A 56,482-nucleotide genomic window follows, 5' to 3' on the forward strand; every position below is an offset into this window, starting at 1 on the left:
CAGCGGCGAATAAAAGGACGATGCCGCTATGAAGCTTCTTGTGATTCACCAAAACTTTCCGGGCCAGTTCCGTCATGTGGTGCTGGCGGCGATTGACAGGCGTTATGAGGTTTTGGCGATAGGTCGGGATACGGCGCCGGGTATCGCTGGGGTGAAAATATATCGATACCGCGCTGCCAGCCGAGCACCGGGCGGTATTCACCCCTACCTGACCCGTTACGAACAAGCGGTGACTGATGGACAGAGGGTTTCTGAAATTCTGAGCCGGCTGAAACATTCGGGTTATCGGCCGGACGTGATTCTCGCTCATCCCGGATGGGGGGAAACGCTGTTCGTCAAGGATGTCTATCCTGACGCGCCGCTTATTCACTATTGCGAATATTACTATCGGGCGCAGGGCGCAGATTCCGGTTTCGATCCTGAATTCCCGCGAGCAACAAGAGAGTCATCAAGGCTGCGAGTGCTCAATTCGTTGCATCTTTTGAATCTTGAGCAATGTGACATTGCCATTGCGCCCACGCGATGGCAGCGCAGTCTGTTTCCTGCAGCTTATCAGTCGGCCATTCGGGTTATTCACGAGGGCGTCATTCAAAGTTCCTGTTTGGCGAAAGTTGGGGCCGTCAGGTTGCCCAATGGCGTCCAACTGAGAGCCGGGCAGCCGATCGTTACTTATGTCGCGAGGAATCTTGAGCCTTATCGCGGGTTTCACAGTTTTATGCGAGCGATCCCGCATATTCAGGCTGAGTGTCCCGATGCGCAGATAATCATAGTAGGCGGTGATGACGTCAGTTATGGGGGTAAGCCGGTTGGCTATGCAAATTGGCGCAGCAGGATGGAGGCAGAGGTAAGTTTCGATCATTCCACCGTTCATTTCACAGGGAAGCTTCCTTACCAGACTTACCGCGCGGTTCTGGAATGTTCAAAGATTCATGTTTATTTGACTTATCCATTTGTTTTGTCGTGGTCGTTACTGGAGGCGATGGCGGCTGGGTGTGTGGTAGTAGCGTCGGATACGGCTCCGGTAAGGGAGGTGATCATCAATGGTCACAATGGAATGCTGGTGGATTTCTTCGATCATCACGGTATCGCCAAACGTATTGCCAAGGTTCTTGATTCCGTTGATGAGTACGACTGCCTGCGCCGCGCTGCGAAGTTGACGGCGAGCGGATTTGATGTGGCGTACGGCACGAAACAGTACTTTGAGGTATTTGAAAGCGCGATGTTCGGGCATCTCAAGAAACAGCCTGCTCGTCAGTTTGACAGGGAGATTTGAAATGCTCCGGATGTCGCGTAAGCAAACGGTTAAATGGCTTAAGAAGTTGTTGAAATACGGCGTGGTTATTTATGTCTGTTATTGCGTGGTGGATTTTTATATCCGTGAAGAACAAGTCGCCGAGGCGATGGCAATCTATTACGCGGATCAGGAGGCCTGTCAAAAGAAGCTGGCGAGCATGAAACAGGTGCCCATACTGGGCGGCAGCTATGTGGATAAGACTCTGGTCCCGGAGTTTTATGTGGGCATGCCTGAATTGGCGAATAAGAAAGCGTGTCTGGCCAATACGCTCAAGGGGCATTTCTGGTGGACCGGGACGGGTTTGCACCGGTACCAGGATCAGAGCCTGAAGTCGATTCCTGAAAGTTGGCGTCTTTATAAATTGACCGCCGGGCTTTATACAAGAAAAGAGACTACCGAGCCCCATGAACGGGGCTATCGACACGTCAACTGGCCGGATGAGTTGATTGTGAACTTGAAAAATTATCCTGGGCTGGAGCTTTGGCTTAATGCACCTCCGCCGCATTTCAAGAATGAGGCTTCCGTTCGAAAGTTTGTTATTGCTGGCTGGCCGCGGCGTGATGGCACCCCTCGATTGATAAGCTGTAACGGCTTGATTCGCCCGGCTGCTGAGGAAGAACTGACTGACGAGAAATTGGCAAAACTCAGCAGAACCGAATTGGAAAATCTGGATTTTGGAAGTTTGAACTTTTTTTGCACTGTGGAGTTACACAGCTTTGACTTTTCCGGGGGGCACGGTCGGGTAAGTCTCGGTCTATCGTCATTACGCGAAACACCTGAGATGCTTAAGTTTCTCAGTAGCTATCTTTCACACTCTGTTATTACAAGGAAGTAACGATGAGTTATGTTTTTAATGATCTGGAAAAATCTGAAATTTTCAATGCGGCAAATATTTGCAAGGGGCTGATGTTCGACTCTGAAGATATCGAATATCTTGCGCTGAAATTAACAGGGGCTAACTGCGCTCCCCTGTATCAAAAGCTATTCGATATTATTGGCAGAAGAGTTTCTGAGGTTGCCGCTGTCGATAAAGAAGCCGGAAAAATTCTGAAAAACGCCAGGCTCTGGCTTGCCGTGGCCATTGATGCCAACGGGGGAAACGGTGCCTACTCCGCCCTGATTCGCGGCTACACCTCGCGCCAAGGCGAATTGAGACTGAATAAAATCTTCAGTGAAGAGCTGATGCAGCTGTCATCGAATCAGGTCGCCGCCAATTTCATCAATACCTTGATCGACGGATCCCTCGCTGGCCGACTGGCACCCTGGACGGTTCCATCCATCAGCCAGATTGCAGAGATTGATGCCAGCGCGATCGGCAAGGCACTGTTTAGTGAGGCTTGCGGAGAGAAGGATACAGCCGTGAGCCATAACGCCGGCTGGTCCGGGACCGTCGGATTCAGCCTGTTGGGTGGAGCGCCGCCCTATGAAACCTGGAGATTGATCTCCGCGGGTGAGTCGCAAGGGGAAGATGGCGGCCCGCCGACTCAAACAAAAGCCAACAGGCTCGATGACTATAAAAATATTCTGTTCGCCATCGATTCCTACAGTGTCGGCCTGCGAGCGGCGATCAGCAATTTCGGCGTCAATCCATTGCAAAGTCTGCTTTCCGTCGTGCCAGAGCAAATCAATATCGCGCTCGCCAGTGGCAGCCTCAATCCGCTGATTCAGCATGTAGTGAAAGGCACGCCGGTTTCCGTCGTGGTCGACCTGATATTGCGCTATGGCCAGAACGAATTCCTCGACATGTTCAAGCGCACCTACGACGGCGATTCAGCAGCGCCAGCTACCACCGATGAAACCTTCGCCACCAACGCTTACGCATTCTTCTCGGCATTTTCACCGGAGCAGTCCCAAAGCATCGTCACCCGATCAATAGGTGAATACGGAAACGCCAATTCATGGGCAAAACTGGCTGGCGAGTCGACACCCATCGGCCTGGCGTTGCGCAATTCCCTGAAGCAACTCAGTGAAATCGTCATCGAACGCGATGACGGTTACCCCGCACGCGGACTGGAACTCTACGATCCGCTGACCGGCGAAGGTTTCATCACCGCGCAATGGCTTGCCGATCGTGCGCAGATGTTGGCCCGGTTGATTGCCCGAACCCAGGGCTCGTTTGGAGAACACTCGCTGCAGAAGTTTTCCTACTCCGATCTCGCCTCAGCCAAACAGGCGCCGATGACCACCGGTGTGTTGAATCCGCTGGTCATGTTCGGCGATGACGGTGCGCGGTCTTTCGCGGGCGGTGCGAACACTGATCATCTGTATGGCGGCGCGGGCAATGACACGATCAACGGACTGGCAGGTCACGATGTCATCGAGGGTGGACGCGGCAACGACTTGCTTGGCGGAGGCGACGGCAATGATGCGTTGCACGGAATGGCCGGTGATGATGTTCTGGTCGGAGGAAAGGGTAACGACTCTTTGAACGGTGGCGAAGGCAGCGACCGCTATGAGTTTTCCAGCGGTGATGGCATTGATGAGATCTTCGACGCCAACGCCAATGGGCAGCTGTGGATCAACGGCGCGGCGATTCCTTCACTCAAACGTCGCGCCCCTTTGAGCAGTATCTGGTCGACCGAGGATCAGGCCATCACCCTGACCCTCATCGAAGAACTCACTGAACCCACACTCAACATCAAATATGGCCTGAACGACCTCGTCGTTATCAAGAACTTCCGCCCCGGGATGCTTGGCATCCGACTTCCTGAACACCAAGACCATACGGTCTCTGCTCCCGATCTGGTTCTCCAGGGCGACTGGAAAGCGAAAGATATCGACCCCAATGTTCCCGGTGATCAGTTCTCATACGATGAGTTGGGCAACGCCTTGCTATTGCCCAACGTAAAACAGAGAAACAAGGCCGATGCGCTCTACGGCTCTGCAAAAGACGACGTCATTCTCGGACTTGGTGGATCAGACCGATTGTTCGGCAAGGACGGAAACGATCAGTTGTTTGGGGATAAACAGACGACGCTCGAAAAAGCCATGGCCGCTGGTGACTCTAAAGGGAAAGCCGCTCGAGGCGATTGGCTTGATGGCGGGGCAGGTCACGATTTGCTCATCGGTACGGCATCCCAGGACGTGCTTCTGGGCGGTAACGATCGGGATACGCTGATTGGAGGTGCGGGAGACGACGTTTTATCAGGGGATGAAACGACCGGCGCGCTGGAGCAGAAATGGGGATTCAAACGCGTCGACGTTCTTATAGACGGTGGTGTCACCAGTCACCGAACTGTCTTTTCTAAGGCCTCCTTCAATAGTTCGACGCAGGGCGATAACGATGTTCTCTACGGTCAGGGCGGTCGCGATGTTCTCAATGGCGGATGGGGTGAGGATCTGCTTGATGGCGGAACTGAAGATGATCTTCTTTGGGGGGAGGGGGGGAATGACACGCTGGCTGGAGGAAGCGGTAACGACACAATGATGGGAGACAACCTCGATTGGGGCGGTGGACTGCAAAGCAAACACCATGGCAACGATGTATTGGACGGTGGCAGTGGCGATGATTGGCTCGCTGGTAACGGTGGAGCCGATGCGATTTATGGTGGCTCTGGCAATGACACTCTCCACGGGGATGACGATGTACTGAACGGCGTTGCCGGTGACGCCGCCCACTTTTTTGGAAATGACCTGCTGGACGGTGGTGCGGGAGACGACAGACTTTTGGGGGGCGGGGCGGATGATCTGCTGTTCGGAGGTGAAGGTAACGACGCGCTGGCCGGGGACAATGCTGAGCATCCGGTTCGTTATCACGGTAATGATTTACTTGATGGTGGAGCGGGCGATGACACACTTCAGGGAATGGGTGGCTCCGATACTCTGATCGGCGGGGCAGGAGCTGACGCGATGGATGGCGATGTGTCCAACCTGCAGTCAGGTGGAATCAACAATGATTACCTTCAAGGCGATGAAGGAAACGATACCCTTCTGGGAGGCTTGGGCGCCGACACGCTTTATGGCGGCGCTGATGATGACATTTTATCCGGCGACTACGCGCAGACAGCCGAAGCCGAACATGGCGCAGATTATCTGGACGGTGGTTCAGGCAACGATACCTTGCTCGGCGGTGGTGGCAACGACACGTTATTGGGCGGGGAGGGTGTAGACCACCTTCGTGGGGATTCCGGCAATAACGTTTTTGATGGCGGGGCCGGTAACGACGTGCTGGAAGGCCATGACGGTGCTGATGTTTACTATTTCGGGGTGGGTGATGGGCTTGACGTTATCACCGATTCAGGTGGCAGCAATGTCATCAAGTTCGGTGCCGGGTTCTCTGCGAAAAGTTTGAAAGCCGACATTATTGATGTTTCCGTAGGCCGGGTATTGCGGCTGGCCAATGGCGCGGGCGACGCGATACTCATCAAGAGTCACGAGCAGTGGAAGGATTCCACATTCAGTTTCAGCGATGGCGTTGTACTTGGTTATGAGGATGTCCTGCGCAAAACATTGCCGCCGATAAAGGTGCTCGAGTCACCTGTACCGGAAGTTGTAACCGCCTCAGGAATCCAGCAAAGCAAAGTTGATGACCCGGTTCTGCCAGACGATGTAACCATCGCGGCGCAACGCCCTGTGGCATCTGATCACCCCGTTGACTGGACTGAAAAATTCCTCGCGCAAATCAAATCCAGACGCTCCGCCCGCAAACACGCCACAGGTTTCACCTTGAGTGATCAAGGCGTCTGGGTTCGCAGTCATATCACGACTAGCGACACCGGTTACATCACTCACACCGAGCTGAGCGATGACGGCGTCGAAGCGGGAACACTGTCTGAAACGCCGCCATGGATGAAGGTTGATGCAGGGCATGCCGTGGTCAGTGAAAGGCAGTCGAAAACCACAACTCGTGTCGAACATAAACAGGTGAAAGCCGATGGGACGATAGCCTCTTCACGTCAGGCGCCTCGCTATTATCGATCCGGCTTGGCCAACGGCTTTTCATTCAATACGGGAGATGTATTGGTTGAAGACCGTAAGGAATCCGGCACGCTTGAGGGCTGGTACATCTATCCAGCAGCAAGCTTCGGTTCGGGGGGAACGGTGCCCAAGGCGTTTCGCTGGGATGTCACAACTGAAACGATCAAACGCAAAATCGTCCCTGGCGACGATGCCGGCGGGCGAGTCAACGTCGAAGTGGAAAGCGTTTTCCACGGCGGCGCGGGAGACGATCTGATTGTCGCTTATGCAGGCTCCCCACTTGACTACGGCACTGTCGGCGACAGAACACCGGGCGCGTTTTTATCCGCAGGTGCAGGTGACGATACCTTGCTGGGCTCCGAGGGCGCCGACTATCTGGTCAGCGGGGCAGGGGATGATTGGCTTTACGGTGAAGACGGTGCCGATACCTACATCGTGCAAGCGCACGCCGGAGCAACTACCACGATTGCGGATGTGCCGAACCCTGTTTTCCACCGAGCAGAAGTTGGCGCAGCGGGGTGGAAAGACGAGTACGGATTGATCGATCAGGACACTGTCGTCCTTCCAGCAGATGCGCAGTGCGATGCACTGCAATTGAGCTGGGGTGCTGCGCTGATAGAAACCACACATGTCGAGCTGGAACCCAACCCAGGTCGCGGGGCACACCGCAATCCGCCAAGAGCGAAAATGCTCCATCCGACACTCGATATCAATTGGGGTGGGATACAGAAAGTTCGCATCGTCTTGCCCCTCAATGGTGAACTTGAGGGGGCCGGGATTGAGCTCTTGAGTTTCGCCGATGGGTCGGTCGTGAGTTTGAAACAACTCTTGGAATCAAGTCAGCTGGGCCCTGCGCCCGAGACTTTTCATACGGGTGTAACCGTTAACAATTCAACGCGTTTTACGTCTCTGCGAGACGGACGGGCGCTGCCGTTAGTCGGTGGTCGAGGCAACGACACGATAAGCGGCGCGGGGGAAATCCGAGGCATGGAAGGGGATGACGTGCTCACGGGCAGCCCCGGTGATGATCTGCTGTTGGGTGGGCCGGGCAATGACACGCTAACCGGCGGCGCCGGAAATGATATCTACCGATACGATGGCCTCGGCAGGGACGTGATCATCAATCGCGGAGACGGCCTTGACGGGATCGACTTTTCCGAACGCAGGCTGACGATCGACAACTTGAAGTTTCACCGTGAGCGCGATGATCTGGTGATCGTGGTGGATTACGGCATGGCACCGAAAATCCGGGTTTCCAATCATTTTGCCGCAGGCGAAAGCGCTATCGGCTTCATAAGAGTCAGCGAAGGAACAGCGACTCAAGACTACAGTGCGATGCAGATTGCTGAACGTCTGCATTCTCTTCCGCCATTGAGGGATGTCGAAGACATTTTGATAAAGGGCGACGAAGAAGCGCAGCGGGCGATGACGGAGATCATTCAGTTTTACGAGCTGAATGTCTGAGTCGTATGGCGACCGATTGAGCCAGCTCGCGATGGGAATCCAGTCGTCATCGCGAGCATCGCGTCAGTTCAATACTGCGTCAGATCCGCCAACGGATGTCGGCCCTCCCAAACCTTGTGAAAGTGCGCCTCGACCACCGCATCCGGCACATTGTTGATATCCGGCCAATGCCAGTGCGGCTTCTGATCCTTGTCGATCAACCGTGCGCGCACCCCTTCGCTGAATTCCGGATGCCGGCAGCAATTGAGACTCAGGGTGTATTCCACCTGAAAGACTTCGGCCAGCGACATATGGCGGGCGCGGATGATCTGTTCCCAGACCAGATGCGCGGTCAGTGGTGAGCCTTCGCTCATGGTTTTCGCCGCCCGGGCAATCAACGGATCGCTGCTGTCGCGCTGCAGGCTGATGGCTTTCCACGCACAGGTAACGTCGCTGACGTCGAGCAGTTCGTCGATCTGCTGACGACGTGGCAACCACTGTGCCTCGGGCATCTGCGCCACGGCTTCCTGCTGCAGGGCCTTGAGCAGACTGTTGAGTTGCATGTCGGTCTGTTCCTGCCAATTCAGTTGCAGCAGGCCTTCGATCAGTTGCGGCTGTTGTTCGTCAAGCAGGAAGCGATCAGCCAGATCCAGATCGATCGCATCACGACCGTTCATGTGCGCCCCGGTCAGGCCCAGAAACAAACCGAGTTTGCCCGGCAGTCGCGCGAGAAACCAACTGGCGCCGACGTCCGGATACAGACCAATGGTGATTTCCGGCATGGCCAAACGGCTGCTCGGTGTGACGATCCGCGTACTCGCGCCTTGCAACAGGCCCATGCCGCCGCCGAGCACATAGCCATGGCCCCAACAGATCAACGGTTTCGGATAGGTGTGCAGGCTGTAATCCAGGCGGTATTCCGCGCCGAAAAACTGTGCGGCCAGCGGCGGGACTTCGCCGGGATGGGCGCGACAGGCCTCGACCAGGCTGCGCACCTCGCCGCCGGCGCAGAAGGCTTTGGCGCCGTTGCCGCGCAGCAGGACGCAGACGATTTGTGGATCCTTGGCCCAGGCGTTCAACTTGTCGCTGAGGGCGTTGATCATCGGCAGGGACAGCGCATTCAGCGATTTTTCAGCATCCAGGCTGGCGATACCGATGCGGGCGCCGTCGGTGCCGGTGAGTTCTTCGACGTGCAGATTCATCGTGACCTCGATCGGGAATTTGAACGATCAGTATGATCGTTGTGTGGGAAAGTGCCGGATCTGCATCAGATCATTTGACAAGCGTGGTCGGCTTTCCTAGGGTTCGCCCCATTGTTTTTGCCGGGTATGACCATGACTGCTGACGACCGTATCAAACTCGAACCGAGCTGGAAGGAGGCACTGCGTGCTGAGTTCGACCAGCCTTACATGGCAGAGTTGCGCCAGTTTCTGCAGCAGGAGCGGGCGGCCGGCAAGGAAATCTATCCGCCGGGACCGATGATTTTCAACGCGCTGAACTCGACGCCGCTGGATAAAGTGAAGGTGGTGATCCTCGGCCAGGACCCGTATCACGGCCCGGGCCAGGCCCACGGCTTGTGCTTCTCGGTGCAACCGGGCGTGCCGGCGCCGCCGTCGCTGGTCAATATCTATAAAGAGTTGAAGCGCGACCTCAACATCGATATTCCCAATCATGGCTACCTGCAGAGCTGGGCCGATCAGGGCGTGTTGATGATCAACACCACCATGACCGTCGAGCGTGCCAACGCCAATGCGCATAAAGACAAGGGCTGGCAGTTCTTCACTGATCGGATCATCGAGCTGGTCAGCGAGCGCCAGCCGCATCTGGTGTTCATGCTCTGGGGCGCGCACGCGCAGAGCAAACAGAAGCTGATCGATGCGACCAAGCATCTGGTGCTGACGTCGGTGCATCCGTCACCATTGTCGGCATATCGCGGGTTCTTGGGTTGTGGACACTTCAGCCGGACCAACAAGTTTCTCGAGCAGAATGGCGAGACGCCGATCGAGTGGCGTTTGCCGCCGATTTGATCGGTTGGCTGAGCGGGCCCCTTCGCGAGCAAGCTCGCTCCCACATTGGTTTTGCGGCGTTCATATGACCAATGTGGGAGCGAGCTTGCTCGCGAAGAAGGCAACTCGGTCTTGCAGACTTACTCGGGATTACGATTCCAGTACTTGAACAACGGCTCCGCCAGAAACAGCACAAACAACAACCGCATCACCTGCATCGCCGTCACCAACGGCACCGACAATTGCAGCGTCTCTGCCGTCAGACTCATCTCGGCAATCCCGCCGGGCATCATGCCCAGTGTCAGCGAACGCAGATCCAGATGGGTCAAAGCGCTCAACCCTAAAGCCGCCAGTGTCGCGATCAACATGGTCAACGCCGTGCCGATCAATGTCCGCCCCATGAATGAAGGCGCGCGGCGGAAGAACTGCCGATTGAAGTGACAACCCAGACCGCTGCCAATCAACCACTGACCAATCTGACTGCCGCCATTGGGCAAACCAATGTGCAAATCCCAGCCAATGCTCACCGCCGCACTCACCAGCAACGGTCCGAACAGCCACGGATTGGGTTGGCGCAAACGCTGCCAGAGCCAGGCGAGCAGACCGCCCGCCGGAAACAGAATCGCCAGCCAGCGCCAATCGACGCTGCCAGCGTGAGAAATCGGGTTGCCATCGCCGAGCAGGTACTTGAACGCTGCCGGCACACACAGCACCACCACCAGCACCCGCAAACTCTGCCCTGCCGCAACATGACTGAGCATCGCGCCGTTGCGGGCGCCGAGGTTGACCATCTCTCCGGAACCGCCCGGCATGCTCGAGAAAAACGCCGTGGCGCGATCCTCGCCGGTGCGGCGCATCAGCCAGACGCCGACCACCGCCGACAAACTGGTGACCAGCGCACCGAAGAAGATCAAACCGAAATGACTGAGCACCTGCTCCATCACCACCGGGGTGAAGTGCAGGCCGATGCCGATGCCGACAATCCACTGGCCGCACTTGCGGCCGCCAGGGATTTCCGTGAGTTGCCACGGGGTCAGGCAGCGCACGAGGATGATCGCCAGCAACGAGCCGACCATCCACGGCAGTGGCCAGCCGATCTGGCTGGCGACAAAGCCGCCAAGCAGACCGACCAGCGGGGTTCCCCACCAGGATTTCAGTGAAGCGCGATCAAACATCGGCAAGGGCGCGGCGCGCGACCGAGCGTTTGCGCCAGATGCGGATGATCGGCATCAGCAGCATGATTGCCGTCAGCACCCAGCAGCCGACGGTGATCGGGCTCGACCAGAGGATTTCCAGCGCACCGTTAGAGATCGACAGGGCGCGACGCAGGTTCTGCTCCATCAACTCGCCAAGGATGAAGCCCAGCAGCAGCGGCGACAGAGGGAAGTCCAGCTTGCGCAGGATGTAACCGAAGATGCCGATACCGATCATCAGGAACAGGTCGAACGTAGTGGCGTGCACCGCGTAGACGCCGATCCCGGTGATGATCGCGATCACTGGCACCAGTGCCCAGTTCGGCACGGCAAGGATGCGGGTGAAGATGCGGATCATCGGGATGTTGAGGATCACCAGCATGATGTTGGCGATGAACAACGAGGCGATCAGGCCCCAGACGATGTCCGGTTGTTGCTGGAACAGCAGCGGACCCGGGGTGATGTTGTACAGCGACAGGGCGCCGATCATCACCGCCGTGGTGCCCGAGCCGGGTACGCCGAGGGTCAGCATCGGCACCAGCGCACCGCAGGCTGCGCCGCCGATCGCGGTTTCCGGCGCGGCGAGGCCACGGGGGTCACCTTCACCGAACTTGCCGCTGGCGCCGGCCAGACGTTTTTCGGTCATATAGGCCACGGCACTGGCGAGGGTCGCGCCGGCACCCGGCAACACGCCCATGATGAAACCCAGCACGCCGCAACGGACGTTGACCACGAATACCGAGGCCGCTTCCTTGAAGTTGAACATCATCCGGCCGGTGGCTTTCACCGCTTCCTGGCCGTGGTGGGTTTTTTCCAGCAGCAGGAGAATTTCGCTGATCGAGAACAGACCCAGCACCAACACGACGAACTGAATGCCGTCGGTCAGGTGAATGTTGTCGCCGGTGAAGCGGTACACACCGCTGTTGGCATCGATGCCGACCGTTGACAGGAACAGGCCGATCAACGCGGCAATGAATGTTTTCAGCGGACGGTCACCGGCCATGCCGCCGAGACAGACGATCGCAAACACCATCAGCACAAAATATTCCGCGGGGCCAAAAGCAATCGCCCATTTCGCCAGCAACGGGGCGAAGAGGACCATGCCGCAGGTGGCGATGAACGCGCCTATGAACGAACTCCACGCCGACAACGACAGCGCTACACCGGCCAGGCCTTTGCGGGCCATCGGGTAGCCGTCGAGGGTGGTCATCACGGTGGAGGCTTCGCCTGGAATGTTCAGCAGGATCGAACTGATCCGGCCGCCGTATTCGCAGCCCAGGTACACCGCTGCCAGCAGGATCAGCGCCGACTCCGGTGGCAGGCCGAGGGCAAATGCGATCGGGATCAGCAATGCTACGCCGTTGATCGGGCCCAGGCCCGGCAACAGGCCGACGACGGTGCCGATCAGTGTGCCGCACAGCGCGGTCACCAGGTTGTACGGGCTCAGCGCGACGCCGAAACCCTGACCCAAATAGCCAAGAGTATCCATATCAGTTCTCCAGAACGCTGAGCAGGCCGAGAGGCAGCGGAACGTCCATCACACGGTCGAACAGCAGGTAAAGACCGATCGCCATCAGGCTGATGATCACCACACTCGGTAGCCAGCGGCCGCCGTACAGGCGAGCCATCGGAACGCCGGTGATGATGCTGGCGATGATGAAACCAAGAGGCTCGAAGGTGCCGGCGAATACCAGCAGCAGGACGACGCAAGCGGCGATCTTGATCAGGGTTTCGCGATCCAGTGGCGGCTCGTCATCGCTGTGTTTGATCGGTGCCGGGCGGAACACCATGTACAGCAGCGCCGCGCCCATCAGGCCGAGCATCAGCAGAGGGAAGGCGCGCGGGCCCACCGGTTCGTAGGAAAAAGCCGCTTGGTACGGCCACGCCATCAGTGCCAGGCCGGCACAGACCAGCAACAGCACGGAGGCGAAAATGCGTTGAATAAGCATGGGAGCTCCTGTGCCGCGTCCCCGTCATCGGGAACGCAGCCGCTAGACAGAGGCGATCACTGGATCAGGCCGAACTCTTTGGCCAGCACTTTGTAGTCCGCCACCTGCTTCTTCACGTAGGTGTCCAGTTCCGGGCCGGTCATGGCGAACGGGAACAGTTCACGCTGATCGCGCAGCTTGGCGAAATCCTCGGAGGCCAGCAGTTTGTCGAACGCGTCTTTCCACCAGGCGTAGTCTTCATCGCTGACTTTTGGCCCGAGGTAGAAGCCGCGTACCACTGGCCAGACAATGTCATAGCCTTGCTCGCGAGCGGTCGGGATGTCTTTCATCTCCGGCTCGTCGAGACGTTTGTCGGCGAACACCGCGAGCAGGCGCATGTCACCGCTCTGGATGTGCGGCATGGAGTCGGAGATGTCGGTACTGCCGACCTGAATGTGACCACCGAGCAGGGCGGTAGCGATTTCGCCGCCACCTTCAAGCGCAACATAACGCAGGTCACGCGGGTTGATCCCGGCAGCCTTGGCGATCAGTGCAGTTTGCATCCAGTCCTGGCTGCCGACGGTGCCGCCGGAGCCGATCACCACGGAGCTTGGATCTTTCTTCAGTGCCTGAACGAGATCGTCGAGGGTCTTGTAGGGCGAATCGCTCTTCACCGCGATGGCGCCGTAGCTGGTGCCAACCGCTGCCAGCCAGCGCACGTTGGTCTCATCGAAGCGACCGAACTTGCCCTGAGCCAGGTTCAACAGCGAACCGCTCGACCACGCCACCAGCGTGCCGGCATCCGCCGGACGTTGCGCGACCACGGCGTTGTACGCCACCGCGCCGACACCGCCGGGCATGTAGGTCACGCGCATCGGTTTGGTCAGCAGTTTCTGGTTGACCAAGGCGCTCTGCGCCAGTTTGCAGGTCAGGTCGAAACCACCGCCGGGGGAGGCCGGGGCGATACATTCCGGACGTTTCGGTTCGGCCATCAGTTGGCCGGCAAACAGGATGCAACTGGCGGCCAGTGCAACTTTACGCAGTGACAGGTTCATTCGATTCTCCACGGGCATTGTTGTTATTCGACGTGTTTTTCACTTACGGGCATTTACCAAAGTGCAACGCTATAGCTCACCAGCAAACGTACTTCGTCTGCATCGCGAGCCGAGTAGTTGGAGCGGTAAGTGGCATTACGCAAACGCACGGCGACATCCTTCAAGGCGCCGCTTTGTACTACATATTTGATCTCGGTGTTGCGTTCCCACTCTTTGCCTTCTTCACCGTTCTTGAGCTTGATGTTGTCACCGCTCAAGTAGCGGCTCATGAAGCTCAGGCCTGGAATGCCGAGTTTGGCGAAGTCGAAGTCGTAGCGAGCCTGCCAGGAGCGTTCTTCAGCACCGGCGAAGTCGTTGATCTGCACGAAGTTGACCAGGTACGGGTCACTGCCATCGACATAAGGGAAGGCGCTGTCGCCAGACATGTGCTGATAACCGGCGCTGAACTTGTGGCCGCTCAGCGCATAGCTGACCAGACCGTTGAGCGAGCGGTTGTCGATCTCGCCGCCACGGGCTGCGCCCTGATCATCACTGACGGCGAAACGCAGGTCAGTGGCAAACGTGCCGGGACCCATCGGCCGTGAGGCAACGAGGCCGAAGAAGTGCTGGTTGTAGACTTCGTCGAGTTGGGCGAAGTGGTAACTGCCGGTGATCTTGTCGGTGAACTTGTAGTCCACGCCGCCAAAATCGAAGTGCTTGCCAGCGGCGGTGCCGGCAAAACGGCTGTTCTTGTTGTTGAGGGCGATGTCCTCGAAATCGGTGCTGTCGCGATCCTTGGCTTTCTCCAGACGGCCGCCGGTGAAGGTCAGGTTCTTGATCTCTTTGGAGGTCAGCAAGCCGCCTTCAAAGGTCTGCGGCAGGATGCGCCCGTCGTTCGGTTTGAGGATCGGCAGTTCGGGGATCAGACTGCCGATTTTAAGTTCGGTGGCAGAGATTTTCACTTTGCCGGTCAGGCCGACTTTGGAGTATTCATCCGCCGCGCGCCCGTCATCATGGGTCGGCAGCAGGCCGGTACCGGTGCGGTCCGGGCTTGAATCAAGTTTGACCCCGAGCATGCCCAGCGCATCGACACCGAACCCGACGGTGCCGTCGGTGTAACCCGATTGCAGATTGAGCATGAATCCCTGAGCCCATTCGTCACGCTTGGACTGTTGAGCACTGGTGCCATCGCGAAAGTCGCGATTGAAATACATGTTGCGGGTTTCGAACGTCGCGCTGCTGTCGTCAATGAAGTCGGCAAAACTCAACGGCGAAAAACCGGCAAGAGCGGCGGCACTGGCGAGGGCGGTGTGGCTGAAACGGGAAGGGCGGACAGGCGTGGAGGCCTGAGGCTGCATGGACGGCATGCGGGTGTACTCCGTTTATTGTTCTTATTGGTCGAAAACGCTTCGAGGCGTTTTTCTTTACGCTGTGTGGCATCAGCGACGGCAGTTCGGACTGTCCGTAGGCCGACTCTAACCGGCTAACCTTTCACTAACCTTTCAGCTGACTTTCAAGGTTTTCGGGCTTCACAGCGGCGGTTGCGGCTGTAAACTCCGCGGCAAAGCGTGGCGTTGGCCATTCCTGAACGAGGTAAAAATCCATGCGTGTTCTGCTCGTCGAAGACCATCTGCAACTGGCCGAAAGCGTTGCACAGGCCCTCAAGAGCACCGGTCTGACCGTGGATGTGTTGCACGATGGCGTGGCTGCCGATCTGGCATTGGGCAGCGAGGAATACGCCGTAGCGATCCTCGATGTCGGCCTGCCGCGCATGGACGGTTTCGAGGTGCTCGCGCGTTTGCGCGCACGCGGCAAGAATCTGCCGGTGTTGATGCTGACTGCGCGCAGCGATGTGAAGGATCGCGTCCATGGCCTCAATCTGGGCGCCGACGATTACCTCGCCAAACCGTTCGAGCTGACTGAGCTGGAAGCACGGGTCAAAGCTTTGCTGCGCCGCAGTGTCCTCGGTGGTGAACGCCAGCAGCGCTGCGGTGTGCTGGCCTACGACCTCGACACCCGGCGCTTCACCCTCGGCGAAGAGTTGCTGACCCTGACGTCCCGCGAACAAGCGGTGCTGGAAGCGCTGATCGCCCGGCCGGGGCGGGTGATGAGCAAGGAGCAACTGGCGTCCCAGGTGTTCGGCCTCGACGAAGAGGCCAGCCCCGATGCTATCGAAATCTACGTGCACCGCTTGCGCAAGAAACTCGACGGCCAACCGGTGGCGATCGTGACGTTCCGTGGTCTGGGTTATCTGCTGGAAAGCCGCGATGCATAAGCCCAGCAGCCTGCGCTGGCGTTTGCTGTGGAACCTTGCATTGCTGCTGGTGGTGCTGATGCTCGCCAGCGGTTTGAGCGCGTACTGGAATGGTCGCGAAGCCGCCGACACCGCGTATGACCGCACGCTGCTGGCCTCGGCGCGGACCATCGCGGCGGGCCTGTCGCAGCGTGACGGCACGCTGAGCGCCGATGTGCCCTACGTCGCACTCGATACCTTCGCTTACGACAGCGCCGGGCGGATTTACTATCAGGTCAACGATATCCATCAGAAGCTGATTTCCGGCTACGAAAACCTCCCCGGCCCGCCACCGGGGACGCCGCGAACGGACAGTTATCCCGCGTTGGCGCGCTTCTACAACGCCACCTACAACGGTCAGAACGTGCGCGTGGTCAGTCTGCTGAAAGCGGTGAGCGAGCCGAACATGAACGGCATGGCGGAAATCCGCGTGGCCGAAACCGACGAAGCGCGGGTGAGCATGGCGCGCAGTCTGGCCGCCGATACCTTGCTGCGTTTGGGCATGTTGGCGATTGGCGCGTTGTTGCTGGTCTGGTTCGCGGTCAGTGCGGCACTGCGCCCATTGGAGCGCTTGCGCACGGCGGTGGAAGAGCGTCAGCCCGACGACTTGCGCCCGCTGCCATTGGTTGAAGTGCAGCATGAACTGTGGCCGCTGGTGCGCGGGCTCAATCACTTCACCGAGCGCTTGCGCGGGCAGTTTGAACGGCAAGCGCAGTTCATTGCCGATGCCGCCCATGAGTTGCGCACGCCTTTGGCAGCGCTGAAGGCGCGGCTTGAGCTGGGCCTGCGTTCCAACGATGCCGAGGTCTGGCGTTCGACGCTGGAGTCCTCCGCACAAAGCACTGATCGCCTGACGCATCTGGCCAATCAGTTGCTGTCGCTGGCGCGGGTCGAAAACGGCGCCCGGGCGATTGCCGAGGGCGGCGCGCAGTTGCTCGATCTGAGTCAGTTGGCCCGAGAGCTGGGCATGGCCATGGCGCCACTGGCGCACAAGCGCGGGGTGGCCCTGGCGCTCGAGGCTGACGAACCGGTCTGGCTGCGCGGCGAGCCGACGTTGTTGAATGAGTTACTGAGCAATCTGGTGGACAACGCCTTGGCGCACACGCCATCGGGCGGCAACGTGATTTTGCGGGTGACGGCGCCGGCGGTGCTTGAAGTGGAAGATGACGGCCCGGGGATTCCGCTGGAAGAGCGCGATCGGGTGTTCGAGCGCTTCTATCGGCGTAATCAGCAGGTCGCAGGTTCTGGCCTGGGTTTGGCGATTGTCGGTGAGATCTGCCGGGCGCATCTGGCGCAGATCACCTTGCATGATGGTGAACAGGCGGGGTTGAAGGTGCGGGTCAGTTTTATCGCCGGCTGATTGTGCTGGTTTTGCTGGCCCCTTCGCGAGCAAGCTCGCTCCCACTCTGGAATGCATTCCAATGTGGGAGCGAGCTTGCTCGCGAAGGTCGCGCCTCGGTTCCGGATCAATAAAACATCGTCCGCGACTCTTCCAGATCTTCACACAGCGCTTTGTTTTCCGGATCAATCCCAAGCTTTCTGAACGCCGGCACGCTCAGTGGATCAATCCGCGCAAACGGGTGGTCAGTGCCCTTGTGGCAATACAGGCTCGCCACCTGCACCAGATCGACATAGTCAATTGCAGTCGAGTCGCGCTTGAAGTCCTGATAGCGCCCCGGCAACTCCACCAATCGTTCCGGAAACTCCCACACGCGCAGCAACTTGTCGCCGAGCAACGGGTGAATATGGTCGATCACATGGTTGAGGCTGACCGGATCCGACAGCAGCTCATAATGATCTTCGGCGTAGGTCAGAATCGGCAGTACCCCGATCTGATGCACCAGCCCGCCAAGGGCTGCCTGATCGGGCTTGAGTTGCGTGTAGCGGCGGCACAACGCGTAACTGACCCCGGCAATTTCCAGGCTCTTGCGCCAGACTTCGCGCATCTTCTGTTCGACCACTTCCGAGCGGGCGTGAAAGATCTGCTCCATCACCAGGCCGATGGCCAGGTTGCTGCTGTAATTGATGCCCAGCCGGGTGATGGCTGTGTGCAGGTCGGTGACTTCCTGCGCGGCGCGCAGCAGCGGGCTGTTGACCACTTTGATCAGGCGCGCCGACAGTGCCGTGTCGCGGCCGATCACTTTGCTCAGGTCGCTGACACTGATCTCCGGGTCTTCAGCGGCCTTGCGAATCTGCAGGGCCACTTCCGGCAACGTGGGCAGAACCAGGTCATCGTTATCGATGGCCGCAACCAAATCCTGTTGGACTTTTTCCGCCAGTTCGCTCATTTAAACTCTCTAGGGTGTTGCAACAAATGCTGCGATCAGCGCTGGATTTCGCGGTCGCGATCCAGTTCGTAAGGCAGGTCGAGCAGATGCAGCGCGGGACCTTCGAGGGTGCCCAGATGCAAATCACCGGCTTCGGCAGCTTCGGCCTGCAGCACCGCCAGGAGTTCAATGTTTTGCCCGGCCTTGGCGGCCAGCACCACTTCGCCAATGGCGCTGTTGTGGCTCGGCGCAAACAGTTGTGTGCCAGGTTCCGGCAAATCAGCAGCGTCCAGGCTCAAGCGGTACAGACGACGCTTGAGTTTGCCCAGGTACTGCATGCGCGCGACGATTTCCTGGCCGGTGTAGCAGCCTTTTTTGAAACTCACGCCGCCGACGGCCTGCAGGTTGAGCATCTGCGGGATGAACAGCTCGCGAGTGCTTGGCATGACCTGACCGATACCGGCGCGGATCTGGCCCAGCAGCCATTGATTCAGTTCGGCTTCAGGCAGGGCTTCGGACAATTTGGCTTTGATGGCGTCAGCTTGATCGGCCGGTGCCCAGAGTTCGGCGCGGTCGGGCGAGACGCGGATCGCGATCAGGCCATCGTGACGCACAACGCTGTCGGTTTCCGCCGGCAGGTCCAGACCAAGACCGATCAAGGCACTGTCGCCGTGCTCCAGGCCGAAGCGTACCCAGGCGGCGCTTTCGTCGGTCAGTTTCGATTTGGAGAACACCGCGTACTTTTTCAGATCCGCCAGTTGCGGCTCCAGCAGCTCGCTGGCCATCGCCAGGACCACGCCGTCACCTTCGAGCAGAATGCGGAAGCTCGACTGCATCCGGCCTTTCTGTGTGCAACGAGCACCGAGGCTGGCGCGGCTGTCGCTCAGGTAATTGAGATTGCAGGTCAACTGGCCTTGCAGGAATTTTCCGGCATCCGCGCCGCGAACCGCGAGAACGCCTTCATGAGACAGGGTGCAGAAAAAAGCAGAATCGGCCATGGGTCTTCGCAGGGTAAATAGACTGGGGCACATCATAAGGGCGCGTTGGTGAAATGGGTAGTTGATAAAGGATCGGTGGTGCCCGACCAAAGCCGACTGTGCGACCCGCCTCGGCGCTGTATACTTGCCGCCAAATTTGAGGAGGGCTCCATGGTCGAACAAGTTGAACTGAATCGCCTCTTTTGGCACAGCCGTCGCGGCATGCTTGAGCTTGACGTGTTGCTGGTGCCGTTCGTGCAGGAGGTTTACGCGACGTTGAACCAGGTGGATCGCGATCTGTATGTCCGTCTGTTGACGTGTGAGGATCAGGACATGTTCGGTTGGTTCATGGAGCGCAGCGAGTCTGAAGATCCGGAGCTGCAGCGCATGGTTCGCATGATCCTGGACCGTGTCCAGCCCAAGTAACACGTTCGAATGCCGCTGGCATGCCTCACGGCAGTTGCTGGCGGCGTATCTGTTGGCCCAGGCGTTCGCACTGGGTTCGGTGTTCCTGCTTTCTATTCCATTCTGGGCAAGTTTGCTCGGGGCTTTTGGCTGTCTGCTTCACGGATATTGGGTGTTGCCTCGGCAGATTCTGCTAAATCACCCTCAGGCGTTTCGCGGATTGCGCCGGGACGCCGATGGCTGGCAGTTGTGGAATCAGGCGGATGGCTGGCAAGCCGTGCAGTTGAGGCCGGACAGCCTGGCGCTGCCGTTGATCGTGGTGTTGCGTTTTCGTCTGCGTGGGGAATGGCGGGTCAGATCAATCTGTGTGCCACGGGACTCGCAGGCGGCGGATCTGCACCGACGCCTGCGAGTGCGGCTCAAGTTCAGCCGGCGTAGGTGGGCGGCACCAGAATAGTGTCGAGCGCCTCAGGCAACAGGTCGGGATAGTCGAGGGTGTAATGCAGGCCGCGACTTTCCTTGCGCTCCATGGCTGAACAAATCATCAGTTCGGCGACTTGTGCCAGGTTGCGCAGTTCGATCAGATCACGGCTGACCTTATAGTTGCTGTAGAACTCGTCGATTTCGTCCAGCAGCAGGCGCACACGGTGCTGCGCCCGTTGCAGGCGCTTGTTGGTGCGCACGATGCCGACGTAGTCCCACATGAACCGCCGCAGTTCATCCCAGTTGTGCGCGATGATCACGTCCTCGTCGGAGTCGGTGACCTGGCTGGCGTCCCAGACGGGCAGGGCGCTTGGCGCGGCGACATCGTCCAGTTGCGCGAGAATGTCCGCCGCCGCCGAACGGGCATAGACGAAACATTCCAGCAGCGAATTACTGGCCATGCGGTTGGCGCCATGCAGGCCGGTGAAGCTGGTTTCGCCGATGGCATACAGGCCCGGCACATCGGTGCGACCGTTCTGATCGACCATCACGCCGCCACAGGTGTAATGCGCCGCCGGGACGACCGGAATCGGCTGCTTGGTGATGTCGATGCCGAAGCCCAGGCAGCGCTCATAAACAGTCGGGAAGTGACTTTTAATGAACGCTTCGGGTTTGTGGCTGATGTCGAGATACACGCAGTCAACGCCCAAACGCTTCATTTCATGGTCGATGGCCCGGGCGACGATGTCGCGCGGTGCCAGCTCGGCGCGCTTGTCGAAGCGGGACATGAAGCGTTCGCCATTGGGCAGCTTCAAATGGGCGCCTTCGCCGCGCAGGGCTTCGGTGATCAGAAAACTCTTGGCCTGCGGGTGATACAGGCAGGTCGGGTGGAACTGGTTGAACTCCAGGTTCGCCACCCGGCAACCCGAACGCCATGCCATGGCGATGCCGTCACCGCAGGCGCCGTCGGGGTTACTGGTATAGAGATAGACCTTGGCGGCACCGCCCGAGGCCAGAATCACGAAGCGTGCGCCGTAGGTGTCGACTTCGCCAGTCTTGCGGTTGAGTACGTAGGCGCCGAGGCAGCGTTCGCCTTCCATGCCTAAGCGTCGTTCGGTGATCAGGTCGACGGCGACCCGCTGCTCCAGCAGTTCGATATTCGAACGCTCTTTGGCCTGGGCCAGGAGGGTTTTGAAGATGGCAGCGCCGGTGGCATCGGCCGCATGGATGATGCGGCGGTGACTGTGGCCGCCTTCGCGGGTCAGGTGAAATTCGAATCCGCCGTCTTCAGTGCCGGACTGATCGTCGCGGGTGAAGGGCACGCCTTGGTCGATCAGCCACTGGATGGCCTCTCGGCTGTGCTCGACGGTGAAACGCACTGCGTCTTCGTGGCATAGACCGCCGCCGGCGTTCAGGGTGTCGTCGACGTGGGATTCGACAGTGTCGGTGTCATCCAGCACAGCTGCGACGCCGCCCTGGGCCCAATAGGTGGATCCGTTGGCGAGATCGCCTTTGCTCAATACGGCAATGCGCAAATGACCCGGCAGGGTCAGCGCGAGACTCAAACCGGCAGCACCGCTGCCAATGACCAGAACATCATGTTGGAATTGTTGGCTCATTACAGGATTCCGCTCAAAGCGACCCGGGTCGGGGGTGGTGCAGGACTGCCGGATCGGCGAGTCAAGACAGCCACACAGCCCACTAGTATATAGAGGGGGGGAGCGGCACAATAGCCGGGCCGATATGGCATTGTGAAACTACTGTGACCGAAAAAACCGTGTGCTTCGTCGGAAGTTTTTCTCACCCGTTTGGGGAAAAGACGACTGTATCGGTGCTGAAACAGCCTTTTTCTGCACAGGGTCGCCCAATGTCAGGTGGTGACGGCTATAAATAATTGGAACTTTTGCCAAAGGCCCAAGATCAATAGTCGGTGCCAGAGATAAGGGACAGTGTCGGCTTCAGTGCGGAATCTGCGGTTGGATTCCTGCCGGCGAAACCGATGACAAGATTATTCGCGCAGCCGGTTTATCCCGAGCTGCGCTTTTCGTGCGTGCCAAATCAGAGCCCGCAGGAAACTTGCCTGGAGGGGGAGAACTTTTGCGAAAAGCCCGAGTCTATGTTTGCAAGTCTGGTCGTTTAGTTATGCAAGTCTCCTTCGGGCTTATCGAGGAGTGTTCATGCTAACCCAGGAAGAGGATCAGCAGCTGGTCGAGCGCGTTCAACGCGGCGACAAGCGAGCTTTCGATCTGTTGGTGCTGAAGTATCAGCACAAGATTCTCGGGTTGATCGTGCGTTTCGTGCACGACACCCATGAAGCCCAGGACGTGGCTCAGGAAGCCTTTATCAAGGCATATCGAGCGCTTGGAAACTTTCGCGGCGACAGTGCGTTTTATACGTGGCTGTACCGTATTGCCATTAACACGGCAAAGAATTACCTGGTTTCACGCGGCCGCCGGCCGCCGGATAGCGATGTAAGTTCCGAAGATGCAGAGTTCTACGATGGCGATCATGGCCTCAAGGATCTCGAGTCACCAGAACGTGCACTGCTGCGGGATGAGATCGAAGGCACTGTCCATCGAACCATTCAGCAACTGCCAGAGGATTTGCGTACGGCGTTAACTTTACGTGAATTCGATGGTCTGAGTTACGAGGACATTGCGAGCGTCATGCAATGTCCGGTGGGTACCGTGCGCTCCCGGATTTTCCGCGCCCGGGAGGCCATCGATAAAGCCCTGCAGCCGTTGTTGCAGGAAAACTGAGACAGCGGCGACAGCCAAGAGAGGAACGCCATGAGTCGTGAAGCCCTGCAGGAATCGCTGTCCGCAGTGATGGATAACGAAGCGGACGAACTGGAATTGCGTCGAGTGCTCAATGCACTGGATGATGTTGATACCCGTGAGACCTGGGCTCGTTACCAGATCGCTCGGGCAGCCATGCACAAGGATCTGCTGCTGCCACGTCTGGATATCGCTGCGGCAGTGTCTGCTGCACTGGAAGACGAAACGGCTCCGGCCAAAGTATCTCGCAGCCCATGGCGCAATCTTGGCCGTCTGGCTGTTGCAGCCTCGGTGACTGTTGCCGTTCTGGCCGGTGTTCGCCTTTACAACCAGGACGAAATCGCTGGTGTTGAGCTGGCTCAGCAATCCAATCAGCCAACCCTGGCCACCCCACAGGTCAAAGGTCCGGCTGTTCTGGCAGGCTATAGTGAAAGTTCGGAAGCCACTGGCCCTATGGCCAACGGCGTACTGCAAGGTCAGCCAGGCTGGCATGATCAGCGTCTGCCAGGCTACCTGCGTCAGCACGCACAACAGGCCGCACTGAAAGGCACTGAAAGCGCGTTGCCATACGCACGTGCAGCAAGTCTGGAAAACCGTTAAGGAGGATCATGCGCGCCATACCTCTACTTTCGCTTCTGCTCAGTGGCTGGTTCATAGTTCCAGCCCACGCTGATGAGGCCCAGGACTGGCTGACCCGTCTGGGCCAGGCCGAGCAGCAGCAAAGCTTTCACGGCACTTTCGTATACGAGCGTAACGGTAGCTTTTCTACCCATAACATCTGGCATCGCGTCCAGAATGGCCAGGTTCGCGAGCGTTTACTCCAGCTCGACGGTTCGGCGCAGGAAGTCGTGCGCATTGATGGACACACTCAATGCGTCAGCGGCACCCTGATCGCCGGTCTGGGGGATTCTCCCAACTCAGCCGCTCGTCCTCTCGATCCGCAAAAGCTGAAAAACTGGTATGACCTTGCCGTCATCGGCAAATCGCGCGTGGCTGGGCGAGACGCAGTGATTGTATCGCTGACGCCTCGCGATCAGCATCGTTACGGTTTTGAATTGCATCTGGACAAGAAAACGGGTTTACCGCTGAAATCGTTGCTGCTGAACGACAAGGGGCAGTTGCTCGAACGCTTCCAGTTCACCAGTCTCGATACTGACGAAGTCCCGTCGGACAAAGATTTGCAGGCTGATGCCGACTGTAAAGCGATAACGCTCGACAGCGACAAGGCTTCGGCGGTCAAGACCGCTCAGGTCTGGCATTCGGACTGGCTGCCGCCGGGTTTTGAACTGACCAGCAGCACCTCGCACAAGGACCCGGAAACCAAGACTCAGGTCAACAGTTTGCTGTACGACGACGGCTTGGCACGTTTTTCGGTTTTCCTTGAGCCTTTGAACGGCGCAACCGTCACTGACACCCGCACGCAACTGGGTCCAACCGTTGCCGTTTCACGTCGCCTGACAACGCCTGAAGGCGAGATGATGGTCACTGTGGTTGGTGAAATTCCAATTGGCACTGCCGAACGAATTGCTCTGTCGATGCGAAATACCGATGGCACTGCAACCAGTAAGCAGTGAGCTGATTCCAGTCATTACCACGTCTTCATCGAGACGTAGATGAAATGTTTGCTGAGCATTTTCATTTGCAAATACCCCAAAAATTTTTTATAGGTCAGAGCCTCACGGCTCTGGCCTTGTTTGTTGTTCCCGGAACAAAAATGCCGGTCGGTGGTTTCCGGCGTTCCTTGCTCCATATCGCTTAACCCTGCTCGTCGTAACGGGAGCTGTATGTCGATACCAAGTTTGAAATCCTATCTCTCCATTTTCGCCACTGTGCTGTTGCTCGGTCAGGCGGTGCCTGCGGCGCAAGCAGCCGATCTGCCTGACTTCACCCAATTGGTCGAACAAGCTTCGCCAGCCGTGGTGAACATCAGTACCACGCAGAAACTGCCGGATCGCAAAGTGAACCAGCAGATGCCTGATCTGGAAGGCCTGCCGCCGATGCTGCGCGAGTTCTTCGAGCGCGGCATGCCGCCTCAGCAGCGTTCGCCGGGCGGTGGTGGTCGTCAGCGTGAAGCGCAGTCGCTGGGTTCGGGCTTCATTATCTCCCCGGATGGCTACATCCTGACCAATAACCACGTAATCGCCGATGCCGACGAGATCCTCGTCCGCCTCGCCGACCGCAGTGAAATGAAAGCCAAGCTGATCGGCACCGACCCACGTTCCGATGTGGCCTTGCTGAAAATCGAAGGCAAGGATCTGCCGGTGCTCAAACTGGGTAAATCCCAGGACTTGAAAGCCGGTCAGTGGGTCGTGGCAATCGGTTCGCCGTTCGGCTTCGACCACACCGTGACTCAAGGCATCGTCAGCGCCGTTGGCCGCAGCCTGCCGAACGAAAACTACGTGCCGTTCATTCAGACCGACGTGCCGATCAACCCGGGCAACTCCGGTGGTCCGCTGTTCAACCTGAACGGTGAAGTGGTCGGCATCAACTCGCAGATCTACACCCGTTCGGGTGGTTTCATGGGCGTGTCGTTCGCGATCCCGATCGACGTGGCGATGGATGTGTCCAATCAGTTGAAGAGCGGTGGCAAAGTCAGCCGCGGCTGGCTGGGCGTTGTCATCCAGGAAGTGAACAAGGATCTGGCCGAGTCGTTCGGTCTGGATAAACCGGCCGGCGCGCTGGTTGCGCAGATTCAGGATGACGGCCCGGCAGCCAAGGGCGGCCTGCAAGTCGGCGACGTGATCCTGAGCATGAACGGTCAGCCGATCGTCATGTCTGCTGATCTGCCGCATCTGGTCGGCGCACTGAAAGCTGGCGCCAAAGCCAATCTGGAAGTGATTCGTGAAGGCAAGCGCAAGAATGTCGAACTGACCGTTGGCGCGATCCCTGACGAAGACAAAGAGCTGGATGCACTGCCGAAGTCCGGCACTGAAAGCACCAGCAACCGCCTCGGTGTGTCGGTGGGCGAGCTGACCGCCGAGCAGAAGAAAGCCTACGACCTCAAAGGTGGTGTGGTGATCAAGGAAGTGCAGGACGGTCCTGCGGCGCTGATTGGTCTGCAGCCAGGTGACGTGATCACGCACCTGAACAACCAGGCCATCGGCTCCACCAAGGAGTTCGGCGAGATCGCCAAGGCACTGCCGAAGAACCGTTCGGTGTCGATGCGCGTTCTGCGTCAAGGTCGTGCCAGCTTCATCACCTTCAAACTGGCTGAATAATCCAGCGCTAAGGTAAAAAAGAAACCGCCTCGAAAGAGGCGGTTTTTTTATGCCTGAAGCTTTTGTCTGGACGGCAGGAGGCTTAGCCCATCATGTCCTTGACCATCCGCTCTTGTTCCATCAGCTCACGCTGGCGGGCATCGATGCGTGAAGACAGCGGGAAGTTACTGCCAGCCTTGCGCTTGGCAAAATCGAGTTGCTGGATCGCCTGGCGATAATCGCCAACCAGCGCGAAATACTCGGCCCGCGCCTGGTGCAGGCCAATGATGTTCCCCGACAAGCCACGGGTTTCGGCGACCTGATACCAGACATCCGGATCATCCGGGCGGGATTTGAGTAATGCTTCCAGCGCCTTCTCGGCATCCGGCGCGCGATTCTGTTTCAGCAGCAGATCCACTCGAACCTGATTCAGCGGATAGTTGCCCGGATATTGTGTAAGCATCCGGTCCACACGGGACTGTGCATCCGGCAAACGATTATTGGTGATGTCCAGATCGACTTGCGCAAGGTTGTAGATGATTTCGTTCGGCGACGTCGCCAGCAATTGCTTGAGATTCTCGCGCGCTTCATTCAACTGGCCACCCTTGATCTGCGCAATCGCCAGACCGTAGCGCGCCACATCGTTCTTCGGGTTTTCATCCAGCTGCGCACGGAAACGCTTGGCGCCCAGGCCCGGGGTTTCTTCGTAGATCAACTGCACGCGCGCGCGGATCAATTGATAGCGCTTGGAGTCTTCAATGCCGCCCGGTTTGGCTTGTTCGGCGCGGTTGCGGGTGTCGGCAATACGCGACTCGGTCACCGGGTGAGTCAGCAGGAATTCCGGTGGCTTGGCGTCGAAACGGTATTGACGCATCAGGCGTTCGAACATGGTCGGCATCGAGCGCGGGTCATACCCGGCCTTCTCCAGATTGAGAATGCCGATGCGGTCGGCTTCCTGTTCGTTCTGCCGGGAGAAGGTACGTTGCGACTGAATCGCCGCTGCCTGCGTACCGGCGATGGTCGCAATACCAGCGTCACCGCCACCGGCTGCGGCAATGACGATCCCGGCCAGCAGCGCGGCCATCATCGGCACCTGCATTCGTTGCGATGCCTCGACGCCACGCGCAAAGTGGCGTTGCGACAAGTGCGCCAGTTCGTGCGCCAGTACCGAAGCGTATTCACCTTCGGTCTGCGCATTGAGGAACAAACCGCCGTTGACCCCGACCACGCCGCCCGGCGCCGCGAAGGCGTTGAGCTGCGGGCTGTTGATCAGAATGAATTCAAGGCGTCGGTCAGTGACTTGACTGGTCTCCACCAGCTTATAGACGCTGGATTCGACGTAGTCCTTGAGCTGCGGATCGTTGAGCTGTGAAACCTGGCTGCGCAACATCGCCAGCCAGGCGCGGCCAAGCTGGTATTCCTGTTGCGGCGAGACAATGGCAGAACTGGCGTCGCCAAGTGACGGCAGATCGTCGGCAAAGCCTGGTGAGGCGAGCAGGCAAGCGAGCGTCAGCAGGGTAGGGCGCAGAAAAGTCATGCACAAAGCCTTAGAAGACAAAGACCTTACTGTAGCCGGACACCGAAGCTGCGACCAGATATTCTAGGCTGCTCGAAGACCTGAACCGGAGTGACGCAATGACTGACGCTGTAGCCCATGACGTGGAACTGGACGCCAGTGGCCTGAATTGTCCGTTGCCGTTGCTCAAGGCGAAAATGGAGCTGAACAAGCTTCAGAGTGGCGCCGTCCTCAAGGTGATCGCCACCGATGCGGGCTCGCAACGCGACTTTCGCACCTTTGCCAAATTGGCCGGTCATACGCTGCTGCGCGAAGAAGACGAAGCAGGTGTTTACCGTTACTGGTTGAAAAAGGCCTGAAATCGACAGCGTTACAATCTAAGGATTATTGATGTTCAAAGTGTTACGCGACTGGATTCAGCGCTATTTCTCCGATGAGGAAGCGGTGGTGCTGGCGGTGCTGCTGTTTCTCGCCTTCACGGCCGTGCTCACCCTCGGCGGCATGCTCGCGCCGGTGTTGGCGGGGATGGTGCTGGCGTATCTCATGCAGGGCCTGGTGGTCACGATCGAGCGTCTGCGCGTGCCTGGTGGTGTGGCGGTAGGATTGGTGTTTGCGCTGTTCATGGGCGTGCTGATGCTGTTTATCCTTGTGGTGTTGCCGTTGCTCTGGCATCAGTTGATCACCCTGTTCAATGAGTTGCCGGGCATGCTCGCCAAATGGCAGTCGCTGCTGTTGCTGCTGCCGGAACGCTATCCGCACTTGGTGTCCGATGAGCAAGTGTTGCAGGCGATCGAGGCGGCGCGTGGCGAGATCGGCAAGTTCGGCCAGTGGGCGCTGACGTTCTCGCTGTCGAGTCTGCCGCTGCTGGTGAACATCATGATCTACCTGGTGCTGGTGCCGATTCTGGTGTTCTTCTTCCTCAAGGACCGGGTCATGATCGGCGAGTGGGTGCGTGGCTACTTGCCGCGTGAGCGCGCGCTGATCACTCGGGTTGCGCAGGAGATGAACCGGCAGATCGCCAACTATATTCGCGGCAAGGTCATCGAAATCGTGATTTGCGGCGGCGTGACCTACATCGCGTTTGTCGCCCTCGGACTCAACTATGCGGCGCTGCTGGCGTTGCTGGTCGGTGTGTCGGTGGTGGTGCCGTATGTGGGCGCGGTGGTGGTGACCGTGCCGGTGCTGCTGATTGCGCTGTTCCAGTGGGGCTGGAGCGATCAGTTCATTTATCTGATGGCGGTCTACGGGATCATTCAGACACTGGATGGCAATGTGCTGGTGCCGCTGTTGTTCTCGGAGGCGGTCAATTTGCACCCGGTGGCAATCATCTGTGCGGTGCTGTTGTTTGGCGGGTTGTGGGGATTTTGGGGCGTGTTCTTTGCGATCCCGCTGGCGACCCTGTTCAAGGCAGTGCTGGATGCGTGGCCGCGCAAGGAGCCGGTGGTGGCGCCGCTGCTCTAGTGGCTGATCCAGATTATTCGGTAAGTCAGGGCCCATTCGCGAGCAAGCTCGCTCCCACACTGGATCTGTGGCTTTCACAAGTCCAATGTGGGAGCGAGCTTGCTCGCGAAGGCGTCAATGAGGGCGACGCAAAGCCATCAGGCTTTATTCAAGTCCTGCGCAGCTGCCAAAACTGCATCCACATGCCCCGGCACTTTCACACCACGCCATTCCTGACGCAGCACACCGTCCTTATCAATAAGGAACGTGCTGCGATCAACGCCCAGGTATTCCTTGCCGTACAGCTTTTTCAGCTTGATCACGTCGAACAATTTGCAGACGGCCTCGTCCTTGTCGCTGATCAGCTCGAACGGAAACTCCTGCTTGCACTTGAAGTTCTCGTGGGACTTCAGGCTGTCGCGGGAGATACCGAAAATCTCGGTATTGGCGGCCTTGAATGCGGCGTATTGATCACGAAAGCCCTGGCCTTCTGTGGTGCAACCCGGGGTGCTGTCCTTCGGATAGAAATAGATCACCACTTGCTTGCCCTTGAGGGCAGACAGGCTGACAGTCTGCCCGCTGGTGGCAGGTGCTGCGAAATCGGCAACCGGTTGGTCGATGACAACGGCCATGAAAGTTTCCTTACATTGGGTTCTGTGGGCGCCAAGGCTCGATCAGTGCGTCCAGGTTCATCGCGTCGGAGAAGTCGAGGAACTGGTCGCGCAGCCAGCTGATCTGGGTGCCGGCGGGCAGGGTCACGGTAAATGTGGCGTTGAGCATGGTGCCGCCGGTCTGCGGCGCCTGGTACGTGTCGCAGGTCAGGTTTTCCAGTTCGACGTTGTGATCCATGAAGAACTGGCACAGCTCATTGATGATGTCCGGGCGATACGCCGAGCTGACATACGCCACGTACGGCAGGGCCTGCGGACGATTTTCCAGCGGCGCGCTGCGCACCACGTTGGCGGTGAAAGCGTGTTTCTTGGCCAGACCCGGCAAGCTGCCTTCCAGGCGGGCGAGGGCATCCCAACTGCCGGAGACCTCGAGGACCAAAGCGCTGCACTCGCCGTGGCGAGTCAGGCGTGAAGTAACCACGGCGCAGCGATTTTCATGGCTGGCGCGGCACAGGACGTTAGTCAGCTCCATGGGGTTGGCGCCGAGGGCACTGATGACAAGGAATTGTTCGCGAACTGTGGGGGTGGACATGCAGCATTCCTAAAGCGATGAGCGGTCGGTAGGTTTACGGGCCTTGGCCACCGGGGAGTGCCTGTTCTGGCTGTCCGTACAAAGAGGCCCGGCAAGCGCTCGCGGCTCGCTCCACTATAGCGGGAGCGCGTCGATGCGACGCAGGAACGGGGTCTGGGAGGCCGTAAAGGGAGGCTGGAACCCGGCGTACAAGCTGATCAGTACCGATCAAAGTCTGAAGGGTAGCGAAAAGCGGCGCCAAGGGGAATGGCGGCAGCGCAGTACTTCGCTTGTGCAAGCATCTTGGCGCCAGTACCATTACCGCTCTCTTTTTCCGGCAGGAGCGGTTTCATGATTGCGGGCAGTATGGTGGCACTGGTCACTCCCATGGATGCACAAGGGCGTCTTGACTGGGACAGCCTCAGCAAACTCGTGGACTTCCATCTCAAGAACGGCACCCATGCCATTGTCGCGGTCGGTACTACCGGCGAGTCGGCAACCCTTGATGTAGAAGAACACATCGCCGTCATCAAAGCCGTAGTCAAACAGGTTGCCGGGCGCATTCCGGTCATCGCCGGCACTGGCGCCAACTCGACCCGCGAAGCTGTCGAGCTGACCCGCAACGCCAAGGAAGCCGGTGCCGACGCCTGCCTGCTGGTGGTTCCGTACTACAACAAGCCGACTCAGGAAGGTCTGTACCAGCACTTCAAGCACATCGCTGAAGCGGTCGACATTCCGCAGATTCTCTACAACGTTCCTGGCCGCACCTCTTGCGACATGCAAGCCGAGACCGTGATCCGCCTGTCCACCGTGCCGAACATCATCGGTATCAAGGAAGCCACCGGCGACCTGAAGCGTGCCAAAGCAATCATCGATGGTGTGAGCACGGATTTCATCGTGCTGTCCGGCGATGATCCGACCGCCGTTGAGCTGATCCTGCTGGGCGGCAAAGGCAACATCTCGGTGACGGCGAACGTCGCGCCGCGCGAAATGGCCGATCTGTGCGAGGCTGCGCTCAAAGGCGACGCCGACACCGCACGGGCGATCAACGAAAAACTGATGCCACTGCACAAAGACCTGTTCATCGAAGCCAACCCGATTCCGGTGAAGTGGGCTTTGGTGGAAATGGGCCTGATGCACGAAGGCATCCGCTTGCCACTGACCTGGCTGAGCACACCTTGTCACGAAACGCTCCGCTCGGCCCTGCGCCAGTGCAGCGTCCTGGTTTAATTGAGGAAGTACAACGCATGAAGCGAATGGCCGGACTTTCCGCACTTGCCTTGATTATCTCCAGCACCAGCGGCTGCGGATGGGTCTGGGGGCCGGAAGGTTATTTCCGCGACCGTGGTAGCGATTACCTGCAAGCGCAACAGACTGCACCAATGCAACTTCCACCGGAAGTCAGCACTTCCAAGCGTCTGGATCCGCTGTTGCCGATCCCGCGTAACGTTGCTGATGACACCGAGAAGGGCGAATACATTGTGCCGCGTCCTCAGCCGCTGTCGGCCGTTGCCGATGCCAGCGATTACTCGCTGCAGAAGAGCGGTGACTCCCGCTGGGTCGTGGCCCAGCACCCACCGGCCGAAGTCTGGCCAGTGGCGGTGCAGTTCTTCCAGGACAACGGTTTCCGTCTGGATGAACAGCGCCCGCAGACCGGCGAGTTCACCACCACCTGGCAGCATTCCGACGAACTGTCCGCTGCCATGGCCAAGCGCCTGAGCGCAGCCGGCATCGCCAGCGACAGCGAAACCCGCGTGCGTGTGCGGATCGAGCCGGGCGTGCAGCGCAACACCAGTGAAATCTACGTGGTCAGCGCCGAGCGTCCTGCCGGCAGCACGGCCGACGTGGCCTTCACCAACCGTTCGGTCAACACTGGCCTGGACGCAGCGCTGGTCGACGACATGCTCGCGAGCATGAGCCGGATCTCCGAGAAGGGCGGTTCGGTGTCGATGCTGGCCTCGCGTGATTTCGATACGCCAAGCCGTGTCAGCCTCAGCGAAGACGGCAGCGGCAACCCGGTGTTGAACGTCGGTAACGATCTGGATCGGGCCTGGTCGAGCGTTGGCCGTGCACTGGAACAAGGCGAATGGCGCGTTGAAGACATCAACCGTAGCCTGGGCCTGTACTACATCAACCTGGCCGAAAAAGCCGAGAAGAAAGACGACAAGCCTGGTTTCTTCAGCAGCCTGTTTGGCAGTGCGCCGAGCAAGGAAGAAGTTGAAGCCCGTGCCGAGCGTTATCAGGTTCGCCTGAGCAAGGTTGGCGAGAACATTCAGGTGACCGTCGAGAAAAACATCAACACCGTCGCGCCGGCTGAAGTGGCACGCAAAGTGTTGAGCGTGATTCAGGACAACCTGGGCTGATCAACCATGCGTTTTGCCGTTCTCGGCAGCGGTAGCCAAGGGAACGGCACGCTGATCGCCAGTGCTGATACGTATGTGCTGGTGGATTGTGGTTTTTCCCTGCGGGAAACCGAAAAACGCCTGTTGCGCCTGGGTGTGACCCCGGCGCAACTGAGCGCGATACTCGTAACCCACGAACATGCCGACCACGTGCATGGCGTGGGTTTACTGTCTCGGCGCTACAATCTACCGGTCTACCTCAGTCGCGGCACACTGCGCGGGATGCGCAAACCGATTGAACCCGCAGGCTTTCTGGCCGGCGGCGAGCAACTGCAGATCGGTGCACTGAGCATCGGGGTCATTGCCGTGGCCCATGATGCGCAGGAACCGACCCAGTACGTCTTCAGTGATCACCAGCAGCGGCGCTTCGGCCTGCTGACCGACCTGGGGTCCTACTGCGAGCGGGTGCTGGATGGTTATCGGGACCTCGATGCGTTGATGATCGAGTCCAACCACTGTCGCGACATGCTGGCCCGTGGTCATTACCCGTACTTTCTCAAGCAGCGGGTGGGCGGCGAGCTGGGACATTTGAACAACCATCAGGCGGCATTCCTGGTGTCCGAGTTGGGCTGGCAGGGCTTGCAACACCTGGTCCTGGCCCATCTGAGCAGCAAGAACAACCTGCCGCAGCTGGCCCGGCAATGTTTTGTCGACACCCTCGGGTGCGACCCGGACTGGCTGCAACTGGCCGATCAAGATTCAGGGCTCGACTGGCGCCACATCGCCTAGCCCACCTACTTAGCAAGCGGAGCCCATCATGGAAAAACGTGAAGAACTCTACCGCGGCAAAGCCAAATCGGTTTACAAGACCGACGACGCTGACCGCTTGATCCTGCTGTTTCGCAACGACACCTCGGCGTTCGACGGCAAGCGCATCGAGCAGCTCGACCGCAAAGGCATGGTCAACAACAAGTTCAACGCCTTCATCATGCAGAAACTCGAAGCGGCCGGCGTACCGACCCAATTCGACAAACTGCTGGCCGACAACGAAGTGCTGGTCAAGAAGCTGGACATGATCCCGGTCGAGTGCGTCGTGCGTAACTACGCCGCTGGCAGCCTGGTCAAGCGTCTGGGCGTCGAAGAAGGCCTGAAGCTCAATCCTTACACCTTCGAGCTGTTCCTGAAGGACGACGCCAAGGGCGACCCGTTCATCAACGAATCCCACGTCGTGGCCTTCGGTTGGGGCACCGCCGAGCAACTGGCGCGCATGAAAGAACTGTCGCTCAAGGTCAACGAAGTCCTGACCAAGCTGTTCGACGACGCCGGCCTGCTGCTGGTCGACTTCAAGCTTGAATTCGGCGTGTTCAGCGACGGCTCCATCGTCCTCGGTGACGAGTTCAGCCCGGACGGCTGCCGTCTGTGGGACAAGGACACCAAGAAGAAGATGGACAAAGACCGCTTCCGTCAGGGCCTCGGTGACGTTATCGAAGCTTACGAAGAAGTCGCCAATCGTCTGGGCGTACCGCTTTAATCGACGCAAGCATCTGATAGCACGAAGAAAATTTCGAAAGAGGGTTTGCTTTCGGTAAAAGTGTTGTTATGATGCGCGCCGTTGGAGAGATGCCAGAGTGGCCGAATGGGACGGATTCGAAATCCGTTGTACCTTCACCGGTACCTAGGGTTCGAATCCCTATCTCTCCGCCATTACATAGAAAAAGCCCCGTAGATGAAAATCTACGGGGCTTTTTCGTTTCTGCGAATCCAGTATTCGTGGCGATAGCGCTGAAGCGCGTCGTGCATGGTGAGGTCCTACGCAGAGAGGCAATTTAAGTAAACACAGCCTCTGCCGACATTAGAGACACAACGCTCACAGGACTCACCGACCCATTTAAAGCCGCGCTCGCAGAGTAGGGGCTGTCATTTTTGGCCAGCGATCGGCTGCCAAATCACACCTGTCGTCGTTTATCCTCTGTCCAGTCATGAGGCCAGCGCTCTCACTAAAGTGGATACTTGCTCACCTCGGCCGTGAAAGGCGCATCCAGCGAGTTCCAGCCTCGCTCCCTATTTGAATTGGTTTGAATATGAAAATTCCACCATCAGCCCAAGGTGCTCACCGCGTTTCTGAACGTCAGTCCGTCAAGTCAGGCAGCAGCGCCGCACCCCACGTCGAAGACTGCGAAGTGCTGGTTGCGCAGCCGCCAGCGTTCGAGGATGGCGAGCCGCCAGTCGGCGTGGTTATCCATGCGTATTACCCCGAAGTGCTGAAAGATATTCTGCGTCGTTTGATTAAACAGACTGAACGCCTGCACCTCTACGTAACCTGCGTAGCCGGTCGTGAAGATGAGATATGTGCTCAGCTGACGGCCAGCACATTGAGTTTTTCGCTATACCGGGTGCCGAATCACGGCAGGGATGTTTTGCCGTTTCTGCGGGTGCTGCCGTTCTTGCGTGCCGATAACATCCGCATGCTGGTCAAGCTGCACACCAAGCGTTCGCTGCACTTGGGCGGGGCGATCGATTGGGGCGTTGAACTATTCGATGATCTGCTGGACCCGGTACGATTCAGTCGAGCGCTGGAACACCTGGCCGACCCGGTGCATGTGCCGATGCTGGGTCCTCAGCGATACCTGGTGCCAGTCACCCGATTCCTCAGCGAAAGCAACCGCGCCTTGCTTGTTACCCTGGCCGAGCGTGGCGGTATTGAGCCGCAGGGCATCAACGAAGCGGATTATTTTGCCGGCACCATGTTCTTTGCGCGCATTGAAGTGTTTGCGCCTTTGGAGCGGATTCAACTGACGGGCAGCGATTTCGAAGTTGAAAGTGGCCAGCTCGACGGTACCTTGGCACACACGTTAGAGCGGTTTTTCGGCGTTCTGGCGAATGTTGGCCGGCAGCAGCGCAATATTGACCTTTATCAGCGCTGGCTGGCGAGTCGGCAACTGGCCGCCGTCGAGGTCGAAGGTTTGCCCGCGCGACTGGCGAGCTGGCCGCGGCAACCGGACGTGTTGTTGGTGTTGACCGACACTACGGGTGATATCGAACTGTTGCGTTCGAGCCTGGAAAGCATTGACCGCCAGCTTTATCGGGCGGCGGCCATCGTGGTGCTCTCCAATGCCGAACCTGTAGGCGTGACGCCGGCCGATAATCTGGTCTGGCTGCCGTTGGCCGAATCGTGGCCGAGCCAGCTCAATGAACTGTTGCAGGAGATCGACGTTGACTGGTGGTACCTGTTGCGTGGCGGAGACGAACTGGATCCCCACGCGCTGCTTTTGCTCGCCGAAGGCATCGCGCTCAATCCCGGTGTCAGCGCATGCTACAGCGATGAAGACTCACTGACTGCTGAAGGCTGCCAGAGTCCGGTATTCAAGCCGGATTTGAATCTGGATATGTTGCGCAGTTATCCCTATGTCGGCCGCGCACTGGCTTTCAGTCGCGAGGCCGCGCTGTCTGCCGACGGCTTTGATCCAGCCTTCAGCGAACTGGCGCCCCATGATTTGCTTTTTCGGCTGATTGAAACTCACGGTCTGGGCACTGTCGGGCACCTCGCGGATGTGCTGGTGCATCAGGCCATCAATTTCCCTCAGTGGCTCGGTGAACCGCAAGTCATCGCGAACTCGGCAGCCATCGTCGGGGCGCACTTGCAGCGTCTGGGCGTGGCGCATGAGCTGCTGGCCGGACCTTTGCCAATGGCGAATCGTGTGGTCTACCAACATGCGGAACAGCCGCTGGTGTCGATCCTCATTCCCACCAAGGACTGCCTGCCGATGCTGCTGCGCTGCATCGAAAGCATCATGGAGAAAACCAGCTACACGAATTACGAACTGATCATCGTCGACAACAACAGCGAAACAGCCGAGGCCCGAGACTGGTTCAACGGTATGGAGCTGTTGAACAATCCCAAGGTGCGCATCCTGCGTTATCCGCACCCGTTCAACTATTCGGCGATCAATAATTTTGCGGCCAGTCATGCCCGCGGCGATTACCTGGTGCTGCTCAACAATGACACGGCGATCATTGATGGCGACTGGCTTGGTGCACTGCTCCATCACGCCCAGCGGCCGGAAGTGGGGATAGTGGGCGCTAAACTGTTATTCCTCGACGGGACTGTTCAGCATGCAGGTGTGGTACTCGGGTTGCGTGGCGTTGCAGACCACCCGTTTATCGGCGATTCAATGCAGTCCAACGGCTACCTTCATCGCTTGCATCTTGATCAGAACTACAGCGCGGTCACCGCCGCCTGCCTGATGATCAGCACCGAGCTGTACCAGCAAGTGGGGGGGATGGACGAGGTCAGCCTGGCCGTTTCCTTTAACGATGTGGATCTGTGCCTGAAGGTCGGCCAGGCTGGACGGCTGATTGTCTGGACACCCTATGCGCTGCTCGTTCACGAAGCCAGTGTGAGCCAGAACAACGTCGACACGACCAAGGAGGAAGCCAAGCGCAAACGGTTCAAGGGCGAACAGTCGGTGATGTACCAGCGTTGGCTTGCGCAAATCGCCAACGATCCGGCCTACAACCGCAACCTGACCCTGGAGGGCAGTGGCTTCTCCTCCAAATACCGCACCGACACTGATTGGCACCCGTTTGCCAGTCGTGAGTTGCCTCATGTGCTGTGTCACCCCCTCGATTCTTTCGGCAGCGGACACTACCGCGTGCGTCAGCCTTTCGCTGCCCTGAAAGCTGCGCAACTGATCGGCGGAACGGTGAGCAACGAGGGACTGCAACCGACAGAACTGGAGCGCATTGCGCCGGACACGATCATTTTCCAGGGACAGCACACAACGCCTCATCTGGAGTACATGCAGGACACCAAGGCATTCTCTAGGGCGTTCAAGATTTACGAGCTGGATGACTATATTCTTGGCGTGCCCGCTGGCAACTTGAACCACGAATTGCTGCCCAAAGACATCACCAAACGCTTGAAGAAAGCCGTAGGGCTGTGCGATCGGTTGGTGGTGTCTACCGAGCCGCTGGCCAATGCGCTGAAGGGCTTCAATGCCGACATCCGGGTGATGGAAAACCGTCTGCCGAGCCATTGGTGGAGCGACCTGACCAGCCAGCGCCAACAAGGCCGCAAGCCTCGAGTTGGCTGGGCCGGCGGCTCGAGTCACAGCGCCGACCTGCAAGTCCTTGCCGAAGTGGTTCGTGCGCTGGAAGGAGAAGTTGAATGGGTATTCATGGGGATGTGCCCACCAGCACTGCGTCCCTATGTCCATGAGTTCCATAGGGGGGTGAGTATCGAAAAATACCCGCAAAGACTGGCTGAGCTGAACCTCGACCTGGCTTTGGCACCTCTGAAAGACAACTTTTTCAACGCCTGCAAAAGCAATTTGCGCTTGTTGGAATATGGCGCCTGTGGTTTCCCCGTGATCTGTTCGGACATCCCTTGTTATCGGGGTGATTTCCCGGTGACGAGGGTCAGGAACCGTTCGCAAGACTGGATTGCCGCTATTCGCGAACATCTGGCTGAGCCCGATGCCAGCGCCAAGGCTGGAGACGCCCTGCGCAGCGTTGTACTCAATCAGTGGATGCTCAAGGACGAACATCTGTTGGCATGGCGAAACGCCTGGCTGGCGGACTGAACAAGAGGCCAGCGTTGCGCGCTGCTTCTTCAATGTCTTTCGATACAAAGCCCGAAAAAAAGCCTCACAGCCTTAAAGCTGTGGGGCTTTTTCATATCTGCAGGATCGTGCAGAGCGGCTAGATCTCCTTGACCGGCGTCTCCCCCTGCGCAGCCTTGATCAGCCCGATCACATGCATGCAATCCGCCTTGTTCACATACGACTCGCCACTGGCGATGGTCTCGTGGTTACCCGCTCTCAGTCTCCAGCGCCATTGTCCTTTGCCGGTGCTCGGGGTGCCTCTGGATTGCCTGTAAATCTCGAAATACATTCAGTTCGCTCCATGCGATTCATTGTGCGACAGCCGGTGTGGCGCATGGTCGCAAGCCTAGCGCAGACGGTTTTTTTGGCTATCGGACATTTGTTTCCAATCGTTCGCGGATGTTTCTGAAGGACGCGGGCTAGAGCGCAGCAATAGGCCTGTGGATTGGCCAAAATGACGCCGTCTGATCCTTGCAACACCGTCGACGCTGCTGCTTAATACGGGACGGCTCATGGCGTCGAATATCGTTCGGCGACCGACAAACACTATAAGAAGAGCACTCCTTTGACTGAGCACGGAACGCAACAGGCCGGGCGGGTGAAGTTATCGCTGGTGGTCCCCGTTTTTAACGAAGAGGACAGCCTCGACACGTTTCTGCGGCGCATCAATGAAGTCTTTCAGACGCAGGCGTTGATCGACCTTGAACTGGTATTCGTCAACGACGGCAGTACCGATGCCACGCTTGAGCGCCTGCTCGAACATCAGCGGGACGATGGGCGTCTGCGTATCGTCGATTTGAGCCGCAACTTCGGCAAAGAAGCAGCGTTGTCCGCCGGTTTGCAGATCGCGACCGGGCAGATCGTGGTGCCGATCGACGCTGATCTGCAGGACCCGCCCGAGGTCATTGTGCAGATGATCGAGCGTTGGCGAGAAGGCTTTGAAGTGGTGCTCGGTCATCGCATCAGCCGTCGCAGCGACACCTGGGCCAAGCAGACATCAGCGCACTGGTTCTACCGCCTGCACAACAAGATCGCTGAACAGCCTTTGCCCGAGAACGTCGGTGATTTTCGCTTGATGGATCGCTGCGTGGTTGATGCCTTGCTGACCCTGCCGGAATCCCGGCGCTTCATGAAAGGCCTGTTCGCCTGGGTCGGCTTTCGCACCACCCACGTCGATTACGAGCGCCCGGAGCGCGTCGCGGGGCAGAGCAAGTTCAATGGCTGGCGCCTGTGGAACTTCGCGCTGGAAGGCATCACCAGTTTCAGCACTGAACCGTTGCGGATCTGGACGTATGTCGGCGCACTGGTGTCGCTGGTGTCATTTGCCTTCGCCATATTCATTGTCCTACGCACGCTGATTCACGGTATCGACATGCCCGGTTATGCCTCGCTGATGGTGGCCGTGACCTTTCTCGGTGGACTGCAATTGATCGGCATCGGTGTGCTCGGTGAGTACCTGGGCCGCACGTATATCGAATCCAAACGCCGGCCGGTTTTTCTGGTGCGTCGCGTCTATGACCCCAAGGACTGACACATGGATCTCAAGGAAACCGACATCCTCGGCGACGCCATCAACGAGCACTGGTATTACTGCTCAAAAGCCGCCGCCACCCGGCGTTTGCTGGGAAATGCACCCATCAGCCGAATCCTCGATGTCGGTGCCGGCTCGGGATTTTTCTCCCACCATTTGCTGACGCACACCGATGCACGCGAAGCATGGTGCGTGGATATCAGCTACCCCGCCGACTCCAGCGCGACCACCGCCGGCAAACCGGTGCACTACCGTCGCGGGATCGAAACCATCGAGGCCGATCTGGTGTTGCTGATGGACGTGCTGGAACACGTCGATGATGACCTCGGTCTGCTCAAGATGTACGTCGACAAAGTGCCATCGGGCAGCCGGTTTCTGATGACGGTACCGGCATTCCAGTTCTTGTGGAGTGGCCACGATGACTTTCTTGAGCACAAGCGCCGTTACACCCTGGCGCAGTTCGAAACCCTGGCGCGTGATGCCGGTTTGACGGTGCAGCGCGGTGCCTATTATTTCGGTGCGGTGTTTCCGATCGCTGCGGCGTTGCGCTTGCTGCCGCAAGGCGCGCAAGCCCAGCCGCCGCGTTCGCAACTCAAGCGTCATCATCCGCTGGTGAACGGTGTTCTCAAGACGCTATGCAGTCTTGAACTGCCGTTGATGGGCATCAACCGTCTGGCCGGGTTGAGTGTGTTCGTGCTGGCGCGCAAACCGTGACCTCGGCGCGAAAAACAGCATTGATTCAGCGAGGGTTGCGCTTTGCCGTGACCGGGCTGTTTGTCACTGCGCTGCACGCGCTGGTGGCGGTGCTGTTCATCAACTTCATTACTGCGCAACCGCCGCTGGCCAACGGCGTGGCGTTTGCCGTGGCGACGGTGGTTTCCTACGTGATCAACACCACCTGGAGCTTTTCTGCCCGCTTGCATGGACGAACGCTGCTGCGTTTTCTGCTGGTGTCCGTGGGCGGCTTTTTCCTCGCGATGTTCGTTGCCTGGGCCGCGCAGGTTGCCGGGCTGCACTATCTGCTGGGCATCGTTGCGGTGGCACTGACGATTCCAGCGTTCACCTTTGTCTTGCACAATTTCTGGACTTATCGATGAAGGCTTCACCAAACCATCCGGCGCTGGGCGTGTTGCCTTTACTGCTCGGCGTTCTGGCATTTTTCTGCGTGATCGGGCCGCAAGCGCTGGATCCGCAAAACATTGCCTGGCTGGAGCAGGGCGATCCGGCGACGCATTATCTGGGCTGGGAATATTTTCGCCATTCACCCTGGACCCTTCCGCTCGGACTCAACCCTTCCTATGGTCTGGAGCTGGGCAGTTCAATCATCTTTTCCGACTCCAATCCGCTGCTGGCGTTGCTGTTCAAACCGTTCAATGCGTGGTTGCCGGCGACCTTCCAGTATTTCGGTCTGTGGCTGCTGGCGTGTTTCGTGCTGCAAGCCTGGTTCGCTTGGAAACTGCTGGGGCTGATGACCGGCAATCCGCTGATTCGTTTGCTGGGTACCGGTTTGCTGGTGGTTTCACCGCCGATGTTTCTGCGCATGGGTGGACATCTTTCCCTGTCCGGGCATTTTCTGATTCTGGCGGCGCTGTACCTGGCGTTGTTGCCGAACCTGTCTCGACGACGCTTGGCCTGGGGCGCGTTACTGGCGGTGACGGCGATGGTGCATGCTTACCTGCTGGCGATGGTGGCGCTGATCTGGGTAGCAGATCTGCTCGGCAAAACTTTCAGCCAACAACTGGCTCGGCGTCAGGGGCTGCTTGAAGGTATTTCGCTGTTTGCCGTGGTGAGTGTGTGTTGCTGGCAGGCCGGTTACTTCGCCATTGCCGACGGCGGGCAATCCGGCGGGTTCGGGTTGTACCGGATGAACCTGTTGTCGCCACTCGATCCAGCGGGCTGGTCGTTCATCTTGCCGGATCTGCCAAAAGCCAGCGGCGATTACGAAGGCTTTAATTATCCGGGGCTGGGTGTGCTGTTGCTGGTGCCGTTGGCGCTGATTGCCTTGCTGAGAAATCGCCAGCCGCTGAAGGATGAGCTTCGCGTTCGCCCTTGGCTGTTGCTGGCGTTGATCGGTTTATCGTTGTTTGCGCTATCGAACCAGATCGGTGTCGGCGGGCAAACATTCAGCTATCCGCTGCCTAAAATCGCCCTCAAACTGGCCAATATTTTTCGCGCCTCGGGGCGGATGTTCTGGCCCGTGTTGTACGCGCTCATCCTGATGGTGATGTTCCTGCTGGTACGCGGTTACCGGCCACGTATCGTCGTCGCGTTGTTGGCACTGGCATTGACGATACAGATTGTCGACACGCGCAACGGCTGGATGGGCTTGCGCAACAGCAAAATGATGACGCCCGCCGCAGAATGGCCAACGCCGATGCGTGATCCATTCTGGGTGAGTGCGGCGGCGCATTACCCGAACGTGCGCAGTCTGATGCCACAGAATCAGTCCGAACGCTGGCAAGTGATTGCCGATTTCGCTGCGACCCATGGTCTGAAAACCGACGCGGTCTATCTGGGACGCATGAGTTCCACAGCGCTGGATCAGGCTCGGCAGAAAACGCAGCACATGCTCGAATCAGGGCAATACGATGCCGACTCGTTGTACATCCTCGACGACTCCGTGCTGGCCGATGCCGCCAAAAGCGTCAACAGTGAAACGGATCTGCTGACCCGAGTGGATGGCCTGGTGGTACTGGCGCCGGGCTGGAAGCGTTGTTCGCAGTGCCTGAGCGTGTCTGATGAAGGACGCCGAATGTCATCGCTGGCACTGATGCGTCCCGGTCAGGCGCTGATCTTCAACTACTCCGCCCGGCAGTTGACCAGCGGTTGGTCGACCCCGGAAAACTGGGGTACATGGTCGGCGGGGCAGCAGGCGCAGGTCGACTTGCGGGTGTCACCCGAGGCGCGCTCGATTGCGCTGGAGGTCATGGCATTCGTTTTGCCGCAACACCCGGCGCAGCGAGTGATTGTCAGTTTGAATGGCGAGCAGGTACTGAGCACGCGGCTGGTGCAACATCAGGATAATCATCTGGAGATCCCGATCAGTCCCGCGATCCGTCAGCATCTGGCAGACAATGATCGCCTGACGATCGAGCTGCAATTGCCCGACGCCATCAGCCCTGAACAACTGGGCATCAATGACGATTCACGGGTCATGGCGCTGGGCTTGAAACGCCTGACGGTGTACTGACGCAGCGTGGCGATGGACGGCGGGGCCCCGGCCTTTCTACACTGCCGGTATTCCGGGGGGGCAGGGGGCAATGGATGAACCGCAATGAACTACGCAAGGCTGACATCAACCTGATGGTGGTGTTCGAGACCTTGATGCTCGAACGCAACGTGACCCGGGCGGCCGAGAAGCTGTTTCTCGGCCAGCCGACCATCAGCTCGGCGCTCAATCGCTTGCGCACCATGCTCAATGATCCGCTGTTCATCCGTGTCGGCCACCGCATGGAGCCGACTGCGCGTGCCGAAGATATTTTCCGCCATCTCAAGCCCGCGCTGGACTCATTGTCGGTCGCGCTGAGTCTGACCCGCGATTTCGATCCGGCCGTGAGTACCATGACCTTTCGCATCGGTCTGTCCGATGACGTCGAATTCGGCCTGTTGCCGCCGCTGTTGCGTGCGTTGCGCCAGGAAGCGCCGAACGTGGTGTTCGTGGTGCAACACGTCGATTACTGGCGCATCCCCGATCTGCTTGCAGCGGGTGATATCACGGTCGGCATCAGCCAGACGCGTGGCTTGCCGGCCAATGCCAAGCGCAAATTGCTGCGGCACATCCAGCCGAGCATCCTGCGCGCCGACGCCAGCGATACACCGCTGACGCTGGATGAATATTGTGCGCGCCCCCATGTACTGGTTTCGCACACGGCCAACGTCAGTGGTTTTGCCGATGAGTGGCTGGCCGAACTCGGTCGTACTCGCCAAGTGGTGCTGTCGGTGCCGCAATACAGCGCGTTGCCGGCGCTGCTGGCGGGCACTGACTTGATTGCCAGTCTGCCGGATTACGCGGCGGCAGCCATGGCCACTTCCGGATTGCTGTTTAAGGAGCCGTTTCCGTTTAAAACACCGACGCTGGATTTGTCGATGGTCTGGCTCAGCCACGTCGACAGCGATCCGGCGGAGCGCTGGTTGCGCTCCAGGCTGGAGCAGTTCATGAGCGAGCGGCCACTGACGCCATCCTGAGCCATAACACACACTTTGTGGGAGCGAGCTTGCTCGCGAAAGCGCTGTATCAGGCACCTTAAGTGTCGCTGAACGATCGCATTCGCGAGCAAGCTCGCTCCCACATTGATATGTGAAAGTCCCCGGGAAGGTAGGGCAGAGCTGTGCTATATGTACGACCTTTCTGCCAACTGACTGGGGACCTGCAATGCCACACCTGCACATGGAATACACCGCCAACCTGCCGCAGTTGAACGCCGATGTCGCGTTGATGCGGCTCAACAACACCCTGGTGGGCTCTGGTCAGTTCGCGGCGGAGTTCGATATCAAAAGTCGTGCGGTGAAAGTCGAGACCTTCAAGGTCGGAACCGCCATGGCCGAGCGCGCCTTCGTCTATGTGAAGCTGGCGCTGCTCAGCGGGCGTTCGCCGCAGATCAAGAAGCAGTTGTCAGAGAGCCTGTTGGCAGTCTTGCAGGACCTGTGCGAATGGCCGGCCGGTGTCGAGGTGCAGCTGTGTGTCGAACTGGTCGACATGGATCGCGAGTCCTACAGCAAAACCGCTATTGGCGTGTAGGACTCAGGCCGCTTCGAGTTCGCTGCACACCTTGACCACCTGCTCGCGCAACCACAGATTGGCGCTGTCCTGATCAACGCTCTGGCTCCATTGCATGTCGAGGGTAAAGCCCGGCAAGCCATTTGGCGCCTCGCAGTGATTGAACACCGCCTCGTTGGTCAGTAAACGCTGGATACGGCGGGGCAGGGTGAGGATGAAGTCGGTCCCCGTGATCATTTTCAATGCCGCGCTGTAGCTGTTCGAGCGCGCGACGATCTGACGCTTCTGCGCCTGCCGCGCCAGCCAGCCATCGACCATGTTGGTGGTTGACGTCCATGGCGTCGGGAACACGTGCCGGCGTTCGGTAAAAGCCTGCAGGCTCAGGCGTGGCTCCAGTGGCGTGGCGCGTTTGTCGAAGACGCAGACCAGATCGTCCTCCAGCAGCATTTGTGATTTCAGGTCAGCGTGATGACGGTGGAAGTTGGGGCCGAAGCTGATCACCAGATCGAGGCTGCCGTCGCGCAGCTCATCCGCCGGGACATCGGTCTCGAACTTGTGCATGTTGACCATGACCGGCAAATCGTCGAAGTCGAAACGCTTTAACAGACGCGGCAGGATCAGTTGCTCGAAGTATTCCGGGGCGCAGATGTTGAAGGTGACGGCTTGTCGGGTCGGGTCGAACGTGGGGGCACCGGCGTGGCACAGGTTGATGCTTTCGAGGATCTTCTGCACATGCCCGTACATGGTGCTGGCCTTGTAGGTCGGACGCATGCCGGTGCGGGTGTTGATAAACAGTTCGTCTTCGAAACTGGTGCGCAGTTTTTTCAAACAGTAGCTGACCGTGGACTGGCTGACGAACAGGGTTTCTGACACATCGGTGACGCTGCTCTGCTCATAAACAGCGACAAACACCATGAGATCCTGCATGTCGAGCTTTCTAAGCAAGTTACTGTTCAGCATCCGTTCCGTCTCGCTGTGCTCCTTGCGCTGAATCCGCGCAAACGTGTGCGAATGATCCTAACGGAACGATGGTGCCAGGACAAAGCCCTGTAGGACGTTTCACAGTCAGTTGTGGGACAGAAAGTTTTAGTAACACGACGTCACCGACAAAACCGCCGAAAAGTGGCCAGAAGCCTTTATCTCGACGAGGGAAAGTGTCGGGCGTAATGCCTGGGATCGAAGCGCCATACCATCAACAGCATCACCACCATTACCGCGGTCAACGACCACCACGCCCACTCGAAGCTGCCCAGTTGATCGCGGATCATTCCAGCCAGCAGCGGCGAGAGACCAGCAATCAGATAGCCAATGCCTTGCACAAATGCAGTCAGGCCACCGGCACGTTGCGGGTTGTCGAGATGATCAAGCGAGACAATCAGGCTCATCGGGAATAACCCGCCAATGCCCAGCCCCAACAGGCATGGCCACAGCAGGCTGAATTGTTGCGGGCTGAGGATCAGGCCGCAAAATCCGCCGATGATCAGAGCCAGTAGTGTCATCAGAATCACACGCCGATCCCGGCTGCGATTGGCGATAGCCGGAACCACCAGACCGGAAATTACCTCCATGGCCGTCAGCAAACCCAACAGCAGCCCGGCGTTCTGTTCGCTCCAGCCGTTTTCCACGTAGTACGGCGCGAGCCAGGCCAGCACGCAGGTATAGGACGCTGTCCCCAGACCAAAGAAGAGGGCCAGCAACCAGGCACGGGAATACTTGAAGAACGAATCCTTGCCGGCTGTCGCCGTCACCGTGGAGGACAGCTGGTTGCGTTGCGACCACCAGAACAGCAGCGCGATGAATGCCAGGATCGCCCAGATCGCCAAACCGCCGCGCCAGCTCCCGGTTTGCAGCATCACCAGCGGTGCGAACGAGGCCGCAATGGCCGCTCCACCCATGATCGACGTGACATATAAACCCATGCACAGCGCGACATTGTCGGCGAAGCGCGATTTGATCAGCGTCGGCATCAATGCCTGAATCAGTGCAATCCCGAGGCCGGCCAGCACCGCGCTGACGATCATTTCAGCGGCCGATTCGATGAACAGCCGCGACAGCGTCGCCAGGCCAATGATCAGCAGTGACAGGAAAACCGTCCGTTGCTCACCCAGCCGTTGACTGATGCCAATGCCGAAAAACATCGCCAGCCCCATCGCCATCACTGGCAGCATGGTCAGCAGTGACGCGACGCTGAAGCTCAGCGGGATGTCAGTGCGCATGGCCGACAGTAAAGGTCCGACCGCCGCCATCGATGGACGTAGATTGAGGGCGACGAGCATGATCGCGAGCATCAGCCAGACAGCGGGGCGAGCGGTGGCGCGGAAGTTTTCCATCATCAGACCTTTGAGCGGGGCGGATGATTAAGCGCGGAGCGGTCTAGTCCGGGCAAACCAGAAAACCCGCTGCTGTATTTAAAAAGTCGATAACACCGCCATCCCTTGTGGGAGCGAGCCTGCTCGCGAAAGCGGATTGTCTGCCACCGAAAATATTGGATGTGCCGGTCTCTTCGCGAGCAGGCTCGCTCCCACAATAAACAGCCGTGCTGTTTTTTCTGAATCAAACCTGAACCATTCTCAAATACTTCACAAGTTTCATCGGATTGCCAACAGCCAACTAATCGTTAGCGTCTTTTTCACAAAAAATTGATGGTTGCCTGCTTAAAGTTTCTCGTGCCTTAGTTAATGAAATTTTCACAATTGAAATTTCTTTCATGGACCGAGGCTCTTCTTTTCAGGAATCGCCCTTTCTATGTTGAAGTTAAAAGCCGTGCGCCCGGAATGGGTGACGTTAATTGCCAGTGCCTTTCTTTTAATCGGCTGCAATTTTGTCCTTTGGCAGCACCTGTTCGAGATCACCGCCGCCGATGGCAAGGGCATCGCCATGCGTGTGGCGTTCGGGGTGATGATTCTCGCGGCATTCAATATCGTGCTGACGGTCCTCGCCTTCCGTCCGCTGCTCAAGCCGCTGTTGACCGTGATATTTCTGATCAGCGCCGGCGTGGCTTACTTCATGAGTCAATATGGCGTCATGATCGATGCCGGCATGTTGCGCAACTTTGCCGAAACCAATGCAACGGAAGTGCGTGATCTGCTCTCGTTGAAGTTGTTTGCTTATATTCTACTGCTCGGTGTATTACCGTCGTGGTTGTTGTGGAAAGTTCCAGTCAACTATCGTCGTTGGCATCGTGAGTTAATCAGCAAAGTTATTGTCGGTGTTGCTTCTGTGGCGGTGATTGGTGGGGTGGCGCTGGCCAACTATCAAGGCTTGTCATCGCTGTTTCGCAATCACCACGAAATTCGCCTGATGCTGGTTCCGAGTAATTACATCGGTGCTTCGGCGGGTTATCTACGTGAGCAAGTAGTCTCGGCGCGGCAGCCATTCATCAAGATCGGCGAGGACGCCGAGCGCAATCCGGATGTGAAGCTTCAACCGCGTAAATCCCTGACCGTGCTGGTGGTGGGTGAAAGTGCCCGGGCGGAGAACTTCGGCATCCTCGGCTATGACCGTGACACCACGCCGACACTCGATAAGGAAGCCGGGCTGATCGCCTTCACTGACGTGCATTCCTGCGGAACGGAAACGGCTGTTTCGGTGCCGTGCATGTTCTCCAACATGGGCCGCAAGGATTATGACGCCAGCAAGGCGAAGAATGAGGAAGGCCTGCTCGATGTGCTCAAACGTGCCGGTATCGATGTGATCTGGCGTGACAACCAGTCCGGTTGCAAAGGCACTTGCGACCGGGTCACCCTGCAAGATGTCAGCAACCTGAAAGACCCGGCGCTGTGTGCCAACAGCGAGTGCCGCGACGAAATCCTCCTGCAAGGTCTGCAAAGTTTTATCGACCATCTGGACAAGGACACCGTGCTGGTTTTGCACCAGATGGGCAGTCACGGCCCGGAATACTTCAAGCGTTATCCGAAGGAATACGAGCACTTCACCCCGGTGTGTGAAAGTAACGCGCTGAACAATTGCAGCCGCGAAAGTATCGTCAACGGTTACGACAACACGTTGGTGTATACCGACCATGTGTTGTCGAGCCTGATCGATGTATTGCGCAGCAATCAGGACAAAGTCGATACCGCGATGTTGTACCTGTCGGACCACGGTGAGTCGCTGGGCGAGTACAACTTGTTCCTGCACGGTACGCCTTACATGTTGGCGCCAGAGCAACAAAAGCATGTAGCGATGCTGGCGTGGTTCTCCGATAACTATCAGAAGGCCTATTCGGTCGACACGCATTGCTTGCAAATGAGCCGTGACAAACCGCTGAGCCAGGACAACCTGTTCCACTCGATGCTTGGCCTGCTCGAGGTCAGGAGCAAGGTCTATCAGCCGGGTCTGGACATGTTTGCCGGTTGCCGAGGTGCGGTGATCGACGGCGTACTCGCCAAGGACTGAGGCCAATCGGCTCCGTCGTTCTGATACGACGGGGCTTTCTGCTTCTTTTGTCAGACTATTCTTGCTCTCTGGCAGGACATTTCGTTACAGCTCTTGCCCTTCACAGGCGCGTAAATCGCCAGTGGCGATATATACTGCGCGCCATTCTTCAAGGGAGAGCCGTGTGGCCATCGATATTCACTGGATTCGCGACAACGAAAGCCTCGCGCAGTTTTGCGCCGAGTGGCAGCAGCTGCCGTTCGTTGCCCTCGACACCGAATTCATGCGGGTCGACACCTTCTACCCGATTGCCGGCCTGTTGCAGGTGGGCGACGGCAAACGCGCCTACTTGATCGATCCGCTGACCATCAATGCCTGGCAACCGCTGGCTGCGTTGCTGGAAAACCCGGCGGTACTCAAAGTCCTGCACGCCTGCAGCGAAGACCTCGAAGTGCTGTTGCGCCTGACCGGCAGCCTGCCGGCCCCGATGTTCGACACGCAACTGGCCGCCGCTTACCTGAACCTCGGTTTTTCGATGGGCTATTCGCGACTGGTGCAGGAAGTGCTCGGCATTGAACTGCCGAAGGGCGAGACCCGTTCCGACTGGTTGCAGCGTCCGTTGTCCGAGACGCAAATCAGCTACGCCGCCGAAGATGCCGTGCATCTGGCGGAGGTTTTCGTACAGCTGCGACCGAAACTGTCTGACGACAAATTCGCCTGGGTGCTGGAGGACGGCGCTGAACTGGTCGCCAACCTGCGCCGTGAAACCGACCCGTACGAGGTCTATCGCGAGGCCAAACTGGCGTGGAAACTCTCCCGTGCGCAACTGGCGGTTCTGCGTGAACTGTGCGCCTGGCGGGAAAAGGAAGCCCGCGCCCGCGATCTGCCGCGCAACCGCATCGTCCGCGAGCATTCGCTGTGGCCGCTGGCCCGCACGCAACCGGACAACCTCGCGGCGCTGGGCAAGATCGAAGACATGCACCCGCGTACCGTGCGTCAGGACGGCCAATTTCTGCTTGATCTGATCAAGCGCTCTGGCAGTGTGGGGCCTGATCAATGGCCGCCCGCCGTAGCGGAGCCCTTGCCGATTGAAGCCGCCGCGTTGATCAAACAATTGCGCGCATTGGGCCAGGCTGAGGCCGAGCGTCTGGGCATTGCCCCGGAACTGATGCTGCGCAAGAAAACCCTCGAAGCCCTGGTCAAAAGTGGCTACCCCGAGGGTCCTTACCAATTGCCTGAGTCGTTGCGTGGCTGGCGCCGCGAACTCATGGGCCAGAAGCTGCTCGACAGCCTGGCCACCGCCGGAGAACAGCCTTGAAACGTATTTGTTCCATCTACCAAAGCTCCAAGCGCAGCGGCATGTACCTTTATGTGCTCAAAAGTGATGCGCTGGAGCGTGTGCCGGAAGCGCTGATGCTGGCGTTCGGCAAAGCGAAGCATTCCTTCGACCTGGTGCTGTCGCCTGAGCGCAAACTGGCCAGCGAGGACATCGTCGTGGTCCTGGAAAACCTCGACAAGCAGGGCTACCACCTGCAAATGCCGCCGGCCGAGGACGAGTACATCGAGCACTTGCCCGAAGAGTTGCTGCGACGCAACGACCCGGTCTGATCTGCGCGGCTCTGTTCTGAGTCTCGGTTTACCCTGGAACTGTTTTTACCGCGATGGCCGGCTTAATCCGGCGGCCGTCTGCACGGTTTGCGAAAGGTTTGAAGATGCGCGTTCTGATTGCCGAACACGACCACGCGATATACGCCCGGCTGCTGCGTCAGGCAGCACCCGAGCTTGAAGTACTGACCAGCGGTGATTCCGCCGAGCTGGCCCGTCAAGCCGCCGATTGTCCGGTGTGGCTGGGGCAGCCGGATTTGCTCGCGACTCTGTTGCGCCAGGGGCACCAGCCACAATGGCTGCAATCGACCTGGGCCGGTATCACACCCTTGCTCGCTGACGGCTTGCGCCGCGATTACCGTTTGACCCGTGCAGTGGGGATTTTCGGTCAGGTGATGGCCGAGTATGTGCTGACCTACATTCTTGGCCATGAGCGCGAAGTGCTGGCGCGACTGGTCAGCCAGGTCGAGCGTAAATGGGACAACCGCAGCGGCCAGAGCCTGGTCGGGCGCAAAGTGCTGATCGTCGGCACCGGCGATATCGGCCAGAGCGTCGCGCAGTTTCTGCTGCCGTTCGGCATTGAGCTGTACGGGATTGCCAGCAGCGCCCGTGAGCAGGCGCCGTTTGTCGAGGTCGGTTCGATGGCTGATCTGCCGCGACTGGTGGGTGAAGTGGATTACGTGGTCAATCTGCTGCCGAACACCGAACACACCCACGATATCTACGACGCGGCGCTGTTCAAGCAATTCAAGCCAACCGGGTTGTTCATCAATGCCGGGCGCGGTGTCGCGGTGGTCGATGCCGACCTGGTGGAAGCGTTGAAGGAAGGCCATCTGGCGGGGGCGGTGATCGACGTTTGCCGTCAGGAGCCACTGCCGCAACGCCATCCATTCTGGACTGCTTGGGGCTTGCTGCTGACCGGGCACAGTTCGGCGCCGACGTCACCGGCGTTGATGGTGCAGCTGTTTGTCGAGAACCTGAAGGCGTATCAAGCGGGTGAAGCGTTGCGCGGGGAAGTGGATTTCAACCGCGGATATTGATCTCCTTGCTTCAGATCGTTCCCACGCTCCGCGTGGGAACGATCATTTGCGGTGTGGCTTAGAGGGTGAAGTCGCCTTCGGCCGCCAGTTCATTCAGCGGACGGCGCGGGCTCGGCTCTTCACGGGCCTGCAGGTATTCAGCCAGCGTTGCCTTGTCACCGAGCTTGCCGACGGCAACGGCCGCATGCAGCGCATAACCTTCAGGAATGTTCAGCTCCTTGCGCGTCAGTTCCTGATCGAACCCGGCCATGCCGTGGGTGTGCCAGCCACTGATGCTTGCTTGCAGCGCCAGATGGCCCCACGCCGAGCCGGTGTCGAAGGTATGCCACAGCGCCGGGGTTTCTTCAGTGGCGCCTGGTGCAGTGAAGGTGGTTTTCGAAATCACGATTACCAATGCCGAGGCATGCTGCGCCCAGCTACGGTTGAACTCGTTGAGCAGACCCAGATAACGCTCCCAGTTTGGCGTATCGCGACGCGCATAGAGGAAACGCCAAGGCTGCGAGTTGTACGCCGAGGGCGCCCAGCGTGCGGCTTCGAAGAAGCTCAGCAGGGTTTCTTCCGGAATCGCCTCGCCTGTGAAGGCGCGCGGCGACCAGCGGTCGGTGAATTGCGGGTGAATGGCGTAATCGGCAACGCGTGGATTGGCACTCATCAAGAGATTCCTTGCTACGTTTGAGTCAGGGATTTGAATGAAAACCCGGCGGGATCAGTTGCGCTGAGCGATGGGGTTTTCCGAGCCTGAGGGTTCACCACAATGCAACGCGGTCGAGCGTTAATGGCTTGCGGGCAAGGCTCCTTGCGACTGGCAAAGCTACGCGCCGCCACAAAAACTGACAAGCCCCGCGCAACCGGCAGTCGCCGGCGCTTGGCCCACAAGGCCTTGGGCACTAGACTGGCGGCCTTTTCACCACCTGATGTTGATGCTTGAGCCATGGCCGCCAAAGTCGAACCGTTCTGGAAACGCAAAACCCTCGATCAACTCGATCACCAGGAATGGGAATCGCTGTGCGACGGCTGTGGTCTGTGCTGCCTGCAAAAGCTTGAGGATGAGGAAGACAACAGCGTTTATTACACGCGCATTGCCTGCAAACTGCTGGACCTGAAAACCTGCCAGTGCAGCGATTATCCGAACCGCATCAAGTTTGTCCCGGACTGCATCCAGCTCACCCCGGGGCAGGCCGAAGAGTTCAAATGGCTGCCGCCGACCTGCGGTTATCGACTGGTCAGCGAGGGCAAGGATCTACCGTTGTGGCACCATCTGGTCTGCGGCGATCGCGACGCGGTGCACCACGAGCGGATTTCCCAGTCCGGGCGCATGCTCGCCGAAGGCAGCGTGCCGGAGGATGACTGGGAAGATCACCTGATTTTCCGCGCGGGCTGAATACCTGCTGATTCAAGCTTTACCAAGGAGTGCGTATGGCTGTCGGATTGCAGCGAGCGTTGATGATGGCGCTGCTGGCGCTGAGCGCCCCGGTGTGGGCGGCGAAGAAAGTCGATCTGGATTATCACGTGCGCCTGTTGCCGCAAAGCGATCAGGCCGAGGTGCGCCTGACCCTGGGCAAAGGCGAGGCGGTGCGCAGTCTCGATTTCGACCTTGGCGACGGCAGCCATTACAGCGACTTCAAGGCAGACGGCCAATGGCTGCTGACCCCGGGCAAAAACGCCCGGGGCGTCTGGCGCCCGACCAGTGACAAGGCCAGCCTGACTTACCGCGTGCGCATCAGCCACGGACGCAAGAACGGCAGTTTCGACACCCGCATGACCCCCAGCTGGGCATTGATGCGTGGCGATGAACTGGTGCCGCCAGCCAAACTCGATCAGCAGGACGGCACCGAACTGGTCGCGCGCCTGCAATTCGAATTGCCCGATGGCTGGAAAAGTATCGAAACCGCCTGGCCGCGTATCGGCAAGAACAAATTCCGCATCGACAACCCGTCACGCCTGTTTGATCGTCCGACGGGCTGGATGCTCGCCGGCCATCTCGGCAGCCGCCGTACGCGCCTGGGCGAAACCGAAGTCACCGTGGCTTCGCCGCAAGGGCAGGGCATGCGCCGGATGGACGTGCTGACCCTGCTTACGTTCGTCTGGCCGCAGGTGCAGGCGGTTTATCCACGCCATCCGGCTAAACTGTTGATCGTCGGTGCCAATGACCCGATGTGGCGCGGCAGCCTCGGCGCACATGAATCCATCTACGTGAACACGCGATTGCCGCTGGTCAGCGAAAGCGGCAGCAGTGCGCTGGTGCGCGAGCTGGCGCAGGTGTTCGGGCGGATTAACGACGAGCAGCGCAGCGACTGGATCAGCGAGGGTTTTGCCGAGTATTACGCCATTGAACTGGTGCGCCGTGCCGGCGGCATGAGCGATGAACGTTATCAGGCGCTACAGACGAAGCTGGCCAGGGACGGCCAGAAAGTCACGACGTTGCGCGGCGAGCAGATCAGCCCGGCGCAAGTGGCGAAAGCGGTGGTGGTGTTGCAGGAGCTGGATGGCGAGATTCGCCTGAAGACGCGCAACAAGCGTTCGCTGGATGATGTGTTGCGTGGGGCGATGCATCTGGGGACGGTGAGTACCAAGGAGTTTGTGCAGCTGGCCGAGAGCGTGCTCGGCGAGTCCTCCAAAGTCCTTGATACCGTGTTGCTTCAGTAATACCGCTTTCGCGAGCAGGCTCGCTCCCACAGGGAAATGCATTGCAAAAGGTGGGAGCGAGCCTGCTCGCGAAGGGGTCATTAGCCCCACCGCAACTCTTGGATCAAACCCCGGCTTTCGGCGACTTCACCGAATCATTGCCGGTCACGGTGGCGGTGCTGGTCGCCGCCTCGGCATTGGCTTTCAGCTTGCTCAACTCTTCCCCGGCCCGTTCGATCTTCGCCCGCACATTGTTCATGTCCTGACGACTCTTCTCGATCAGGCTTTTCATCGAGCTGTGCCCGGTAATCCCGCGCGCCATGGCCACGCCGCCAATCGCCACCTGAATCAAACCGAACACACCGCCACGGCGCAGGCCCTTGCCGACCATGATCACGCCGCCCGCCAGCGAGCCGATGCGCTCCCAGCCTTCGACGTTCTGCTCGGAACGGCTCTGGAACGGGGTGGATTCGATACGTTCGACACGTTTGAGCTCGGTCATGATCTTTCTCCAGGCAATGAGTAATGGATAAACAAGCTGACTGCCGGAGCGGTCAGCTCGTTCCATCGGATCTGCGATGTTTCAGCGGAATTTGGGCCCGGAGCGGGTGTTCAAGCCCTTGGCCATGCGGTCGTAAAGCACGACGTTGACCGTGGCGGCGAGGTTCATGCAGCCGGTGGTCGGGATGTACACGACGTCTTCGCACCAGTCGCGGATCTCTTTGTCCAGCGAACCGTCTTCGGGGCCGAAGATATACAGGGCGCGATCCGGGTGGGTGTATTCCGGCAGCGGGCGGGCGCCTTCGACCAGTTCCACGGCGACGGGCACGCAGTTGAGCGGGAGGATCTTTTTCAGGTCATCGATGCCGATCAGCGGGATGTCGTAGTGCACGCGTTTGGTGTCGGTGACGAAGTCGGCGGCGCGTTCATAACGCTTGCCGGTGTAGAACACCGACGCCACGCCGTAGCAGCCTGCGGCGCGCATCACCGAACCGACGTTTTCCGGTGATTTGGGGTTATACAAACCAATGCAGCTGTACCGTTTGTCTGCCACGAGCGGGGTGCCTTCGGGAAAAAGAGCGCGATTATACGGGGATTGAACGGTTGTGGTCAGATCATGGAATGGCGGTGCCTGAGCGGCCGCCTTCGCGAGCAAGCTCGCTCCCACACTGGATCGGTGTCATACACAAAACCACTGTGGGAGCGAGCTTGCTCGTGAAGGGGCCAGTCAGGCCAATGAAGAACTTTAATCTTCTTTCTTCATGAGGCCGGCGAGGGCAGCAAACGGGTTATGCGTCGCCTTGGCGATCTTCGGCGTGCTCAGCGAGCCTTCGCTGAAATACTGCTGGTCGGTATAGCGCGAGTGTTCGTTGTCGTGGCAATACAGGCACAACAGCTCCCAGTTCGAGCCGTCCTGCGGGTTGTTGTCGTGGTTGTGGTCGCGGTGGTGCACGGTCAGTTCGCTCAGGCGCTTGCCGGAAAACTCACGGGTACAGCGGCCACAGACGTGCGGGTACATCTTCAGGGCTTTGTCGCGGTAGCCCATTTCCTTGTCGCGCTGGTTGTCGGCGAGGATGCGATCCAGCTTCGACGTGTTGGTTGGGGTGGACGAACTCATGGGTTCACCTTTGTAAAAGACTGATGACGGTTATACGCAGAGTTTAGCTCAGCCCTTGAGCTTCTCGGCAATCCAGATCGTGTGGCGCGTGCCCTTGTTGCCGTGGGCGAAGACCTGGACTTCTTCGGCCTTGAAACCGGCCTTCTTCAATTTGTCGGAAAACAGCCGGTCGGCGCTGGCCGACCACACTGCGAGCACGCCTTTCGGGCGCAGGGCTTTGGCGCAGGCATTCAGACCAGCGGCGGAGTACAGCCAGCTGTTGGCTTTCTGGGTCAGGCCTTCGGGGCCGTTGTCGACGTCGAGCATGATTGCGTCGAAACCGTTCGGCTCACTTTGCAGCACCTTGGCCACGTCTTCCTGACGGATCAGCGTGCGCGGATCCAGCAGCGGACGGCCGGACTTTTCGCCGAGCGGGCCACGGTTCCATTCGACCACGCCGGGCACCAGTTCAGCGACCACCACTTCGGCAGTCTTGCCCAGATGCTTGAGCGCGGAGGCGAGGGTGAACCCCATGCCCAGACCGCCGATCAGCACCCGCGAATTCGGCCGGCCAGCGACCTTGCGGCACGGAATTTCGGCCAGCGCATCTTCGGAACCGTGCGTGCGCGTGTTCATCAATTGTCCGCCGTCGCCGCCCTGGATCTTGATGACAAAATCCTCGCCATACTCGAACAGGCACAGGGCACCGCCGCTTTCAGGGATCGGGGTGGTGTCGAGCAGAACGAAACGTTTCAT

51 protein-coding genes and 1 tRNA gene are annotated in these 56,482 nt (G+C 58.6%); 32 read left to right on the plus strand and 20 right to left on the minus strand.

The annotated features are described in order from the left end of the window. Window positions 1–28: 28 nt before the first annotated feature. From AC0ZWN_RS05135 to AC0ZWN_RS05145, 3 genes are read left to right on the plus strand one after another with little or no spacing between them, the layout of a single operon-like run. A complete protein-coding gene (locus AC0ZWN_RS05135; protein ID WP_476334279.1) occupies window positions 29–1,273 on the plus strand; it encodes a glycosyltransferase family 4 protein in 1,245 nt (414 codons plus the stop codon). 1 nt (window position 1,274) lies between these two features. Continuing rightward, window positions 1,275–2,129 (plus strand): hypothetical protein, encoded by an 855-nt coding sequence (locus AC0ZWN_RS05140; protein ID WP_476334280.1) that lies wholly within the window; start codon window positions 1,275–1,277, stop codon window positions 2,127–2,129. A gap of 2 nt (window positions 2,130–2,131) precedes the next feature. Then, complete coding sequence (locus AC0ZWN_RS05145) at window positions 2,132–7,675, plus strand: calcium-binding protein (protein ID WP_476334282.1); 5,544 nt, start codon at window positions 2,132–2,134, stop codon at window positions 7,673–7,675. A gap of 68 nt (window positions 7,676–7,743) precedes the next feature. Here AC0ZWN_RS05145 and AC0ZWN_RS05150 read toward each other — a convergent pair whose 3' ends face one another. After that, entirely contained in the window at window positions 7,744–8,856 is a 1,113-nt protein-coding gene (locus tag AC0ZWN_RS05150; protein WP_476334283.1) for an enoyl-CoA hydratase/isomerase family protein, read from the minus strand. 132 nt (window positions 8,857–8,988) lie between these two features. Between AC0ZWN_RS05150 and ung the strand changes: the two genes are divergently transcribed. Beyond that, window positions 8,989–9,681 (plus strand): uracil-DNA glycosylase, encoded by a 693-nt coding sequence (gene ung / locus AC0ZWN_RS05155; RefSeq protein ID WP_007911441.1) that lies wholly within the window; start codon window positions 8,989–8,991, stop codon window positions 9,679–9,681. A gap of 119 nt (window positions 9,682–9,800) precedes the next feature. Here ung and AC0ZWN_RS05160 read toward each other — a convergent pair whose 3' ends face one another. The 5 genes from AC0ZWN_RS05160 to AC0ZWN_RS05180 are packed head-to-tail and all read right to left on the minus strand — an operon-like array spanning window position 9,801 to window position 15,182. Continuing rightward, entirely contained in the window at window positions 9,801–10,835 is a 1,035-nt protein-coding gene (locus tag AC0ZWN_RS05160) for an AbrB family transcriptional regulator (RefSeq protein WP_476334284.1), read from the minus strand. Next, on the minus strand, window positions 10,828–12,342 hold the full coding sequence (locus AC0ZWN_RS05165; RefSeq protein ID WP_476334285.1) for a tripartite tricarboxylate transporter permease: 1,515 nt from the start codon (window positions 12,340–12,342) through the stop codon (window positions 10,828–10,830). The genes AC0ZWN_RS05160 and AC0ZWN_RS05165 overlap by 8 nt, the downstream gene beginning before the upstream one ends. Window position 12,343: 1 nt before the next feature. Next, complete coding sequence (locus AC0ZWN_RS05170; RefSeq protein WP_016984708.1) at window positions 12,344–12,802, minus strand: tripartite tricarboxylate transporter TctB family protein; 459 nt, start codon at window positions 12,800–12,802, stop codon at window positions 12,344–12,346. A 56-nt stretch (window positions 12,803–12,858) separates the two neighbouring features. After that, window positions 12,859–13,836, minus strand: coding sequence for a Bug family tripartite tricarboxylate transporter substrate binding protein (locus AC0ZWN_RS05175; protein ID WP_016984707.1), 978 nt, complete (start codon window positions 13,834–13,836; stop codon window positions 12,859–12,861). Window positions 13,837–13,889: 53 nt separating this feature from the next. Further along, entirely contained in the window at window positions 13,890–15,182 is a 1,293-nt protein-coding gene (locus AC0ZWN_RS05180) for an OprD family porin (RefSeq protein WP_093438390.1), read from the minus strand. 236 nt (window positions 15,183–15,418) lie between these two features. Between AC0ZWN_RS05180 and AC0ZWN_RS05185 the strand changes: the two genes are divergently transcribed. Together AC0ZWN_RS05185 and AC0ZWN_RS05190 are read left to right on the plus strand one after the other, a co-directional pair. Continuing rightward, window positions 15,419–16,090 (plus strand): response regulator, encoded by a 672-nt coding sequence (locus tag AC0ZWN_RS05185; protein WP_007911422.1) that lies wholly within the window; start codon window positions 15,419–15,421, stop codon window positions 16,088–16,090. Next, window positions 16,083–17,468: a sensor histidine kinase gene (locus tag AC0ZWN_RS05190; RefSeq protein ID WP_476334288.1), complete on the plus strand. Its 1,386-nt coding sequence runs from the start codon at window positions 16,083–16,085 to the stop codon at window positions 17,466–17,468. The genes AC0ZWN_RS05185 and AC0ZWN_RS05190 overlap by 8 nt, the downstream gene beginning before the upstream one ends. Before the next feature lie 106 nt (window positions 17,469–17,574). On the opposite strand, the gene AC0ZWN_RS05195 is transcribed toward AC0ZWN_RS05190, so the two are convergent. Next, window positions 17,575–18,396: an HDOD domain-containing protein gene (locus tag AC0ZWN_RS05195; protein ID WP_093438380.1), complete on the minus strand. Its 822-nt coding sequence runs from the start codon at window positions 18,394–18,396 to the stop codon at window positions 17,575–17,577. A gap of 35 nt (window positions 18,397–18,431) precedes the next feature. After that, complete coding sequence (ygfZ, locus tag AC0ZWN_RS05200; RefSeq protein WP_476334290.1) at window positions 18,432–19,373, minus strand: CAF17-like 4Fe-4S cluster assembly/insertion protein YgfZ; 942 nt, start codon at window positions 19,371–19,373, stop codon at window positions 18,432–18,434. A 150-nt stretch (window positions 19,374–19,523) separates the two neighbouring features. Here ygfZ and AC0ZWN_RS05205 point away from each other — a divergent pair, with 150 nt between their 5' ends. Next, the gene (locus AC0ZWN_RS05205; RefSeq protein ID WP_007911418.1) at window positions 19,524–19,778 is read left to right on the plus strand and encodes an FAD assembly factor SdhE; all 255 of its coding nucleotides are present in this window, start codon (window positions 19,524–19,526) and stop codon (window positions 19,776–19,778) included. Beyond that, entirely contained in the window at window positions 19,762–20,214 is a 453-nt protein-coding gene (locus tag AC0ZWN_RS05210) for a protein YgfX (RefSeq protein WP_476334292.1), read from the plus strand. Before AC0ZWN_RS05205 ends, AC0ZWN_RS05210 begins: the two co-directional genes overlap by 17 nt. Here AC0ZWN_RS05210 and nadB read toward each other — a convergent pair. Continuing rightward, the gene (nadB, locus tag AC0ZWN_RS05215; RefSeq protein ID WP_099758256.1) at window positions 20,183–21,799 is read right to left on the minus strand and encodes an L-aspartate oxidase; all 1,617 of its coding nucleotides are present in this window, start codon (window positions 21,797–21,799) and stop codon (window positions 20,183–20,185) included. The genes AC0ZWN_RS05210 and nadB overlap by 32 nt on opposite strands. Window positions 21,800–22,357: 558 nt before the next feature. Here nadB and rpoE point away from each other — a divergent pair. From rpoE to AC0ZWN_RS05235, 4 genes are all read left to right on the plus strand, one after another. Continuing rightward, window positions 22,358–22,939, plus strand: a complete 582-nt coding sequence (rpoE, locus tag AC0ZWN_RS05220) for an RNA polymerase sigma factor RpoE/AlgU (protein ID WP_003172477.1) — start codon at window positions 22,358–22,360, stop codon at window positions 22,937–22,939. A gap of 30 nt (window positions 22,940–22,969) precedes the next feature. Then, on the plus strand, window positions 22,970–23,557 hold the full coding sequence (locus AC0ZWN_RS05225) for a sigma-E factor negative regulatory protein (protein WP_034153146.1): 588 nt from the start codon (window positions 22,970–22,972) through the stop codon (window positions 23,555–23,557). A gap of 8 nt (window positions 23,558–23,565) precedes the next feature. Further along, window positions 23,566–24,531: a MucB/RseB C-terminal domain-containing protein gene (locus AC0ZWN_RS05230; protein ID WP_093438329.1), complete on the plus strand. Its 966-nt coding sequence runs from the start codon at window positions 23,566–23,568 to the stop codon at window positions 24,529–24,531. A 210-nt stretch (window positions 24,532–24,741) separates the two neighbouring features. Beyond that, on the plus strand, window positions 24,742–26,175 hold the full coding sequence (locus AC0ZWN_RS05235) for a DegQ family serine endoprotease (RefSeq protein ID WP_476334294.1): 1,434 nt from the start codon (window positions 24,742–24,744) through the stop codon (window positions 26,173–26,175). A gap of 82 nt (window positions 26,176–26,257) precedes the next feature. On the opposite strand, the gene AC0ZWN_RS05240 is transcribed toward AC0ZWN_RS05235, so the two are convergent. Then, entirely contained in the window at window positions 26,258–27,691 is a 1,434-nt protein-coding gene (locus tag AC0ZWN_RS05240) for a M48 family metalloprotease (RefSeq protein WP_034153149.1), read from the minus strand. A gap of 98 nt (window positions 27,692–27,789) precedes the next feature. On the opposite strand from AC0ZWN_RS05240, the gene AC0ZWN_RS05245 reads away from it, so the two are divergent. Together AC0ZWN_RS05245 and AC0ZWN_RS05250 are read left to right on the plus strand one after the other, a co-directional pair. Then, window positions 27,790–28,029, plus strand: a complete 240-nt coding sequence (locus AC0ZWN_RS05245) for a sulfurtransferase TusA family protein (protein WP_007911399.1) — start codon at window positions 27,790–27,792, stop codon at window positions 28,027–28,029. Between the two features lie 31 nt (window positions 28,030–28,060). Then, window positions 28,061–29,131 (plus strand): AI-2E family transporter, encoded by a 1,071-nt coding sequence (locus tag AC0ZWN_RS05250; RefSeq protein WP_257357386.1) that lies wholly within the window; start codon window positions 28,061–28,063, stop codon window positions 29,129–29,131. 137 nt (window positions 29,132–29,268) lie between these two features. Here the strand turns inward: AC0ZWN_RS05250 and AC0ZWN_RS05255 are convergent, their stop codons facing one another. Together AC0ZWN_RS05255 and AC0ZWN_RS05260 are read right to left on the minus strand one after the other, a co-directional pair. Next, a complete protein-coding gene (locus AC0ZWN_RS05255; RefSeq protein WP_476334296.1) occupies window positions 29,269–29,742 on the minus strand; it encodes a peroxiredoxin in 474 nt (157 codons plus the stop codon). A 10-nt stretch (window positions 29,743–29,752) separates the two neighbouring features. Beyond that, on the minus strand, window positions 29,753–30,313 hold the full coding sequence (locus AC0ZWN_RS05260) for a glycine cleavage system transcriptional repressor (RefSeq protein ID WP_034153153.1): 561 nt from the start codon (window positions 30,311–30,313) through the stop codon (window positions 29,753–29,755). 330 nt (window positions 30,314–30,643) lie between these two features. Between AC0ZWN_RS05260 and dapA the strand changes: the two genes are divergently transcribed. From dapA to AC0ZWN_RS05290, 6 genes are all read left to right on the plus strand, one after another. After that, window positions 30,644–31,522 (plus strand): 4-hydroxy-tetrahydrodipicolinate synthase, encoded by an 879-nt coding sequence (dapA, locus tag AC0ZWN_RS05265; RefSeq protein WP_476334298.1) that lies wholly within the window; start codon window positions 30,644–30,646, stop codon window positions 31,520–31,522. 17 nt (window positions 31,523–31,539) lie between these two features. Further along, the gene (gene bamC / locus AC0ZWN_RS05270) at window positions 31,540–32,655 is read left to right on the plus strand and encodes an outer membrane protein assembly factor BamC (protein ID WP_093438304.1); all 1,116 of its coding nucleotides are present in this window, start codon (window positions 31,540–31,542) and stop codon (window positions 32,653–32,655) included. Between the two features lie 6 nt (window positions 32,656–32,661). Continuing rightward, window positions 32,662–33,423: an MBL fold metallo-hydrolase gene (locus AC0ZWN_RS05275; RefSeq protein ID WP_095049221.1), complete on the plus strand. Its 762-nt coding sequence runs from the start codon at window positions 32,662–32,664 to the stop codon at window positions 33,421–33,423. A gap of 28 nt (window positions 33,424–33,451) precedes the next feature. After that, the gene (gene purC / locus AC0ZWN_RS05280; protein WP_093438296.1) at window positions 33,452–34,165 is read left to right on the plus strand and encodes a phosphoribosylaminoimidazolesuccinocarboxamide synthase; all 714 of its coding nucleotides are present in this window, start codon (window positions 33,452–33,454) and stop codon (window positions 34,163–34,165) included. An 83-nt stretch (window positions 34,166–34,248) separates the two neighbouring features. Continuing rightward, window positions 34,249–34,338, plus strand: a tRNA-Ser gene (locus AC0ZWN_RS05285). A 377-nt stretch (window positions 34,339–34,715) separates the two neighbouring features. Continuing rightward, window positions 34,716–38,216 carry a glycosyltransferase gene (locus tag AC0ZWN_RS05290; RefSeq protein WP_476334299.1) on the plus strand — a complete coding sequence of 1,167 codons (3,501 nt, stop codon included), beginning with the start codon at window positions 34,716–34,718 and terminating at the stop codon, window positions 38,214–38,216. 118 nt (window positions 38,217–38,334) lie between these two features. Here AC0ZWN_RS05290 and AC0ZWN_RS05295 read toward each other — a convergent pair whose 3' ends face one another. Beyond that, window positions 38,335–38,526 (minus strand): YegP family protein, encoded by a 192-nt coding sequence (locus tag AC0ZWN_RS05295; protein ID WP_476334300.1) that lies wholly within the window; start codon window positions 38,524–38,526, stop codon window positions 38,335–38,337. A gap of 276 nt (window positions 38,527–38,802) precedes the next feature. Here AC0ZWN_RS05295 and AC0ZWN_RS05300 point away from each other — a divergent pair, with 276 nt between their 5' ends. From AC0ZWN_RS05300 to AC0ZWN_RS05325, 6 genes are all read left to right on the plus strand, one after another. Further along, window positions 38,803–39,768: a glycosyltransferase family 2 protein gene (locus tag AC0ZWN_RS05300; RefSeq protein ID WP_476334301.1), complete on the plus strand. Its 966-nt coding sequence runs from the start codon at window positions 38,803–38,805 to the stop codon at window positions 39,766–39,768. Between the two features lie 3 nt (window positions 39,769–39,771). Next, complete coding sequence (locus tag AC0ZWN_RS05305) at window positions 39,772–40,482, plus strand: class I SAM-dependent methyltransferase (RefSeq protein ID WP_476334302.1); 711 nt, start codon at window positions 39,772–39,774, stop codon at window positions 40,480–40,482. Further along, window positions 40,479–40,865 (plus strand): GtrA family protein, encoded by a 387-nt coding sequence (locus AC0ZWN_RS05310; protein WP_476334303.1) that lies wholly within the window; start codon window positions 40,479–40,481, stop codon window positions 40,863–40,865. The genes AC0ZWN_RS05305 and AC0ZWN_RS05310 overlap by 4 nt, the downstream gene beginning before the upstream one ends. Continuing rightward, window positions 40,862–42,958: a DUF6311 domain-containing protein gene (locus AC0ZWN_RS05315; protein WP_476334304.1), complete on the plus strand. Its 2,097-nt coding sequence runs from the start codon at window positions 40,862–40,864 to the stop codon at window positions 42,956–42,958. Before AC0ZWN_RS05310 ends, AC0ZWN_RS05315 begins: the two co-directional genes overlap by 4 nt. A gap of 74 nt (window positions 42,959–43,032) precedes the next feature. Next, the gene (locus AC0ZWN_RS05320) at window positions 43,033–43,953 is read left to right on the plus strand and encodes a LysR substrate-binding domain-containing protein (protein ID WP_093438267.1); all 921 of its coding nucleotides are present in this window, start codon (window positions 43,033–43,035) and stop codon (window positions 43,951–43,953) included. Between the two features lie 187 nt (window positions 43,954–44,140). Further along, on the plus strand, window positions 44,141–44,506 hold the full coding sequence (locus AC0ZWN_RS05325) for a 5-carboxymethyl-2-hydroxymuconate Delta-isomerase (protein WP_093438263.1): 366 nt from the start codon (window positions 44,141–44,143) through the stop codon (window positions 44,504–44,506). A 3-nt stretch (window positions 44,507–44,509) separates the two neighbouring features. On the opposite strand, the gene AC0ZWN_RS05330 is transcribed toward AC0ZWN_RS05325, so the two are convergent. Then, entirely contained in the window at window positions 44,510–45,445 is a 936-nt protein-coding gene (locus AC0ZWN_RS05330) for a LysR family transcriptional regulator (RefSeq protein WP_093438259.1), read from the minus strand. Between the two features lie 176 nt (window positions 45,446–45,621). Next, complete coding sequence (locus tag AC0ZWN_RS05335; protein WP_476334305.1) at window positions 45,622–46,815, minus strand: cyanate transporter; 1,194 nt, start codon at window positions 46,813–46,815, stop codon at window positions 45,622–45,624. A gap of 415 nt (window positions 46,816–47,230) precedes the next feature. Here AC0ZWN_RS05335 and AC0ZWN_RS05340 point away from each other — a divergent pair, with 415 nt between their 5' ends. The 4 genes from AC0ZWN_RS05340 to AC0ZWN_RS05355 all read left to right on the plus strand — a co-directional run bounded on the left by AC0ZWN_RS05340 (window position 47,231) and on the right by AC0ZWN_RS05355 (window position 51,504). Beyond that, window positions 47,231–48,880 carry a phosphoethanolamine transferase gene (locus tag AC0ZWN_RS05340; protein ID WP_258709400.1) on the plus strand — a complete coding sequence of 550 codons (1,650 nt, stop codon included), beginning with the start codon at window positions 47,231–47,233 and terminating at the stop codon, window positions 48,878–48,880. 163 nt (window positions 48,881–49,043) lie between these two features. Beyond that, on the plus strand, window positions 49,044–50,177 hold the full coding sequence (gene rnd, locus AC0ZWN_RS05345; RefSeq protein ID WP_093438244.1) for a ribonuclease D: 1,134 nt from the start codon (window positions 49,044–49,046) through the stop codon (window positions 50,175–50,177). Then, window positions 50,174–50,467, plus strand: a complete 294-nt coding sequence (locus tag AC0ZWN_RS05350; protein WP_194933713.1) for a YcgL domain-containing protein — start codon at window positions 50,174–50,176, stop codon at window positions 50,465–50,467. Before rnd ends, AC0ZWN_RS05350 begins: the two co-directional genes overlap by 4 nt. A gap of 104 nt (window positions 50,468–50,571) precedes the next feature. Then, a complete protein-coding gene (locus AC0ZWN_RS05355; RefSeq protein WP_034153168.1) occupies window positions 50,572–51,504 on the plus strand; it encodes a D-2-hydroxyacid dehydrogenase in 933 nt (310 codons plus the stop codon). 58 nt (window positions 51,505–51,562) lie between these two features. On the opposite strand, the gene AC0ZWN_RS05360 is transcribed toward AC0ZWN_RS05355, so the two are convergent. Next, a complete protein-coding gene (locus AC0ZWN_RS05360; protein WP_116028869.1) occupies window positions 51,563–52,156 on the minus strand; it encodes a nitroreductase family protein in 594 nt (197 codons plus the stop codon). 279 nt (window positions 52,157–52,435) lie between these two features. Here AC0ZWN_RS05360 and AC0ZWN_RS05365 point away from each other — a divergent pair, with 279 nt between their 5' ends. Beyond that, the gene (locus AC0ZWN_RS05365) at window positions 52,436–52,885 is read left to right on the plus strand and encodes a YcgN family cysteine cluster protein (protein ID WP_093438229.1); all 450 of its coding nucleotides are present in this window, start codon (window positions 52,436–52,438) and stop codon (window positions 52,883–52,885) included. Window positions 52,886–52,920: 35 nt separating this feature from the next. Next, the gene (locus AC0ZWN_RS05370) at window positions 52,921–54,150 is read left to right on the plus strand and encodes a hypothetical protein (RefSeq protein ID WP_099758267.1); all 1,230 of its coding nucleotides are present in this window, start codon (window positions 52,921–52,923) and stop codon (window positions 54,148–54,150) included. 103 nt (window positions 54,151–54,253) lie between these two features. Here the strand turns inward: AC0ZWN_RS05370 and AC0ZWN_RS05375 are convergent, their stop codons facing one another. The 4 genes from AC0ZWN_RS05375 to AC0ZWN_RS05390 form a co-directional block, all read right to left on the minus strand. Continuing rightward, entirely contained in the window at window positions 54,254–54,631 is a 378-nt protein-coding gene (locus tag AC0ZWN_RS05375) for a YgaP family membrane protein (protein ID WP_093438222.1), read from the minus strand. A gap of 81 nt (window positions 54,632–54,712) precedes the next feature. After that, window positions 54,713–55,183 carry an RNA methyltransferase gene (locus AC0ZWN_RS05380; protein ID WP_007911337.1) on the minus strand — a complete coding sequence of 157 codons (471 nt, stop codon included), beginning with the start codon at window positions 55,181–55,183 and terminating at the stop codon, window positions 54,713–54,715. A 192-nt stretch (window positions 55,184–55,375) separates the two neighbouring features. Further along, the gene (locus AC0ZWN_RS05385; RefSeq protein ID WP_007911336.1) at window positions 55,376–55,747 is read right to left on the minus strand and encodes a YajD family HNH nuclease; all 372 of its coding nucleotides are present in this window, start codon (window positions 55,745–55,747) and stop codon (window positions 55,376–55,378) included. Between the two features lie 48 nt (window positions 55,748–55,795). Then, window positions 55,796–56,482: a spermidine synthase gene (locus AC0ZWN_RS05390; protein ID WP_476334306.1), complete on the minus strand. Its 687-nt coding sequence runs from the start codon at window positions 56,480–56,482 to the stop codon at window positions 55,796–55,798.

The organism is Pseudomonas sp. 3B-A001-10F (assembly GCF_056313565.1).

What these genes read in the sequence shown, in the direction of transcription:
- AC0ZWN_RS05135 (WP_476334279.1), top strand. Translation starts at nt 29, where the DNA reads ATGAAGCTTCTTGTGATTCACCAAAACTTTCCGGGCCAGTTCCGTCAT.
- AC0ZWN_RS05140 (WP_476334280.1), top strand. Translation starts at nt 1,275, where the DNA reads ATGCTCCGGATGTCGCGTAAGCAAACGGTTAAATGGCTTAAGAAGTTG.
- AC0ZWN_RS05145 (WP_476334282.1), top strand. Translation starts at nt 2,132, where the DNA reads ATGAGTTATGTTTTTAATGATCTGGAAAAATCTGAAATTTTCAATGCG.
- AC0ZWN_RS05150 (WP_476334283.1), bottom strand. Translation starts at nt 8,856, where the DNA reads ATGAATCTGCACGTCGAAGAACTCACCGGCACCGACGGCGCCCGCATC.
- ung (WP_007911441.1), top strand. Translation starts at nt 8,989, where the DNA reads ATGACTGCTGACGACCGTATCAAACTCGAACCGAGCTGGAAGGAGGCA.
- AC0ZWN_RS05160 (WP_476334284.1), bottom strand. Translation starts at nt 10,835, where the DNA reads ATGTTTGATCGCGCTTCACTGAAATCCTGGTGGGGAACCCCGCTGGTC.
- AC0ZWN_RS05165 (WP_476334285.1), bottom strand. Translation starts at nt 12,342, where the DNA reads ATGGATACTCTTGGCTATTTGGGTCAGGGTTTCGGCGTCGCGCTGAGC.
- AC0ZWN_RS05170 (WP_016984708.1), bottom strand. Translation starts at nt 12,802, where the DNA reads ATGCTTATTCAACGCATTTTCGCCTCCGTGCTGTTGCTGGTCTGTGCC.
- AC0ZWN_RS05175 (WP_016984707.1), bottom strand. Translation starts at nt 13,836, where the DNA reads ATGAACCTGTCACTGCGTAAAGTTGCACTGGCCGCCAGTTGCATCCTG.
- AC0ZWN_RS05180 (WP_093438390.1), bottom strand. Translation starts at nt 15,182, where the DNA reads ATGCCGTCCATGCAGCCTCAGGCCTCCACGCCTGTCCGCCCTTCCCGT.
- AC0ZWN_RS05185 (WP_007911422.1), top strand. Translation starts at nt 15,419, where the DNA reads ATGCGTGTTCTGCTCGTCGAAGACCATCTGCAACTGGCCGAAAGCGTT.
- AC0ZWN_RS05190 (WP_476334288.1), top strand. Translation starts at nt 16,083, where the DNA reads ATGCATAAGCCCAGCAGCCTGCGCTGGCGTTTGCTGTGGAACCTTGCA.
- AC0ZWN_RS05195 (WP_093438380.1), bottom strand. Translation starts at nt 18,396, where the DNA reads ATGAGCGAACTGGCGGAAAAAGTCCAACAGGATTTGGTTGCGGCCATC.
- ygfZ (WP_476334290.1), bottom strand. Translation starts at nt 19,373, where the DNA reads ATGGCCGATTCTGCTTTTTTCTGCACCCTGTCTCATGAAGGCGTTCTC.
- AC0ZWN_RS05205 (WP_007911418.1), top strand. Translation starts at nt 19,524, where the DNA reads ATGGTCGAACAAGTTGAACTGAATCGCCTCTTTTGGCACAGCCGTCGC.
- nadB (WP_099758256.1), bottom strand. Translation starts at nt 21,799, where the DNA reads ATGAGCCAACAATTCCAACATGATGTTCTGGTCATTGGCAGCGGTGCT.
- rpoE (WP_003172477.1), top strand. Translation starts at nt 22,358, where the DNA reads ATGCTAACCCAGGAAGAGGATCAGCAGCTGGTCGAGCGCGTTCAACGC.
- AC0ZWN_RS05225 (WP_034153146.1), top strand. Translation starts at nt 22,970, where the DNA reads ATGAGTCGTGAAGCCCTGCAGGAATCGCTGTCCGCAGTGATGGATAAC.
- AC0ZWN_RS05230 (WP_093438329.1), top strand. Translation starts at nt 23,566, where the DNA reads ATGCGCGCCATACCTCTACTTTCGCTTCTGCTCAGTGGCTGGTTCATA.
- AC0ZWN_RS05235 (WP_476334294.1), top strand. Translation starts at nt 24,742, where the DNA reads ATGTCGATACCAAGTTTGAAATCCTATCTCTCCATTTTCGCCACTGTG.
- AC0ZWN_RS05240 (WP_034153149.1), bottom strand. Translation starts at nt 27,691, where the DNA reads ATGACTTTTCTGCGCCCTACCCTGCTGACGCTCGCTTGCCTGCTCGCC.
- AC0ZWN_RS05245 (WP_007911399.1), top strand. Translation starts at nt 27,790, where the DNA reads ATGACTGACGCTGTAGCCCATGACGTGGAACTGGACGCCAGTGGCCTG.
- AC0ZWN_RS05250 (WP_257357386.1), top strand. Translation starts at nt 28,061, where the DNA reads ATGTTCAAAGTGTTACGCGACTGGATTCAGCGCTATTTCTCCGATGAG.
- AC0ZWN_RS05255 (WP_476334296.1), bottom strand. Translation starts at nt 29,742, where the DNA reads ATGGCCGTTGTCATCGACCAACCGGTTGCCGATTTCGCAGCACCTGCC.
- AC0ZWN_RS05260 (WP_034153153.1), bottom strand. Translation starts at nt 30,313, where the DNA reads ATGTCCACCCCCACAGTTCGCGAACAATTCCTTGTCATCAGTGCCCTC.
- dapA (WP_476334298.1), top strand. Translation starts at nt 30,644, where the DNA reads ATGATTGCGGGCAGTATGGTGGCACTGGTCACTCCCATGGATGCACAA.
- bamC (WP_093438304.1), top strand. Translation starts at nt 31,540, where the DNA reads ATGAAGCGAATGGCCGGACTTTCCGCACTTGCCTTGATTATCTCCAGC.
- AC0ZWN_RS05275 (WP_095049221.1), top strand. Translation starts at nt 32,662, where the DNA reads ATGCGTTTTGCCGTTCTCGGCAGCGGTAGCCAAGGGAACGGCACGCTG.
- purC (WP_093438296.1), top strand. Translation starts at nt 33,452, where the DNA reads ATGGAAAAACGTGAAGAACTCTACCGCGGCAAAGCCAAATCGGTTTAC.
- AC0ZWN_RS05290 (WP_476334299.1), top strand. Translation starts at nt 34,716, where the DNA reads ATGAAAATTCCACCATCAGCCCAAGGTGCTCACCGCGTTTCTGAACGT.
- AC0ZWN_RS05295 (WP_476334300.1), bottom strand. Translation starts at nt 38,526, where the DNA reads ATGTATTTCGAGATTTACAGGCAATCCAGAGGCACCCCGAGCACCGGC.
- AC0ZWN_RS05305 (WP_476334302.1), top strand. Translation starts at nt 39,772, where the DNA reads ATGGATCTCAAGGAAACCGACATCCTCGGCGACGCCATCAACGAGCAC.
- AC0ZWN_RS05315 (WP_476334304.1), top strand. Translation starts at nt 40,862, where the DNA reads ATGAAGGCTTCACCAAACCATCCGGCGCTGGGCGTGTTGCCTTTACTG.
- AC0ZWN_RS05320 (WP_093438267.1), top strand. Translation starts at nt 43,033, where the DNA reads ATGAACCGCAATGAACTACGCAAGGCTGACATCAACCTGATGGTGGTG.
- AC0ZWN_RS05325 (WP_093438263.1), top strand. Translation starts at nt 44,141, where the DNA reads ATGCCACACCTGCACATGGAATACACCGCCAACCTGCCGCAGTTGAAC.
- AC0ZWN_RS05330 (WP_093438259.1), bottom strand. Translation starts at nt 45,445, where the DNA reads ATGCTGAACAGTAACTTGCTTAGAAAGCTCGACATGCAGGATCTCATG.
- AC0ZWN_RS05335 (WP_476334305.1), bottom strand. Translation starts at nt 46,815, where the DNA reads ATGGAAAACTTCCGCGCCACCGCTCGCCCCGCTGTCTGGCTGATGCTC.
- AC0ZWN_RS05340 (WP_258709400.1), top strand. Translation starts at nt 47,231, where the DNA reads ATGTTGAAGTTAAAAGCCGTGCGCCCGGAATGGGTGACGTTAATTGCC.
- AC0ZWN_RS05355 (WP_034153168.1), top strand. Translation starts at nt 50,572, where the DNA reads ATGCGCGTTCTGATTGCCGAACACGACCACGCGATATACGCCCGGCTG.
- AC0ZWN_RS05360 (WP_116028869.1), bottom strand. Translation starts at nt 52,156, where the DNA reads ATGAGTGCCAATCCACGCGTTGCCGATTACGCCATTCACCCGCAATTC.
- AC0ZWN_RS05365 (WP_093438229.1), top strand. Translation starts at nt 52,436, where the DNA reads ATGGCCGCCAAAGTCGAACCGTTCTGGAAACGCAAAACCCTCGATCAA.
- AC0ZWN_RS05370 (WP_099758267.1), top strand. Translation starts at nt 52,921, where the DNA reads ATGGCTGTCGGATTGCAGCGAGCGTTGATGATGGCGCTGCTGGCGCTG.
- AC0ZWN_RS05375 (WP_093438222.1), bottom strand. Translation starts at nt 54,631, where the DNA reads ATGACCGAGCTCAAACGTGTCGAACGTATCGAATCCACCCCGTTCCAG.
- AC0ZWN_RS05385 (WP_007911336.1), bottom strand. Translation starts at nt 55,747, where the DNA reads ATGAGTTCGTCCACCCCAACCAACACGTCGAAGCTGGATCGCATCCTC.
- AC0ZWN_RS05390 (WP_476334306.1), bottom strand. Translation starts at nt 56,482, where the DNA reads ATGAAACGTTTCGTTCTGCTCGACACCACCCCGATCCCTGAAAGCGGC.